We start from the raw sequence: 45,904 nt of genomic DNA, 5'->3' as shown, positions 1-45,904 counted from the left end.
TTTTTTAGTATCGGGATGTAGCTCAGCTTGGTAGAGCACCTGGTTTGGGACCAGGGGGTCGCATGTTCAAATCGTGTCATCCCGATTTTATGCTTATGCGGGTGTAGTTCAATGGTAGAACTTTAGCCTTCCAAGCTAATAGCGTGGGTTCGATTCCCATCACCCGCTTATGTTATGAAGAAGTCTTTGCAGATGCAGAGGCTTTTTTATTTTATATTCTTTCGCACGAAGTAGCACATATTTATGTAGAGTATTTGGTTACTGAAAAGAGCCAAGACCCCTTGCAATCCAAATAGGGAGGTCTTGGCTCTTCTTGTTTACCTCTGTGGATTAGATGCTTCTAAGACGCATCTGCTATTGTTACGTGATGTGACCACAATTTAACGTTCGTTATGGTCGGTCACTCTTTTACGCATGCCAGCTAATCCAAGCAGTCCCAGCAAACCGAGCCATCCCCAGCTCATACCATTGTCGCGGTTGGTTGTTGTGGCGTTAGCACGAACACTGTTGGTGCGATAGTCACCATTGTTGCGGTAATTTCCATCCATGTTCAAGTTGGTGTTTGTGCGATCGATGTAGTTGGTGTCCTGATAAGACTGGACACGTGAGCCGGTTGTATCCATACCTTTGGTCATATGACCATCAGCAGCAGCAGGGCCAGCCATCGCGGCTACCAGAAGCACGGAAGCAATAATTGTAGTACCTTTCTTCATCATTTGGATTCCTCCTTTTTGGTAAGAGCTATAAATTAATCTGCCCAAGAAGACAAGGACAATATGTAGAAATGGTCTGTTAAGATATCCCTTTGACTATAGAGGAGTAACAAAGTACATAAGAAACTCGCCTAATAAGCAGACTGTAGTAGGAAGAAAATTTATAATTAAATCTTTAATTTATTGCGTCACTGTGGTAAAGTATACAAAAGCTTGCTTTGCCGGTCATGTTTCTTTGTATATCATCTGTTCTCAATCAATGAAATTATGCGGTTTAACCTTTACAATCAAGTACATGGGATCATATCTATAAGAACTGTATAATTATGAATTTTTAAGAATAGGTATGAGACTTTGGAGTATCTAAAGTACGTGAAAAAGGTATCATGCAACAGCATATGACCATTAATTGAAGCAGAACAAGAAAATGAATAAAAAAGCGTGTTTTTGTGCTGTAAATCGGGGATAATCCCCATTTTTTCTAGTAGAAAAATAAAGATTTTCGTACCATTTTATTGTATGATGTTATGAAGGTGTCAAATTTACGTGTACGAATGGAACGATCAGATGGGAGGATAAGCATGACTGAAACTATGGTAACCGCCAGCAAAAGCCAATCCAACAACCTGCTTCGGCGAGACGTGCGGTTCCTGGGCAATATACTCGGGGAAGTTCTTGTCCATCAAGGCGGCACGGAGCTTCTAGATATCGTTGAGAAGATTCGGGAAACGAGCAAATCGTTGCGTGCAGAATTTTTGCCAGAACTCTATGCAGAGTTTAAAACGATGATCCAGGAATTAGACTCGGACAATCGTCATCAGGTTATTCGGGCTTTCGCTATTTATTTTCAATTAGTTAATATTGCTGAACAAAACCATCGGATCCGGCGTAAACGGGATTATGAACGTTCTGCAGGGGACGCTGTGCAGCCAGGATCGATTGAGAAAGCAGTACAGGATCTTAAGGAACGTGGATTGTCTCATACAGAGGTGGAAGAGATTCTAGACGATTTGTCGTTGGAACTCGTTATGACAGCTCACCCAACCGAAGCCATGCGCCGGGTTATTCTGGACATCCACAAACGGATATCCGAAGATGTCATGCTACTTGATAATCCTACGCTGACGTTTCGTGAACGTGAACAGTTGCGAGAGAAGCTGCTGAACGAGGTTATTACCCTCTGGCAAACAGATGAACTTCGCGACCGTAAACCGACTGTACTTGATGAAGTGCGGAACGGGATGTATTACTTTCATGAAACGTTGTTCCACGTACTTCCGGATGTATATCAGGAGTTGGAACGCTGCCTGAACAAATTTTATCCTGACCATGACTGGCATGTGCCGACGTATTTGCGGTTCGGTTCCTGGATCGGTGGAGACCGGGATGGAAATCCTTCGGTAACTTCAGATGTAACATGGCAGACACTGTTGATGCAACGCAAGCTGGCTTTGCGTGAGTACCAACGGATTATGATTGAACTTATGGGCCATCTCAGCTTCAGCACGAACATCATCCATGTATCGGATGAGCTGGTGCAGTCGATTGAGCAGGACCGCAATTCTGTTACATTGAAAAAAGTGGATATTTGGCGGAATGAAAAAGAGCCATACCGCATCAAATTGGCCTATATGATTGCCAAGTTGAACAATGTACTGGATGAGAACAAATTAGGTCAACCTGACCGTTATCATAGCGCTCAGGATTTGATTGATGATCTGATGATTATTGATCGAAGTCTGCGCCATCATTTTGCCGATTACGTAGCGGATACGACTATTCGCAAAATGATTCGTCAAGTCGAGTTGTTTGGTTTCCATACCGCAGCATTGGATGTGCGTCAGCACAGTAAGGAACATGAAAATGCGATGTCAGAGATTTTGGCGAAAATGAACATTGTAGAAGATTATGCACGTCTGACAGAGGACGGTAAAATTGATCTGCTTGCTCGTTTGCTGGATGATCCGCGTCCACTTACTTCTCCTTATCACCAATACACGGAAGGAACCAAAGAGTGTCTGGATGTCTTCCGTACCATTAAACGTGCCCAGAACGAATTTGGGACCGGCTGTATCACAAGTTACCTGATCAGTATGACGCAGGGCGCAAGTGATTTGCTGGAGGTTATGGTATTTGCGAAGGAAGTGGGCTTATTCACCAAAGGACACAATGGTGACGTTGTATCTACACTTCAAGCGGTACCACTGTTTGAAACGATTGATGATCTACATGCGGCTTCGGACATTATGGAGAAGCTGTTCAACCTTCCTGTATACCGCGCAAGCGTTAGAGGACGGAATGAACTGCATGAAATCATGCTTGGTTATTCAGACAGTAACAAGGATGGCGGAGTGGTTACAGCCAACTGGGAACTGCGCGTAGCAATGAATGCGATCACGGCTGTAGGTAATGAACACGGCGTTAAGCTGAAGTTCTTCCATGGACGTGGCGGAGCTCTTGGACGTGGCGGCATGCCACTCAATCGCAGTATTCTTGCTCAACCACCGCATACTATTGGCGGAGGCATCAAGATTACAGAGCAGGGAGAGGTTATTTCTTCTCGTTACTCCCTTCAGGGGATTGCATACCGTAGTCTGGAGCAGGCAACCTCGGCTTTGATTACAGCAGCACTGAATGGTCTTGAGCCGCAAGAATCAGAATCCGAGCGTCATTGGGACAGCATCATCAAAGAGATTTCGGAAGTCTCCCTGACGAAATATCAGGATCTGATTTTCCGTGATCCAGACTTCTTCACTTTCTTCAAGGAATCCACACCGCTTCCAGAGGTGGGTGAACTGAATATTGGTTCACGTCCGTCCAAGCGGAAGGGTAGCGATAAATTTGAAGATCTGAGAGCGATCCCTTGGGTATTTGCATGGACGCAAAGTCGTTATCTGCTTCCGGCATGGTATGCGGCAGGAACAGGACTGCAAAGTTACTATCAGGACAAAGAGGAAAATCTGATTGTCCTGAAAGAAATGTATGCAAGCTTCCCATTCTTCCGCACACTGATTGATACGGTTCAGATGGCTGTAGCGAAGGCAGACCTTGTAATTGCCAAAGAATATTCAGCAATGACTTCGAACAAGGAAGCCCGTGATCGTATATACGGTCAGATCGAAGCCGAATTCAAGCTCACAAAAGAGCTGATTCTGAAAATTACCGGAGAAGCTGAAATTTTGGATGATGTACCGGTTATTCAAGAATCCATTCGTCTTCGTAACCCTTATGTAGATCCGTTGTCCTACATGCAGGTTCAACTTTTGAGCGAGCTCAGAGATATGCGTGAACGTGGTGAGGATGATACGGAGCTGCTTAGAGAAGTATTGCTGACCATCAACGGTATTGCCGCAGGGCTGCGTAATACAGGTTGATTATTGAACTGATGCATATGAATGATTCATATGTAACAAATTACTCATTATTTTGTTAACTAAAAAGCTCCATTCTCTGCTCTACGGAGTGAGAGGTGAAACGGGACTCCTACGGGAGTTCCCGTTTTTACTGTTTTTGGCGGATATTTGTCATACAGTCTTGATTTTTGACCAAAGTTGATTTACGATTTGATTGGTGAATTACAAGTGTGGACGGGTATCAGAAGACGGAAGACCCATCAGCATGTCTGGGGGAATAAGGGTGGACAATTTGGAGAACAGGCTTGTGAGACTGGTGCTCAAGGGCGACCAGAGAGCCTTCGCAGAAATCGTTGAACTATATAAGGACAAGCTATTTCATTTGGCATACCGGATGCTGAACAATCGTCATGAAGCTGAAGACGTTGTGCAGGAGACGTTTTTGCGTGTGTTTCGTAATATGGAGAAGTACGATCCGAACCAGAAGTTTTCAACCTGGATTTACCGGATTGCGACCAATCTGTGTATTGACCGACTGCGCAGAAAGAAACCTTCATACTCTTTGGATGCTGAGCTGAATGATCAGGAAGGATCTGATGGTTATGCGATGCTCCCGAGTGATGATCGTACACCCGAGAGTGAAGCGCTTCTGTCAGAAACGCAGACACTCATTCGTGAGGCCATTGACAGTTTGCCAGCCAAGTATAAGTCCGTTATGATTCTGAGATATTTACAGGACTTGTCGCTACAGGAAATCAGTGATGTGACAGGTATGCCCGTAACAACGATCAAGACACGCGTTCATCGGGGCCGTGATTTTCTACGTAAAAAATTGGAGTATAAGTTATAAATGTTAAACGCCTTTAAATCTGGGCGAAATTATTTGAAACATATCCGAAACGGATGCGTATGTAATGTATGCAAGTCTTATGCGTGCTATTTAATGGCTCATGGACTAAGTGATTTAAGAAAGGATTGGCTCTCATATGGATTGCAACTCGGCCGTCTCTTTAATGCATGAATGTTTGGATGAGTCGTTGTCCCCGGCCCAGAAGGTTGAACTGAAAAGTCACCTTGTGATCTGTCCGGATTGTCGCATGCGCTTTAAAGAGTTGGAACAGACGGAAATGCTACTCTTTGCCATGAAACACTATTCACCGTCTGCCTCTGATGAGCTGACCAATCGAATTATGAATGCTCTGCCCCAGCCCAAGAGACAGCAAGTATGGCTCAAATGGGTCAAAGGACATCCCGCGCTGACGGCGGCAGCCTTCTTTTTGGTCGTGATGCTCTTTAGCGCCTTGAATTTCTGGAATCAGAACAACGAAATGGTCGTTAAGGGAAATAATCTGGACCAGATCGTGATTCAAGGTAACACGGTTATTGTTCCTGAAGGTAAGTCAATTGCTGGCGATCTTACGATAGAAAATGGAACCGCACAAGTATATGGTGATGTGAACGGCAATCTGACGGTTATCGACGGACAACTGTTTCAGGCTTCAACGGCGCATATTTCAGGTCAGGTGAAAAGTATTGATCAGGCGCTGGACTGGTTCTGGTACAAAATAACCAATATGGTAAATGAAGTGGCTTATCGCTAGAACAGGGTAAAATCTTCAATGGTATATACCAAGCAGGGTACCTCCAGATTGCATGGGGTACTCTTTTTTTATACGAAAACTTTGTAATTCATGGTAAATGTGATGTTTATGTGCAGTTTGAGACTGCCGTAACTTGCAACCTGAACGTTAACGTTATAACCTAGATAGTAAAGAGAACATACTACTACATATAGATACGCATTTTGCACAAATCGAATGAAGCAAAAATGCGAAGATAAAGGATTATATAAAATCCTAATGGGTTAATATGAGATCAGGGTTTACTCATCAATGGGGATAGCGGGGGCTGGCTTATGAATTATTTTGCTGACTTAACGTGGACAGAGTCCATTAAGGACGTTATCGATATATTGATCGTTACCTATATTATGTACAAACTGATTTTGCTTGTGCGGGGTACGCGTGCGGTTCAGCTCCTAAAGGGCATTCTGTTCCTTGTGCTGATCTGGGCATTAAGTACGTGGCTAAACCTGTATACGCTCAAATGGTTGATGAACCAGATGTTTACGTTTGGTGTCGTTGCGGTGTTCATTATCTTTCAGCCGGAACTGCGCCGTGGTCTGGAGCAATTGGGGCGCGGTAAGCTGTTTGGACGTTCAGCGGCAGCGAGTGACGAAGAATTAACGGTGTTAATTGGTGAGATTATTAAGTCTGTTAATTATTTGTCACGGCGTAAAATTGGCGCATTGGTCGTATTTGAACGCGAAACGGGTCTGAACGATTACACGGAATCGGGCATTAAGATGCACTCTCTGGTCAGCTCCGAGCTGATGATTAACATCTTTATTCCAAATACACCGCTCCATGATGGAGCGGTCATTATACAAGGAAAACAGATTTCGGCGGCAGCGTGCTATTTGCCATTATCAGAAAATCCGTTTATCAGTAAAGAATTAGGAACACGCCACCGTGCAGCAATCGGGATTACCGAAGTTGCAGATGCGATCTGTTTGGTTGTCTCTGAGGAGACAGGACAGGTGTCGCTGGCGATGAATGGGCAGGTCGTTCGTGATATTAAGGAAGAATCGCTGATTGCCAAACTGTATGAGGAGTTGCGCCCTACATCCAATCTGAAAAAGAATGGCTGGACAACCTTCTGGAAACGGAAGGGAGGACGTAACAATGGATAAGTGGTTTAACAATAATAACTTTGCCAAAATACTTGCACTTGCGGTGAGTCTGCTGCTATGGTTCATGATCCATCTGGATGAAGTACCGACCACTCCTACGATTACGACAGGCTCAACCAACAAAGTTGTGGAACGTACGGTGTCTGTTCAACCTTATGGATTAGACAGCAACAGCTATGTGCTTACTTCATTAAGTACGGATGAGGTTCGGCTGGAGATCAAAGGGCAGCGCTCGATGCTAACATCGATTTTTACCAATGACGATTATAAGGTACTGGTCGATCTAAGCCAGGTGAAAGATGGGTCCAATACACTGCCGCTGGTACCTGATCTGCCTTCCGGGGTAGAAGTAGTCAGCATGGAGCCTTCTATGGTTACTGTGAATGTAGAGAAATTGGGCACCAAATCTTTTAATGTGAATATTGTACCCGAAGGGGAACCATCCGCCGGATACAGCGCTGGAACGCCCGTTATTGAGCCTTCAGCTCCGGTTAAGGTAACTCTGCCCGAAGGGCAACTTGAGGCTGTAGCGAAGGTCCAGGGCAGTGTGAGCGTGAAGGATGCCAAGGAAGATATTATACAGAAAAAAGTAAAGCTTCAGGCATACGATGCTGAAGGCAAAGTCCTTGAAAATGCGATTATAACGCCTCAAACGGTTGAAGTCCGGGTTCCGGTCAATCAGCCCTATACATCTGTACCCTTAAGGATCAAATATTCGGGACAGCTGCCGGAAGGCCTGGTACTCTCCACGGTAGAGCCAAGCGTGAAAGAAGTCTCGGTTTATGGATCAGAGGATGCGCTTGCGGGTATACAGTCCTACGACCAAGTAACCCTTGATCTGACGCAGTTTGATCAGTCAGGTACGTCGACAGTTAACGTGGACTTGACGCCGCCTTCCGGTTTTGAGAAAATCGAGCCTAGTTCGATTCAGATTAAGGTAACCATATCCCCATTTGATGAGGCAGAGGAGACGACTAAAGTCTTTCCGAACGTCCCCATTACGCTTACCGGTGCGGGGAATGGACTGGAAGGTACGCTGGTTACACCGCGAAGTGGTGGTCTGAACCTCACACTTACAGGCTCAGCAAGTATGCTTGAGGGTCTAAGTAGTGATGATCTAACGTTGACCGGGGATCTTGCTGGACTTGCGGTTGGAACGCATGAGATCAAGCTTGAAGCGGACCTGCCTCGTTTTGCCAAACTGGATGAATCATCCAATGCTTTGAGTGCGACGGTCAAAATTAGCGAAAAGGCTGAAGACACAACGACCACTCCTGGCGAAGATCCAACTGACGAAGGAACGGTAGCGCCTGACCCTTCACCAGCCGAGGTCGAAAATGGGCAAACGGACCCTGTTCCTGATGAGGAAGAAACGGAATCGAATACGGATAATCAGGATCAGGGCCAACAGGGAAGCACGACCAATCGAGGAAATTTAAACAACAATAACAATGGTACTGGCAGTAAAAGTGGCTCGAATCCGTAAACGTTCTAATTTTAAAATTCTTAAAAATAATAATAGTGCTCGTATATGATGCGAATAGAAGGAGTTAAATCATGGGGAAATATTTTGGTACAGACGGTGTAAGAGGGGTTGCCAATAAAGAGTTAACGGCAGAGCTGGCTTACAGCATTGGACGTTGTGGTGGTTACGTGCTTGCAGGTGGTGTGGAAAGACCGAAAGTGGTTATCGGCATGGATACTCGTATCTCGGGATTGATGTTGGAATCCGCACTGGTTGCAGGTCTGTTGTCCATTGGCGCTGATGTGATTCGTCTGGGCGTTGTATCCACTCCGGGAGTGGCGTATATTTCACGTTTGTTGAAGGCTGACGCGGGCGTGATGATCTCGGCTTCCCACAATCCGGTTGAGGATAACGGAATCAAGTTCTTTGGCGGTGATGGCTTCAAGCTGTCTGATGAAACAGAGAACAAGATTGAAGAACTGATGGATGCGGAGACAGATCAATTGCCACGGCCAGTTGGTGGCGGTCTGGGTACCGTAACGACGGATGAAGAATCCCGTTATCGTTACCTTGATTTCCTGAAAACGACTGTAAATGAGTCGTTCTCTGGTCTTAAAATTGTTTTGGACTGTGCAAACGGAGCAGCTTATGAGCTGGCACCGAAATTGTTCAGTGAACTTGGTGCAGAAGTCATTGCCATTGGCGCGGAGCCTACCGGCCTGAATATTAACGAGCAATGTGGATCAACTCATCCAGAGAACCTGAAACAGGAAGTGCTCAAACATAAAGCGGATCTAGGTCTTGCTTTTGACGGGGATGCGGATCGTCTGATTGCTATTGATGAGACAGGCGCTGAGGTGGATGGAGACTTCATTCTGTGTATCTGTGGTGATGCGATGAATCGTGCAGGCAAGTTGAAGGACAATACCGTTGTATCGACCGTTATGAGTAACATCGGATTCTACAAAGCAACGGAGAAACTTGCACTGAAAACAGCTAAAACGGCAGTAGGTGACCGTTATGTGATGGAGGAAATGCGACGCGGCGGTTACAACCTGGGCGGAGAGCAGTCTGGCCATGTTATTTTCCTGGATTACAATACAACCGGAGACGGTATGTTGACTGCGATTCAACTCGTGGATACGCTCAAGGCCTCCGGTAAAAAACTGAGTGAACTCAAAGCGCTAATGACCCAGTACCCACAAGTATTGGTCAATGTGCGTGTTGAAGATAAGAGTAAATACGAAGGCAATTCTGCGATTGAGCAAGCTATTGCTACAGTAGAACAACAACTCGGCGATAATGGGCGCGTACTCGTGCGTGCTTCAGGTACTGAATCCCTGATCCGTGTTATGGCGGAAGGACCAGATAAAGACGAACTTGAACAATTTGTGTCTCAAATCGCAGATGTAGTGCAAAAAGAACTGGTATAGGACTGGAAGAAATCCCTTCTGCATACGGTTCTCTAAAGGGAATTGTTGTGTATAAAGGTGATAATATAACAGGATTTAGGACTTATAGTGGAATATACCTGCGTCCCGGCCTGATGAGACCATGGGTCCGTTTATCCGGTCGGGATTGTGGGTAAATATGCTGAAATTGTCACAGGTACTTTGCTCCATTGCAAAATGGACCTGACGTGCATATAATGAGTGGAGTCGTCATTCAGACACAGAAAGTGAGGGACGTAAGGTTACAGTTACACAAGCGCCAGAGCTTGGAGTTGCGCGGGAAGATGTTGATCAGGATTTCTTCGAGGGATGAATGTTTGTTCGGTTCAAGTAACCGATCAACAATCATCCTGGGTTGAAGGAAGGCTGATTAACATCAACGGCAATCAAGCTGACGAGGTGGAGGTGTTCGGATTGTTCGGCGGGGACCTCCCGGTGAAGCACCAGAGCCGTAAACCGGATTGCGGAAAATGGATGGGTGACTGTCCACACAACGCGCCGGTGTAGGTGCAAGAGTTAAACTAAAATTCAAATGAATGTGCGTGAAGAGCGTAAACAGTACGCGGACGGGAAAATGATGTACATTCATGATTGCATTCATAACAGCTTATGATGACTGCGGGGCGACACGAGGTCGCTCTAATCATTGATAATTGAATAGGTAACAAGTATTCATGAAACGTTAGGCAATCACTCATTTTTCCGATATGCCGCCTCTGCCTGTTTCTCTTCGTGACACAGTATTCATATACAAACGGAGGAAATAAATTATGTGCGGTATTGTTGGATATATTGGTAATAAGAACACTCAATCGGTATTGGTCGAAGGGTTGAAGAAACTCGAGTATCGTGGGTATGATTCTGCAGGTATCGCGGTATTCACACCGGAAGGTCTGCAAATCACGAAAGCTCTGGGTCGTCTTGCGAATCTTGAAGCCAAGCTGGATGGTGCACCACTGGTAGGTAATGCCGGAATCGGACACACACGTTGGGCAACTCATGGTAAACCATCGGATGAGAACTCTCATCCACACACGGATGGAAGCCAGAAGTTCTCTGTGGTGCATAACGGTATTATTGAGAACTACCTGGATCTGAAGGACGAATTGATGGCTCAAGGTCACACGTTCACTTCCGAGACAGATACTGAGGTTATCTCTCACCTGATCGCACGTGAATACAATGGTGATATCGTTAAAACAGTGCAAAAAGTAATCACGTTGTTGCGTGGCGCATTCGCACTGGGTGTATTGACAGAGCATGAGCCTGAAAAACTCGTAGCTGTGCGTCAAGCAAGCCCATTGATTATTGGTATTGGTGAAGGCGAAAACTTCATTGGTTCCGACATCCCGGCAATTCTGGAACATACACGTAACGTGTACATTCTGAATGATGGTGAAATGGCTGTATTGACACATGATGCTGTCGAATTGATGACGATTGAAGGCAACTTTATTTCTCGGGAAATGATTCGTGTCGATTGGGATGCTGTAACCGCAGAAAAAGGCGGATTCGAGCACTTCATGCTTAAAGAAATTCATGAGCAACCAAAAGCATATCGTGATACAATGCTGGGTCGCATCGATAATGAAGGTAAAAAGGTTCAACTTCCTGAGTTGAAAATGACTGAAGAACAAATTAAAAATATCCGTAACGTTCAAATCATTGCATGTGGTACAGCGTACCATGCAGGTCTGGTTGGACGTACAGTGATTGAGCAATTGGTGCGTATTCCGGTTGAAACAGATGTGGCTTCCGAGTACCGTTACCGTTCCCCAATCGTGCACAAAGATACACTCGTAATCGTAGTGAGCCAATCCGGTGAAACTGCCGATACGCTTGCTGCATTGCGCGAAGCACAATCCAATGGCGCACATGTACTGGCAATCACGAACGTAGTGGGCAGCTCCATTGCACGTGATGCAGATGATGTTATCGCAACATTGGCAGGTCCTGAAATTGCAGTAGCTTCTACCAAAGCGTATACTTCGCAGTTGATCGCGTTCAACTTGCTTGGTCTGTACCTTGCACAAGTTCGTGGTACTCAATCTGCAGAACAGATTGAACACACGCTGGCAGCGATGCAAGCATTGCCTGAGCAAGTGGAATCCATGTTGGAGCAAGCGGAAGCAATCAAAGGATATGCAGAGCAAATCTCCAAACATGAACATCTCTTCTTCATCGGTCGTGGTCTTGACTATGCAGTAGCTCAAGAAGGATCTTTGAAGTTGAAAGAGATCTCTTACATTCACTCCGAAGCGTATGCTGCGGGTGAGTTGAAACACGGTACGCTTGCATTGATCGAAGACGGTATCCCTGTTATTGCCCTGGCAACGCAGGAGAACGTACTTGAGAAAACAGTGAGCAACATTAAAGAAGTGAAAGCACGTGGCGCGGATGTATTGGCAATTACGTACGAAGAGCATGTAGCACCATTGCTGAAATCCGTAGACCAAGCGTTTGCCATTCCTAAGACGTTGCCACTCTTGAGCCCGGCTCTGTCTGTAGTTGCGTTGCAATTGCTGGCATACTACGCTTCCCTGGCACTGGGTCACGATGTGGATAAACCACGTAACCTGGCGAAAAGCGTAACGGTTGAGTAAGATTGGCTGTTAAATTTTTATAGCATTTAATGTTCAGTTACATTATAGTTGGTAAATTGACATTATAGTTTGACAATTGCCATTATAGTTGGTAAATGGACATTATAGTTGGTAAGTGAAAACGACAATCAAGATTAATAAAAACTAATAACTTATAGTGTAATACTAAACAGTCCTGATGATTAAATGTCATCAGGACTGTTCTTTAATTTAAGGAGGCTGTTGATTTGTCCACTATTGGAGAACGAATTAGAAGCATCCGTAAGCTACATAAGTTAAATCAAACGGAGTTTGCTGTAATCATTGGGGTTTCTCAGGGAACACTGAGTGAGTTGGAACAAGATAAATATAAACCATCGTTAGATATAATTATGGCAATTCATAATATTTTTAAAGCAGATATCTATACGTTAATTTTTGGTTCAGAACAAGTAAATGATCCAAGTGCTATTAAAGGACTTGTAGAAACAGAAATTACACTACTATCAGATTATAGGAAACTAACACTAATGGACCAGGATGAAATTCTTGACTTTATTAAATTGAAAATTCATCGATATAAGAAGAATTAGAGATGAAAAAGATCAGATCGTTCTCCTAGGAAAAGATAAGTTAAGTTAAATGTGCATTGGGCTTACAAACAAAACTTACAGGGATACATTGAAGATTCTTTTTTTATAAAAAGAGATGAAAATAAAAACATAATATTTAACAAAAATAAGGGAACTTTTGTTCCCTTATTTTTGTTGCGATGATATAATGTACTTAACAGTTAACGGAATAAAATAACGATAATAGGAGTGGGTCTTTAATGGTTCATTGTCAAACTCAATTCATTGGATTTCATGATGCAATTAAATTAAGTGATGAAAACGAAACACTCCAAAGCAAAAGAAAGATCATTTTAGACCGACTCAAAGATAAAATGCCTAGTAGTGCCTATTCGTTTGAGGCCTTTAATCAAGGGAGTTATGCGATGAAAACAGGCATTAAGCCACTAGATGGAAATAGTTATGATATTGATCTAGGGCTGTATTTTGATATGTCTAAAGATGATGTGGCAACACCAGTTACTGCGAAAAAATGGGTGTACGATGCCTTGGAAGGTCATACAAATGACGTGAAGATGAAGCATCCATGTGTAACTGTTAAGTACCAGGCTGGTTATCATGTAGATGTAACCATTTATGCTGCGTCTAATGAAGACGAGAAGATTTACTTAGCAAAGGGGAAACTGACTACTAAAGAAGAGAACCAAAGCTGGAATGAATCAAATCCTAAGGATTTGATTGAAGAAATTCGCTGTCATTTTACGGAAGCTGAAGATCGAAAACAATTCCGGAGAGTTATTCGATATCTGAAACGCTGGAAAGATGAACAGTTTAGTGAATCGGCAAACGGACGACCAACAGGTATTGCTCTCACAGCTGCTGCATATCACTGGTTGGATGTTAAAACAGAAGTTGTAGACTCATTTTCAGGTAAAACGGAATATCGTGATTTGGATGCCTTAATTTATCTAGTTAAACAAATCATTGCTCAATTTACGGATGAGTACGTGATGGAAGATGGTAATTTTGTAGCTTATCCTCGCATTAATATTTATCTTCCTGTCGAACCTAAACCAGATCTATGTGAACGTATGACTCTCAAGCAAATGAAAATATGGAAAGAGAAGCTTGAGAAGCTCCTTTTGGTATTAGAAGAAGCAAGAGAGTGTGTAGAGCCAAGTGAAGCTGCAGAAATCTTAAAAGGACAGTTTGGTACGGACTTTCCTGTTCCTGTTAAAAAAGATACAGGCAAGAGAGCTCTCACACCGGCCTTAATCCCATCTTCTGAATCGGCACTTTAGGGAGGACAAGTGTTTGGGAATATTAGAGACTACAATAGAATATATCCGGGCGTATGGGCAAGATGAAGTTACAGCACTCAAGAGAGTGAATGAATTCGAAGAGTCTGATTATAGATATGCATCTAATGTATTTGAGATAGAAACTATGATTCTGGATGCTCCCTTTACACTGGTAGTTGCTCTTCCTGAGTATTTTCCCTCTTGTCTCCCTAGCTTTTTTGACCATCATAAGCAAAGTGGATTCATTCCCCATGTGGAAAAGGATGGATTTATCTGTTTTACACAAAACGAAAACATGGTAATTGACGAACGTTTTCCTGGTGCAATCGTTTTAGAATGTCTAAAAAAGGTCAAATCGGTTTTGGAAGAAGGAATTAAGGGAGAAAACAAAAACGATTTTTTAGAAGAATTTGAAGTGTACTGGTCCCGAGTTAAACCTTATTTCAGTGCAATTTGTATGCTTGATGATAGTAAGAAAAAAACAAGAGAAATAGCAGTTTACAAAAAGCCGAATTCTATAGGGGCTTCTATTATTCTAATATCTGAAGTGAATCACAATCCTAAAGATTATGTACACGCTATTTTTAATGGGGATGTTGAAGGTATTGAAACACAGAGGGGAATTTTTGTTTCACTTGAAATGGGGAGTCAAGTTCCCCCACCTGAGACAGATAAACCATGGACGCTTGATGATTTTCAAGATTATATTATACCTCAACTCTCTAAAGAGAATAAGAGTAGGTTGTTCCGACTTCTTCATCGAACTCCAAAAGCTGAGCTCAGAGAAGAGTTTATTGTCATCAGTATCCCTATTGATGATAAACGTACTTCAATGTTTGGTGTACATCTCTCAATCAATTACCCGTCGGTGATTACTAAATCTACAGCAGGAAAAACATTCCCCGCTCATTTAACTCAGTCCACGTTTAGAAGCTTTAACATTTCGCGTCATAATCAGAAATATATGTTACAACGGACAGGTGGGCATTCTACTTATAACAGTAAACATGCTGTAATCATAGGTGTTGGTGCTGTTGGGAGTCCGGTGGCAGTAGGGTTGGCTAAATCCGGTTTTAACAAATTGACTTTAATTGATTATGATTTTTTAGATGCAGATAATGTATATCGACATGAACTTGGAGTCAATCGTCTTTATCATAAAAGAGATTCCAGTTATCACTACCAAACTAAAGTCTGGGCTATGCATAACGAAATTAAAGCCAGGTATCCATTTACTGAAGTTTTTCCAATAGTTCGAGACATTCGAGCTATATTATCAGAGATGGATTGGGAACGTATCGATCTTATTGTTGTTTGTATAGGGGCACCTAATACTGAAATGATGATTAACCAATTCTTGAAAAAAATAAAACATCCCCCACCTGTAATTCATGCATGGCTCGAACCCTTAGGAATAGGCGGGCATGTACTTGTCACAAATAATGGTCAAAAAGAAGGGTGCTATAAGTGTTTATTTCGACCAATCAGTGATCATGTACCCATTTCTAATCTATCCTCTTTTGCAGAACCTAACCAATCCTTTACGATTTCATTAACAGGATGCGGATCTTATTTTACACCTTATAATTTTCTGGATAGTGAACAAACGGCTAATCTTGTACTGCGAACAGCTCATAAAGTTTTAGATGGAACACTCGCGGGCAATCCGATCTTGTCTTGGAAAGGCGAAGATAACTTGTTCTTGAAAAACCATTATAGAGTTAGTGCACGTTACCGTATGAGTGAAGATATGTTGTATGAGAAGCGATTCGAGTATATAGATCCGCATTGTCCCCACTGCAGTGATGGAGTAAAGCATGATTAATCATCTGGATCCAGTCATACTTGATATGGGAAATAAACAAAAGCTGAAAATAGATTCAGCAGCAGTAGCGCTCATGTTGCATTTCAGGCAAATGGAATCCGAAACTCCCGAGTCTGGTGGTATCATGATGGGTAGAATTCTCGAAGAGAATTCATCTCCAATGATAGATGAGATAACTGTTCCAATGGAAGGGGATATCCAGAGTCGAACACGTTTTTTACGACAAGCAGAGCATCATCAACAAATCTTTACTCTAAAATGGGAGGAAAACGAAGGAAGACTATTCTATTTAGGGGAGTGGCATACACACCCTGAACGAGTCCCAACTCCTTCATCAACAGACACAAAAAATTGGAGGAAAATCTTTTTAAGCAGCAATCAGAGCATCGATTATCTACTATTTGTTATTGTGGGCACTGAATGCTTAAAAGTCTGGAAAGTTGGAAAAAAACCTCGAGAAAAAGTAAAAATAACACTAGTTGGGAAAATACTATTTAAATAGATCTGGAGATGATAACAATGAGTGAAGACCGTAAAAATAGTCGTAGAACACTAGTTTCTGCTGAAAGGAATCATCTTTGGATGGTCAGTGGTGGGATTTGTACTTTTGAAGGTTGCTCTGAAAGACTCGTTGCTGAGACAGATGGGAAATTGACCAATGTGGGTCAGGCAGCACATATCATTGGTCACAGTAAAGGTGGGCCACGTCATGAATATGCTGAAGAGTTTGGTTTCACCGATGAATCCCTAGAGGATGTAAAGAATCTGATGTTAATGTGTTATAAGCATGCCAAACTTATTGATGATAAGCACTCTAAAGACAGTTATTCGCCAAAGGTTCTGTTTGATATGAAAAGTAAACATGAAGCTAGGGTACGTAGTTGGACCGATGAAAAGAAGAAGAGTTTAGCAATTGTGCATAAACGATTAGGGCCACCTCTAACCACTTTACCAATCACTACAAATTCTTCTAATATCATTCTTGAAGCAATTGAAGACCAGACAGTATTTGATGATCCTTCAGTTGAAGGTTGGGAGCAGGGAAGACACGCTAACGAACAAATATATCGTAAATTCATGGATCTCACCCAAATTGGAGAGTACGATGTAGCTGAGGTCTATCCGCTATCACCGATCCCGTTATTGATTCATTTAGGCAAGTTACTCTCTGACACGATTCCCTTAACTGTGTATCAATATGACAGAGAATCAGCATTCTGGGTGAGCGGAGTTCCTGAAGGAGAAACGCTAGAGAAAATTGATCCGAAGGCCACTTTTACCAATAATGATTCCAATGAATTGGTAGTTACCATAGCTGTAAGTAGTGCTATATTTGATGAAGATATTGAGGAAGTGTTAGGAAAAGATAAAGACAGGTTGGAAATTACAATAGACAATCCGCACTTGAAAAGATTGATTTACCGTGAACAGGTTCTAGAAGTTCAGAAGTTGTTCAAGAACGAGACAGAAAAGTTATTTGGTCAGAAGAGGTATAATCGCATTCATTTATTTTATTCAGGACCTGCAGGTTTAGCGATTGAGCTGGGACGTAGTATTCACCATAGTATGTGGCCACAAGTTTCTCTTTACAATTTTAATTATAAGGAAACACCTAGATATCAACATGCATTTGTAATCTAAAGCAAAAAGCAATCTCTAATGAGGTTGCTTTTTTTGTAAGAAAAAAAGGTTTAAAAATAAGAAATTAGTTAATACATGATCCTAACTTGAGGAAAAGGGGGGGGGGATTGGGAGTGCCTTTCAAAGCTTTGCAGGAATTTGTAGAGAACTTACAGTACAGTAAGATGGTAAAGCTAAAAAAATGTATGGATCTACTTCGAGTATCTATAGGAGAAGATCAAATCAAACGAGGCTTAAAGCGAATGGAGTGGACTGAATTAGGGATTGTCGGTTCATTTAGTTCGACGAATGTATATGAAAAGCGCAATAAGGAATTAATGGAGTGCTTCGATAATCATGGGGTAATAGGTCAAGTCATGAACATAAAATGGAGGGAACTACTACCGGATGAACAGTTGCTTATTTCAGGCCTATGTAAATCAAAAGAGCCCTATGTACGATTCACTCCAAAAAGAACCAAGAATGATTCTGCTGATGACTTTGATGGTTATCAGTCCAAACTAGCGAGCCAATCGATTCACTCGCAGTTAATCGAATGGAAATCAAATAAATGGCTGTATAACCGTTTGTTCGACTCGTGGGTGATTATTCGTAAACGAGCTCTTCAGGAGCTATTGGAACAAGAAAAACGTAAAGAGATCTTACCAGTCGGAAGTATTTCTTTGATTCAGTCCGATCCCGAGATAAGCTCTTTACACGTGCAAAAATATCTGGGAAATGAACCACTTATAAGTCGCGGTCGTGTGGATATGTCGAAAGTAAAAGAGTATGCGGCAAGAGGATTTTTTTCTCTACCTGAGATTCAGCAGCTTCAGAAAATATCAGATGTACGAAGCGCATATAGCTTAATGGAACTCACCAGGGAGCGGAGGCTAGTCGCTCATATGCATCAGAAACATATTGTATATTCAAAGTTAAGTCGAGAATCTAAGATATAGGAGTGTTCTGAAATATTAGTTGTATTTTGCAATTAAATAGGTATAATGAATGATTATATACCGATGTTTGAATAAGGGGAGGAGAAGTGTATGCTGATACGACGAGCAACGGTAAAGGATGCTTATGCTTTAGCGTCTATTTACAACCAGGCTATCGAAGAACGAAATGCAACGTTTGAGACAGAATCTCGTAGTATTGAGGATCGAGAGCAGTGGATATTAAATCAAGGGGAACGATATCCGATTCTGGTCGCAGAATTGAATGATCTAGTACTCGGATTTGCCTCAGTTTCAGCTTACCGTGCACGAAATTGTTACGATGGAGTTGGTGAGTTCTCCGTGTATATTGATCGTCAGTCACGGGGGCAGGGCGTGGGCCGTAGATTGCTTGAAGAGTTGATACTTGAATGTAAGAATATAGGGTATTGGAAGCTGGTCTCCCGAGTTTTTGACTTTAATGTAGCAAGTAGAGCTCTCTGTAAACGGTGCGGTTTTCGGGAAGTAGGTGTGTATGAGAAACATGGCCAATTAGATGGTCAATGGCTGAACTGTGTAATTGTAGAAAAAATTATGGACACGACAATCCATTAGAATTTGTCTAGATCCTTAATGATTCGAAAGGTATTCATTTTTTTTTGATTAAATACTTGCAAAATACAAATAATTCTTAGGAGATAGGATATGGAACAGATCTGGAATGTTATTGTCATTGGTGGGGGCCAAGCGGGGTTGGCTTCGGGTTATCATCTGAAAAAGAAAGGGATATCCTTTCTAATTTTAGAGGCGGGTGAAGATGCAGCCGGGGCCTGGCCCCAGTATTATGATAGCCTTAAATTGTTTTCCCCAGCAGTGTATTCATCTCTGCCAGGGTTACCCATTACATTTCAGGGTAAACGCTACCCGAATCGAGATGAAGTCATTCAATACTTGAAGAAATATGCCACTCACTTTGATTTACCTTTGGTTTATCATAGTCGTGTTGAGAAAGTTTCCAAAGAATCTGACTATTTCAGAGTGGAGACTTCCACCGGAAAGACCTATTTTGCTCGAAATCTGATCTCAGCAACTGGCTCTTACAGCAGACCCTACACGCCTTTAATCGATAAACAAGATGAATTTAAAGGTTCCATTATCCATTCTGCGACCTATAGCACACCAGATTCATTCCGAAATCAAAAGGTTGTTGTCGTAGGAAGAGGGAACTCAGCAGTTCAGATTGCTATGGAATTATCGGAGATAACCGATACCACACTTGCTGTGCGAGAACCGGTAGCACTCATTCCGCAACGTATCTTAGGTCAAGATATTCACTTTTGGTTTAAGGTCACTGGCGTGGATACGGTATGGAAGTTTGGGAAATCATTCGCCAATGGGTCATCCGTTTTGGATCTGGATGGATATAAGCAGCGACTTAAAGAGGGGAATCCGAAACAGAAGAAAATGTTCACGGCTTTTCATGAGAACGGAGTTATCTGGTTGGATGGTAAGAAAGAAGAAGTGGATTCCGTGATTTTTGCTACAGGTTACCGCTCTAATGTTTCTTATATTGAAGCCGTGGGTGGGCTCGATGCACAAGGAGAACCCTTGCAAAAGAATGGAATTAGCACGACTGTGCCGGGACTCTATTTCGTAGGTCTGTCTGGTCAGCGCTCCTTTGCTTCAGCCACACTTCGTGGCGTTGGGCCGGATGCTGCATACGTGATCAATCATTTAGAGCAAAAAACTAAATAGTAAATTTGAGTGGAGGGAATAAGATGATTACAATAGAGCTTTTTGATACCGGCGCTTGCTGTTCTACGGGTTTAACCAACCCAGAAGGTAAGATGGCATCGATACAACTTGCAGTTGCGATTAGTAATTTATCTCAGAACGGGTATGACGTACGTGGATACAGTTTGCTTAAAGATACCGCTGAATTTGAATCGAATCACGAGGTGAAGGATCAGCTCTTAATGGATCCCCACAGTTTACCCATAACTCTGGTGAACGGGACAGTTGTAAAGACACATGCTTTACCTACTGCCCAGGAACTGTCTCAGTGGACGGGAGTATCTATCGAGGAACTCACGGGCAAGAAATCCATGAAGTAGTCATCACCAATCAATAGAGGAGGAGTACACATGGAATATGGTTATGATATTAAAGTGATGAAATACACACCTTATCTTTTCTTTACCGGCAAGGGCGGTGTAGGCAAGACCTCTACGGCATGCACAACAGCCGTGGCTCTGGCAGATCAAGGTAAACAGGTTTTATTGGTCAGTACGGATCCAGCATCTAACTTACAGGACGTATTTGAAATTGATTTGGATATGAGTCACAAGCCGATTCCAACCGTTCCAAATCTGTATGTTACGAACTTGGAGCCTGAAGCAGCTGCAATTCGATATCGTGAAGATGTTGTTGGCCCTTACCGTGGCAAACTTCCGGATGTCGTCATTCATCAGATGGAAGAACAACTATCCGGATCTTGCACCGTCGAAATAGCCACTTTTAATGAATTTTCCAATTTGCTAACGGATCCGAATTTATTATTGTCCTATGACCACATCATTTTTGATACAGCACCGACAGGGCATACCCTTCGCCTTCTGCAACTCCCTAATGCATGGAATGAATTCCTTCATAATAGTGATCAAGGAACAACACAGGGAGGACTTCTAGCAGGTCTTAATCGGCGCAAAGAAGTGTATAAAAAAGCAGTAGAAACGTTAACTGACCCAAAGAGAACGACTTTGATACTTGTAACCAGACCGGATGCAGCACCACTGAAAGAAGCAGCCCGGGCATCAAAAGAACTATCTCAATCAGGAATGAAGAACCAGACGCTTATTATTAACGGTTACTTGAAGCCTTCTCCTGTGGGTGGAGATGATACGGCTATTGCGTATTCACGACGACAAGAAGAAGCATTAACTGCGATGCCTGATTCATTGAAACTTCTTCGCCAATATGTTGTCCCACTCGTTTCGTACAATGTAACAGGCGTTGAGCACGTCCGTAAATTATATAAAAATGAAGAAATCAGTCCGCTTCCTGACGTTGTCTTACCGGAAATGAAGGCGAGAGGTCTTTCTTCTATTGTGGATGATATTGTAGAAAGAGGACAGAGCGTTGTATTTACCATGGGAAAGGGCGGCGTGGGTAAAACAACGATTGCCTATGACATTGCGATTGCTTTAGCTCAGCGAGGTAAAAAAGTTCATTTAACGACTACGGATCCTGCGACAGACCAGAATCATAGGCTACCTCTAGAGTTAAAGCAATTATTCACTATAGACAAGATAGATCCGAAACTGGAAGTGGAGAAGTACCGTGAGGAAATATTGAAAAAGGTTCGAAATACAATGGATGAACAGAGTGTAGCTTATGCAGAAGAAGAATTAAACTCACCCTGTACTGAAGAAATTGCAGTATTCCGCGCCTTTGCTGAAGTTGTCGATCGTGCAGATGAGGAAATAGTTGTTATTGATACAGCACCTTCGGGGCATACATTGTTATTACTTGATGCAACGCAATCGTACCACAGAGAAATATCCAACTCATCCGGGGAAGTTCCGTTGTCCGTTCAGAATCTTCTACCTCGTTTAAAAAATGAACAGGAAACAGCCATTGTTCTTGTCACACTTGCAGAGAATACACCTGTTCTGGAGGCCGAGCGGCTTCATGCTGATCTACAGCGAGCCGGAATCCTGCCGAAGTGGTGGATTATTAATCAGAGTTTGAGACTTACAGGCACCTCGGACCCTGTTCTTATGAATCGTGCTGCAAATGAAAGTACTTGGATTGCTCGGGTACAACAACAGTCTAATAACCACTTCGTCATTCTGGCATGGAAACCTGTAGACAAAATATAGTGGTTTAGAGAACAACGAACACAATCTGCGCTTGTATAGTTGCAAAATGCAAATATAAAAACTATAATGGGGTTCAAGAGGTGGTAATGTTGCCAGAACTTCAAAACACAAGAGAGCTATTGCAAATCATGGTGCGCCGGTTCGGCCTGCTGGATAAAAATTGTTGCACGGTTGGAGAGCAGGAAATATCGTTGATTCAAAGCCATATTCTATACGAAATTGATCATCAATATGAGCCATCCATGCAACAAGTTGCCGAAACCCTCGCGATGGATATTACGACCTTTAGTCGTCAAATTCAGACATTAATTAAGAAAAATTTGGTTCGAAAAACCCCACTACCTGAAGATCGGAGAGTATACATTCTCAGTTTGACGGTCGAAGGGAAATTTGTAACAACGGCTATTGATTATCGGATGAATACACATCTGGATGAGGTCTTCTCCTTCATGACGGATGCGGAAAAACAAACCGTCATTCAATCCGTGAAACTACTCAATGAGAGCATGCTAAAATCTAAAATGTGTTGTACGCCTTTGGGGTGATGGAGCTGCATTCCCCCTTGCGTATATTCAATACTTGTATTTTACAAATAAATTTCTATGTGGAGGTAAATAAATATGAAACCCATTGAATTCAAACAAGTTGAGTCTTGCTGTGCAACTCCTGCCGTGAACGAAGATCAAATGTTTAAACCAGATCCAGTACAGCTGGAAGAATTAAATCGATTACCGATTGTAATCATCGGTGCAGGTCCCATAGGCTTGGCGGCAGCCGCGCATGTAATTGAAGCGAAGCAACCTTTTATTATTTTGGAGGCAGGAACGAAAGTAGGTGAGAACATCTCTACATGGGGCCATGTCCGTTTGTTCTCACCATGGCAGTATAACGTAGATAAAGCAGCGGGTCGATTATTGGTCGAGGCAGGATGGATTGCCCCGAATCCAGATGATTTACCGACAGGGCATGAGCTTCGAGATCAGTATCTACGACCACTCGCTGAGTTACCTGAGATAAAGTCCAACCTTCATTTGAATACACGCGTTGTCGGGGTTAGTCGCAAAAATACGGATAAAATGAAAACAGCGGGTCGAGAACAACAACCTTTTATCATCTATGTAGAAGAAGAGGGCAAGGCCAAGCGATATGAGGCGAGGGCTGTCATTGACGCTTCGGGAACCTGGGGAAAAGCAAACCCAGTGCTTTCGAGCGGAGTACTGACTTTGCAGGAGCAATCTCTCCAAAAACAAATATTCTATGGTATACCGGATGTACTTGGGGGCGATCAAGGACGCTATTCGGGTAAACATATTGCTGTCGTAGGTGGCGGCCATTCAGCCTTAAATACCTTACTTGATTTAGCTAAGCTGCAAGAAACGAATGCTCATACGAAACTGACTTGGATTATGCGAAGAGATCATGTGGAAGAAGCTTATGGTGGGGAAGCGAGTGATCAGCTTGAAGCAAGGGGGGAATTAGGTAGTCGTATGCATGAGTTGGTGGATTCCGGAAAGGTTAGTGTAGTCACTCCGTTCCACATTCAGGAGTTAAAGCAAGATGGGGAAAACATCTCTATTGCTGGAGAGCAACTTGGGCAAAATCGCGAATTGCATCACATTGATGAAATCATTGTGAATGCAGGGAGCCGACCTGACTTTTCCTTCCTGGGCGAACTACGTTTGAGCATTGACCAGGCAACAGAGAGTGTGGAAACGTTGGCTCCACTGATCGACCCGAACGTTCATAGTTGCGGCACTGTTCGACCTCATGGGGAAAAGGAATTGCGTCATATAGAACAAGGACTGTATATTGTGGGAATGAAAAGTTATGGCCGTGCACCGACCTTCCTGATGGCCACAGGTTACGAGCAAGTTCGATCTGTAGTTGCTTTTCTAGCAGGTGATTTGGAGGCTGCTGCAAAAGTAGAGCTCGATCTACCTGAAACTGGGGTATGCAGTGTTAGTCGCCCACAAGCAAAGCAAGTCCAAGCCTCAGATTGCAGTTCTTCCTGTTCTAATGAAGAATGACATACGTTGAAATTCAAAAAAAGGTACGCTGACAACCTCGTTGTTGGCGTACCTTTTTATATTCTTCTTGAATTAGCAGACTTCCGCCAAGGTGATCTTGACATTATCTATGTATTCAGCTGGTAATATTGTTGTTTTAGCTAATTCCATCGTTGCTCATGCATTACTGAAAAACAGCTTTTTGTAAAATTTCTGTAAAACCATTTGCTTTAGGTAAACCGAGTATTACAATATAAGCATAGGCTTATGAGTGTTTGATTAGGAGTGATTCATTGAACACTCCAGTATCCCAAGAGGATTGATTATTGTCTATGGAAAGCAGGTGTGATTTTGCCCATGGAATGGATAGACTTTGTGCCAAAACAAATTTTAGTTATTCATCATAATCCAATGATGATCAGCTTATTACAATTCGGTTTATCCAAGCAAGGATACCACGTCAAAAGCTATGAAGATAGACACTATACAGATTCGAGCCATCTGGATCTGATTATTTTAGATTCTCAGCAAGCTAAGGAGAGGGATATTCTTTCGACAATTCAGTCTTTTCAACATTCACCACCGATTCTCTTGCTCGCTGAGTCGTCCGCAGATGTTGAAAGGAATGAAGCTGGGAAAGGACTATACTTTGTTAAGGAGAACCTTAACGTTCCTTTTGAATTTGAGGAATTGAACTCAAGACTAAAGTCAATTTGGAAGGAGTACAGGGGAAAAATTCAACCTTATCACTGGCAAGTTTCCGTTCAGCATAAAGCATTTAAACTAAATGAAATTGAGATTTATTTGGATTGCATGGAGATACGTTCAGGTCCTGTTCGTCAGCCATTACGCAAGGCAGAGATTTACCTGTTGATGCAACTTCTTCAACGGCCTGAGCAGTACACATCGGCTGAACAGCTAAAGCTGTTGCTAGCGAAAGACATGGTACTGGACAGGAGGCGTGTTGAGTATTACGTGAATGAACTGCGAAGAAAAATAGAGGTGTTTGAGGATCAGATTCTTATTCAAACGAAACGAAGACGTGGATATTGCCTGAAACTTAAAGGAGTGAGCTAAAATGAATCATCCAAAACGAATCTTCTTTTGGTGTAAACATAATCGTTGTCGAAGTCAGCTCGCTGCATCCTATACCTCATTCTATGCGGATAATACGGTGCAAGTGGATAGTGGAGGAATCGATCCTAAACCTATTCACCGATTCACTGTCCAAGTGCTTAAGGAAGAAAATGTACCTTGTCATGAGCAATCTGGCAAGATTCTGAACTTGATCTCCTTTGTGGACTCTGACGTTATTATTATACTTTGCGATGAGACAAGAGAAGCCTGTCCCATAATTCCTTTTGGTCTAAATTTCCGAGTATGGCCTATAACCGATCCGCTTGGTGAAAATAAGCCAACCATTCATGCGGTTCGTCAAACTAGAGATGAAATCAAAGTGTACGTGAGGGAGCTGCTTAGCGAATATGGATTACTCCGGACGTTTTGAATCCAAGACGGTTGTGCTAATTGAGGATGAACCGGCTCACGCCATGTTATACACACATCATCTAATAACGGCAGGATTTAAGGTATCCCATGTTTTGAGTACTGAAGATATGTTGCAAAAAATTGAAGCCCTTAAACACGTAGCTTTAATTATCGTGAGTTTAGAACTGGATACTGAAAGTGATACCGACTGGTGTCGTGTAATTCGCAATTCCTTTCCTGATATCCCTATGATGATGACAACAACGGTGGACAATAAGTGCATGACTCAATGTTGTATTGTAGATGCTTGTCTAATTAAACCCTTCTCATTGACAACTTTTGTGAAGTCCGTTCAAGAGGTGACTGCCGGTTAAACCTTTACACAGATTTAACACAAAAGGAGAATTCAATTAATCATATAAACTAATAATGATATATGTATATAAACATTATATTATTTAGGGAGCGATGGGATCATGAAAAAGGGAAAATGGTTTTATATGCTGTTGTTACTAATGGGGGCACTATCTTTGTCTGCATGTACAGGGGGGAACGGTAGTACCGAGAGTACAGGAAATGGACAAACTGTTGTATCAGATGAACAGGGAGCATCGGAGAAATTAACAGGAACTGTAGAGATTGATGGATCTAGTACAGTGTACCCGGTTACTGAGGCAGTAGCAGAAGAATTCGGTAAGGAAAATGGTGACGTCCGTGTCACAGTTGGAGTTTCAGGTACAGGAGGCGGGTTCAAACGATTCGCCAATGGAGAGACGGCCATTAATAATGCCTCACGCCCGATTAAACCGGAAGAAGCTGAAGATGCGAAAGCGAATGGTGTAGAGTATTTGGAGCTCGAAGTTGCTTATGATGGTCTTTCCGTTTTGGTCAATCCAGCGAATGACTGGGTAGATCATCTGACTGTAGAAGAGTTACACAGCATCTTCAAACCAGGAAGTACAGTCACGAAATGGAGTGACATACGTAGTGAATGGCCAAATGAAACGATTAAAATTTTCTCCCCAGGTGCAGATTCAGGAACATTTGATTATTTCACAGAAACAATTAATGAAGAAGCACAGCAAAGTCGAAATGATGCACAAGTTACTTTCAGTGAAGATGATAATACACTGGTTCAAGGTGTATCAGGTGAAAAGTATGCTCTGGGTTACTTCGGATTTGCCTACTATGAAGAGAATCAGGACAAGTTAAAGCTTGTACCGATTGACGGAGGCGAAGGTCCAATTACGCCTACTCACGACACGATTAATGATGGAACATATAAACCGCTGTCCAGACCACTCTACATCTATGTAAATAAACAAAAGTTGGAGAATCCAGAAGTCAAAGCATTTGTTGAATACTATTTGACGAATGCTGCTGAATTATCAGAAGAGGTCGGATATATCCGTTTGCCAGAAGAAATGTATCAAGAAGATTTGGAGAAATTGAAGTAACCGCGTAAAACCTTGACGTGTGTGGCACTTCTTGGGGACCTAGAGGTGTCACACACGCTTTATTTATTTAATGAGGAGAGCTGATATGAACACAACACCCCAAGGAGATCATCCTTTTCGCTCTAACAAGGTACGATACGCAGATTACGTGATGCCTTTCCTTTTATTCTTATGTGCATTGGTGTCCATCCTTACAACTATAGGCATCGTATACACACTCGTTTCAGAATCGATCGGATTTTTCAAACAGGTACCCATTCTTGAATTTTTAACAGGTACGACATGGGCACCGTTAATTCAACCTGTAAGTTTTGGGGTTGTCCCGTTGATGTTTGGAACATTGATGGTCACGTTTATTGCTTGCTGTATCGCCATACCTGTTGGACTGGCAACAGCAATTTATTTGAGTGAATATGCGAGTTTACGTGTACGGAACATCGTGAAACCTGTACTAGAGGTTCTAGCCGGAGTTCCGACTATCGTGTATGGATATTTTGCCTTGAGTTTTATTACTCCAGTCATTCAGATGTTACTGCCTGGTACGAGTTTATTTAATGCACTGAGTGCAGGAATTGCGGTGGGCGTCATGATTATTCCCATGGTTTCATCCTTAAGTGAAGATGCCATGAGAGCTGTGCCTGGCAGTTTGCGACATGGGGCTTATGCGCTGGGGGCCACACGATTTGAAGTGGCGGTTCAGGTCGTTTTACCGGCAGCACTCTCAGGGATCATTTCTTCCTTTGTCCTTGCTTTTTCTCGTGCCATAGGAGAGACCATGATTGTAACTGTGGCTGCAGGTGCTACACCTCAGCTTACTGCAAATCCACTCAATAGTATTCAAACCATGACAGCCTACATCGTACAAGTGAGTTTGGGAGATACCCCGCATGGATCATTGGCATATGGTTCTATCTTTGCAGTAGGACTCACACTGTTTGTAATCACGTTGTTATTAAATATTATTGCAGCGGCTGTATCGAAAAGATATAGGGAGGTGTACTAAATGTCTGAAAAGGCGGAGAAGCAGAGCATTCAGGCAGTAGAAACAAAACAGGTTCAGGCAAGAAAAAAAAGAGACCGGTTTATGAAAATCTTGTTTCTTGCAGCGACCTCCGTTGGGGTACTTGCCCTCATGCTTCTTATTATAGATATTATGGTTGATGGAATTGCTACATTTCGTCCAGAGTTATTTACTAACTATCCTTCTCGCAGGGCATCCGGCTCTGGCTTAAAATCGGCTCTCGTGGGTACGCTATATATGGTTTGTATTATGGCTCCCATTTCATTTCTTATTGGTGTCGGTGCAGCTATATTTATGGAAGAGTATGCGAAGAAGAACAAGTTTACCAGACTAATTCAACTTAATATTAGTACGCTTGCCGGCGTTCCGTCCATTGTGTATGGCATTCTGGGACTTGCAATTTTTGTTAGAGGGTTAAACCTGGAACGTAGTCTGATCTCAGGGGCATTAACGATGACATTGCTTGTTCTTCCGGTAATTATCGTGTCTGCACAAGAAGCAATCAAATCCGTCCCTGGTTCCCGCAGAGATGCTTCTTTTGCACTGGGAGCCAGTAAGTGGCAGACCGTGCAGCGTTCGGTTCTTCCGTCCGCTTTTCCAGGCATTTTAACAGGAATTATTTTAGCAGTGTCCAGGGCTATTGGAGAAACAGCTCCGCTCGTAATGATTGGAGCATTAACCTATGTAGCATTTTTACCTAATAATTTGATGGATCAGTTTACGGTTCTTCCTATTCAGATATATAACTGGATATCCAAACCGCAAACGGCATTTCATGATTTAGCCGCTAGCGGGATTATGGTCCTGCTGATCTTGCTACTGACGCTTAATATGATTGCGGTCGTACTGAGGAATAAATATCAGAAAAACCTGTAATTTTAAGGAGACGTACTGTATGAGCGCCATTCAAATTCAAGACCTCAGTGTATTTTATGGACAGCAACAGGCTGTGAAAAATATTAATTTAGATGTGCCGGAACATTCCATTACTGCGTTTATTGGTCCTTCAGGATGTGGGAAATCAACGCTTCTTCGAACACTGAATCGGATGAATGATCGTATTGATGGGGTTCGGATTGAAGGGAATGTTCACATTAAAGGACATGCCATCTATGATGATCAAGTCCGAGTGGAACTACTCCGAAAGAAAGTAGGGATGGTGTTTCAACAGCCTAATCCATTCCCAAAATCGATTTATGATAATGTTGCTTATGGTCCTCGGTTGCACGGAATCACTCGTAAATCCGAGTTGAATGACATTGTTGAAAAAAGCCTCAAAGCTGCAGTACTATGGGAAGAAGTGAAAGACTTACAAAAAAAATCGGCTCTGCAGCTTTCAGGAGGACAACAACAGCGGTTGTGTATTGCTAGGGCTTTGGCGATGAATCCTGAAATTTTGCTAATGGATGAGTCTACAGCTGCATTAGATCCGCTATCCACCCTTAAAATCGAAGAATTAGTTAAAGAACTCCGACAATCCTATACCATTGTAATGGTAACTCATAATTTGCATCAAGCTGCAAGGATTTCAGATCAATGTGCCTTTTTCTTCGATGGAGAATTAGTTGAATACGACGACACCAGTCAAATGTTTAGTAATCCGAAAAATCCAAAAACGGAAAACTATGTTGCAGGTCGTTTTGGATAAATATTATATTGGGGGAAGAAGCATTGCACAGGATTTCTTGATTTCAGCATATCCTTGCTTTAGAATATAAATATAAACTTATATATCAATTAGGATTGTTGAACGCTGGGAAGGATGAACGCATGTGGAATCCATTGAACAAATTTCAGATAAGTTAAAATTGCTTGGAGATAAAACTCGCCTGACCATGCTTATTCTATTAAGAGAAAAAGAATGGTGCGTATGTGATTTTGTTGAATTACTTGATATGTCACAGCCCGGAATTAGCCAACATTTACGCAAATTAAAGTCACATGGGATTGTTAGTGAAACACGCCGGGGGCAGTGGGTTTATTATTCCTTAGCTATTGAAGATAAACCATATATTAAAGCGGTGCTCGATCAGATGCCAGATCATGAAACGGTACTATTGTCTATGGGGAAAAAGGGAGTCGGCTCCCAGTGTTAACTGGAGCCAGCGTCTTACACCGAATGAAATGATTATGCGTTGACTCTACAAAATAGAGTCAACGCATTTCTTTTTTTGGTTAAAGGGTTGATTAAATGACATCAACATATTACAATATAATTATTCGATTATATATTATCTGAAAGGAGGAATTGAAATGCAGACCATTTATGAAGCGGCAGACAAACTAAAGTTATTGGGAGACAAAACCCGTCTAACCATGTTGGCGCTCCTTAAAGATCGGGAATGGTGTGTATGTGAATTTGTTGATGTGTTGGAAATGTCTCAACCAGGGATTAGTCAGCATTTACGAAAATTGAAAGATCAAGGGATGGTTAAAGAGAACAAACGTGGACAGTGGGTATACTATTCTTTACATGTGGATGATACTCCGTATATTAAGATGGTACTGGATGCCATGCCTGATTCGAAAGAAATTCTCCGTACGTTAAATAAAGTGGACGTACCTCTCATTTGTAGTTGATTTTTTTGACCATTATATAAGAACATCATTATATAATGATTGAATGACATGAAGGGTTGAGGAGAATGTTATAGCTACAATGCAACTGATTAGAGGAGGTAAAATTTGTGTTTTCTGTCGTCATGGCTTGTACGATCTTTTTGATAACGTTAGTCCTCGTTATCTGGCAGCCTAAAAATCTATCCATTGGATGGTCTGCTTGCGGAGGAGCCATTCTAGCGTTGCTTGTGGGCGTGGTTAATTTCCAGGATGTTTGGGATGTTACGCAAATTGTATGGAACGCCACACTCGCTTTTGTGGCCATTATAATCATCTCACTGATTTTGGACCGGATCGGGTTCTTTGAATGGGCAGCCTTACATATGGCGAAGGCAGCTCATGGTAGAGGTGTTCGAATGTTTGTTTACGTCTCACTTCTTGGAGCCGTGGTTGCCGCATTTTTTGCCAATGATGGCGCAGCATTGATTCTGACACCGATTGTTCTAGCCATGGTAAGAGCACTCAATTTCGATGAGAAGAAAGTGTTTCCGTTCATTATTGCCAGCGGATTTATTGCTGATACCACTTCATTACCACTGGTTGTAAGTAACCTTGTGAACATCGTATCAGCCGATTTCTTTGGCATTACCTTTATGGAGTATGTAGGCAAAATGTTTGTTCCCAATCTGTTCTCACTCGGGGCAAGTATTGGTGTGCTGTATCTCTTTTTCAGAAAAAGTATTCCAAAACGCTTTGATGCCAGCGAACTGAAAGCTCCAGCAACAGCAATCAAAGACCTGAAGATGTTCAAGATGTCTTGGGTTGTTCTTGGAGTGTTGCTTGTTGGGTACTTCGGCAGTGAATTTGTTGGTCTACCCGTGTCTATTGTAGCAGGAGTTGTGGCAATATTCTTTCTGATTATGGCTTCTCGCAGTTCTGCTGTACCGACCAAAGTGGTTGTTAAGGAAGCACCATGGGCCATTGTATTTTTCTCTATCGGCATGTATGTCGTCGTATATGGTCTGCGGAATGAAGGGCTGACGGATCTGCTTGCTGTGGTCATTCAGGCTGTGGCTGATCAAGGATTGTTTGCCGCAACGATAGGTATGGGATTTATTGCGGCAATTATCTCATCTCTGATGAACAATATGCCTACAGTGTTAATTGATGCCTTGGCCATCGATGCTACAACAGCAACCGGAACGGTCCGGGAGGCATTAATTTATGCCAACATCATTGGATCGGATCTCGGGCCTAAAATTACCCCGATTGGTTCACTGGCAACCCTGCTTTGGCTTCATGTGCTTAGCACTAAAGGTGTCAAAATCTCATGGGGCACTTACTTTAAAACGGGGATAATTATTACAGTTCCGACGTTGTTAATTACACTAATTGGTCTATATCTGTGGTTGAACATTGTATAAATCTAACAATGAGGAGACGCGATGAACATGAGCAAAAAAACATTTTATTTCCTTTGTACAGGCAACTCTTGCCGTAGCCAAATGGCCGAAGGTTGGGCCAAAAAGTATCTCAGTGATGAATGGAATATCTATAGCGCAGGGATTGAAGCTCATGGTTTGAATCCCAAAGCAGTTGAAGCGATGAAAGAAGTCGGCTTGGATATCTCGAATCAAACATCAGACATTATTGATGCCGAGCTGTTGAACAATGCAGATTTTGTGGTCACGTTATGTGGAGATGCGGCAGACAAATGCCCGATGACTCCTCCACATGTGAAGCGGGAACACTGGGGATTTGATGATCCCGCCAAAGCGCAAGGGACAGAAGAAGAGAAATGGGCTGTATTCCAAAAGGTTCGTGACCAGATTGGGGAGCGCATCAAGACTTTCGCTGATACCGGCAAATAACACCAGAAGCCGGGAGAATTACTTTTCCCGGCTCTTTACATTAAGGAGGCGTATTAGAAATGAAAACCATGGAGATTTATGATCCTGCCATGTGCTGTTCGTCAGGTGTATGCGGTCCAGGTGTTGATCCAGAACTTATTCGTGTATCTGCAGTCGTGCATAATTTGCAAAAGAAACAATTTCAGGTTTCTCGCTATAATTTGACCAGTGAGCCGGATGCCTTTGTAGCAAGTCCGCTGGTTGGACAACTTTTAGCTGAAAAAGGACCTCAAGTATTGCCCATCATCATTGTCGATGGCAAGGTCGTTAAGGAAAAAAATTACCCAACCAATCAGGAATTCGTGGAATGGACTGGTCTGACGGAAGAAGAACTGGTAGCCAAACCGAGAATGCGCCTCGACATAAACACCAAATCTGAACACTAGGAAAGAAGGGTCTCAACATGTTAAACCGATTTGAACCGAAATCTATCACGTTAACGCCTTATTTATTTTTTACTGGTAAAGGGGGCGTAGGCAAGACATCGACGGCTTGTGCAACTGCCGTATCGCTTGCTGATTCGGGGAAGCGTGTTTTGCTGGTGAGCACGGATCCAGCTTCAAACCTACAAGATGTTTTTGGCATGACCTTATCCAATCATCCTGTACCTGTTATGGGGATTGAAAATCTAGATGCTGCTAATCTGGATCCTGAAACAGCTGCGGGAGAGTACAAAGCTGAGGTCGTTGATCCATACCGCGGCGTTCTGCCTGATACGGTTATTGCAACGATGGAAGAACAGTTATCAGGGGCCTGTACCGTGGAAATTGCTGCATTTAACGAATTTAGTTCCATGTTAACCAATAAGGTACTGCGTGAGAAGTACGATCACATCCTGTTCGATACAGCCCCAACTGGACATACGCTACGTTTATTGCAATTGCCTACAGCCTGGAGTGGGTTTTTATCCGAAAGTTCGCATGGGGCTTCCTGTTTGGGACCACTTGCTGGGCTGGAAGCGAAAAAAACGTTATATCAGGAAGCCGTCAAAACGTTATCTGATCCCAACGAAACGACACTTGTCCTAGTTACTCGTCCAGAGGATTCTCCGCTGAAAGAAGCAGCTCGGGCATCACAAGAACTTCGAGAGATTGGTATTCAGAATCAGTTGTTGATTGTAAATGGGTTACTTTCTTCCGTTGTGGAACAGGATACGGTGTCTTCCGCTTTCTATGGTCGCCAGGTTGGTGCACTTGAGAAGCTTCCTGAAGCTGTCAAACAACTACCAACGTATCAAATACCACTTGCACCGTTCAACATCACCGGGATTGAGCATTTACGACGCTTCTTCGATACGCCTGAAGTCCGTGTAGTGGAAGAAGGTAGTGTGAATACATCATCTACTTTACCTTTGCAACATTTAATAGAAGATATGGAGCGCCAGGGTATCCGAGTGATCTTCACCATGGGAAAAGGTGGGGTTGGCAAAACAACGGTGGCTTCGGCTATCGCAGTAGGTTTGGCAGAAAGAGGTCATCGGGTGCATCTAAGTACAACTGATCCAGCATCCCACCTCGGTCATGTACTTGAACAAGAGACAGATCACATTAGCGTGAGCCGGATTGATCCAAAGATAGAGCTGGAGCGATACAAACAGGAAGTCTTGGAGCAGAACAAGGATTCATTAGATGAAGATGCTCTTGCCTACTTGGAAGAAGATTTAAGATCTCCTTGTACGGAAGAAATTGCAGTTTTCCGTGCATTTGCCAATCTGGTTGAACGAAGCAGTGATGAGATTGTCGTTATTGATACGGCGCCAACGGGTCACACGTTACTTCTTTTGGATGCAACAGAGGAGTACCACAAGGAGATTGAACGTTCAGCAGGTGCGATTCCGGCGGCTGTTCAGCATCTGCTTCCCCGTCTTCGGAATCCAAACGAGACGAGTGTAGTCATTGTTACCTTGGCAGAAGCTACACCGTATTATGAGGCTACCCGATTGGAGCAGGATTTGCAGCGGGCAAGTATTCCAACCAAGTGGTGGGCGATTAACCAGAGTTTTGCTGCAACGGACACAACAGATCCCATTCTGCGAGGTCGGGCAATAGCGGAGCGAGATTGGATTAAGAAGATTCAAACAGCTTCAGATGGTCATACCGTCATCATACCGTGGGAACCCAAAGAAGCCGTAGGTTACGATAGCTTGAAAAAGTGGACTGAAGTGGCTGTATCGAGTAGGAAATAGAGAGGAGCAAAATGAACATGATCATTACGGATGGTGCAAAAACTTATATTGAGGAAATGATGAAACAAGCAGGTGTGAATACATTGCGATTTGCAGTGGCTGGTGGGGGATGTTGTGGACCTACTTTCCAACTGGGGCTTGCCGAAAGTCAGGAGAGTGATGTAGTGCAGGAAATCAATGCGATTCGTGTAGCTATAGATCCGGAACTAACGGCTTCGATTGAGTCCATCACGCTGGACGTGGAACAGTATCCGGATGGACCTGGCCTCGTTGTAAGTGGAGGACAAAGTTGCTGATCAGAACCGTAGAGGAGTGAAAAACAACCATGTCAAACTATCATGAACTAATCAAAGGTAAAGTCTTTATTGGTGGGGCGGATGTGGCTGTACAAGCCATCAAGGAACAAGGTATCACCGATGTGTTCGATCTCCGGGAAGATGGGGAAAAACAAGAGGGCTTTCCAGAAACGACAACTCGCCATCATTATCCGATTATGGAAGACCGGGATGATCAGGAAGATTTCATTAAAGCTGCGATTTTAGCCGTTACTAAGGCTGTTCAATCGGATAAAAAAGTATTCTTTCACTGTGCTGGAGGACGTAATCGAACCGGAACTGTAGCGACAGCCCTACTCATTAATCTAAATGAAGCCACTACGGTGGAAGAAGCAGAGAAGCTGGCGATGGAAAGACGCCCGGATATTTCAATTAAGCCTGAAATGTTAAAAATACTCAAAAGAATGTTTGAAGAAGAAAGTACAAACTAATTTTATGGCTATCTTTAGAGACGTTGTTATCGTTGATAACAACGTCTTTTTTATGCTGATGTAAGAGAGAACTGTAGCTTTAAATAAAATAATCATTTTCTGTAAAGTTGATCTATACAGTCACATGAATATTGTGATGCTAGTTTGGAACTAATGCTTTTGAGTAGTTAGATTTCACTGTAAGGTTCTTCATGATACTTTACATGCATTACGCTAGTGTAGCTTTTAATATAAAAATTAATTAAATGTTTAGCTGCTTGACTTGGTGAGATATCAAAATCGTTTTTGATCCACGTTAAGATAAACCCATATGTTCCAAACGCTCTAAAACTATTCAGATAGTCATTATGATTTTCATCATTATCTCCTGTTAGGAAAACAATCTCTTTATCTAAAATATTTACAATGACACTAATGAATTTATCTTGTATATGAGGTAACGTATCTTCAAACGTTAACAACTTAAAATATGTTTTATTATTTTTAATGTGCTCAAAAAGTTCTATAGTATGATTAGTGGCATCTTCCAGTTGGGATATTCTAGAGTTTGAGTTTTTCTTAGCTACAGCAATAAAACCCTCCATGAACTCGTCCATAATTTCTGCTGTTATGGCTTCTTTTCCATCGAAGTATTTATAATAAGAACTTCTGTTATATCCTGCTTGCTCCACTATATTGCTAACAGTAACTTGAGAGTATCCTTTGAGTGCAATTAGCTCGATATATGCATTTTTAAAGTTTTGCTTAGAGCGTTGCACTTTAACATTTTCATTACTTTTCAAACCATATACTCCTCTCTAATATAGGTAAAGTTACTGAATCTTAAGCTATGATTAGACGTTCTATATTTAAATGTCCGATTCAATGTATCGACCTACTCTTCATTTTAGACATTAAACCTCAATCTTCAATCATCATTTATTGATATTTTGTATTCATAATAGACATCGTTAAATATAGTGTTTATTTTGAATACATTTATATGTTATTTGGTGATTGTTTAAAAATCTGATAGGAATAAAATAAGTAAATAAGCTGTACGACTGTTCTCGACAAGCAGCTTACAAGTGAGAGAATATAATGTAAGCGTTTATTGTAACGGTATTCTGAGGAAACGCCAAGTTCAATTACCTTGGCTATTTTTTGCGGAGCCAATTGTAAAGAACAATAGTCGAGAGCTTTAGTTTGTATAGTATAAATGGATAAAAGGAGAAATGATTATGCCACGACTAGCTAATAAAATTGCACTGATTACTGGTGCAGGTTCTGGATTTGGTTTGGCAATGACTAAACGTTTTGCTCAAGAAGGGGCAAAAGTATTCGCTGTAGATGTCAGTGCTAATATCTTTGAGGCAGTCAAAACATTAGATGGGGATATTACACCATTTGTTGGTGATGTATCTTCTCAGGAACAAGTGGATGTAATGTTTGATGACTGCATTAAAAAGTATGGTCGATTAGATATCCTGTGTAACAATGCAGGCATTGGTGGAAAGAATGCTCCTATCCATGAATACAAAATGGAAGACTGGGATGTCGTTTTTAATATTAACGTTCGGGGTTACTTCATGGTTATGCAACGTGGAATTCTGGAAATGCTTAAAATAGGTGGGGGATCCATTGTAAATACGGCATCCATCGGTGGTTTCCGTGCAAGTCCTAATTCTGCTGCTTATATCGCTTCTAAAGGTGCAAATGTCATGATGACAAAACAAGCTTCTGCTGAATATGTCAAGCAAGGTATCCGCGTAAATGCAGTTGCTCCTGGTATATTTAATACTGCCATCTTGAAAGGTGCATCTGCTGAACAACGTGCTTATTTAGACGCCCAGGTTCCAATGGGTCGACTTGGGGAGCCTGATGAAATGGCTAACTTGGCTTTATTCTTAGCTTCGGATGAGGCTTCGTATATTACAGGTCAGGTCTATATTATTGATGGCGGCCGTGCTGTTTTATAATTATTCTGAATATCAATACATCTCATAAATATATCTGAGATACGAACCAAAGTAGAAGGTAGCTATTCATTGCGGACTTAGGGATTCTACAGAGCAGACGGCAAAATTTCGTATGCTGGATCGTTTGATAATAGTAGAATTGCCAAAAGTCCGCTTTTAGTAGTTTGGATGTCCAGTAATACTGAATTATGTCCGGTGTCCCACCTACGCGTACGCCGCGAGGTTCCGAAGAATTACAGTTCTCTTCCGTGTAATTCTTTAATAGGTAGCATCCTCCATATGTTAATTTCCATTGAACAGAAATGTAACCCCTCTGTTATTTTAAACCTGGATGTTGTAGTGGAATTTAAAGTTGTTTCTGTGATTTATTCTTGCTCTTAGGAGCAGTAAGCAGAGCTGATATTTAAAACGGCCTGTAGAGGAGATGTCACCGCATGTCTCTAATTCAGGCCGTCCTGCCGCTATACTCTATTTAATATATTGTTGGCTGACCAACAGCGAGTTGATTACTTCTGTCGGTATTACAAATTGAACAGGTCCTGCACTTCCAGGAGCAACATCAGATTCATTAAAGGCAATAACCAATTTCCCGTCTACATTAATGTAAAAGCTCTGAGTCTTCGAAATGCTGTCAAACATAAGGATATTTGTTTCATCCAGACCTGCGCCTTTTACCCAATAAACCTTATTGGGGTCCGTCTTCATTTGCCCGTGCATTTGCTCCTTGATATTTTCGCTGATAACAGATACATAACTTTCATCCTTGAAGAGGCTTGGCAAGGTGAGTAACACTTGATTTTTTTTGTCAATCGTGTCGTACTTCAACGTTTCATACGCGGAAGCCTTCGTCTGTACGACCCAGCGCTGAATCGAGAGAAGCTGATCCGTATCGGTGACAACCTCATATCCGCTGTCTACCCCCATTAGAGGCTTGCCCTTCCACTGATCAATCTCTGCCATGAATTCCTTGTACAGCTTTTGACCCTCCGCAATATACTTCTCGTTCAGCATGTCTTGTAACTTATTATCGGGCATATTCGTAATTGCAGGAACCTTCACATCCGCATGGTAGCCGTCTCCCTTCGCTGTATATTCCGTGAAAGTTACGAGCTTCACCAATGCGCTGACAGCCGGCATCTCTGACATGGATTGTGCAAACGCTGGGCTTATATTCACCCCGGACACGAACAGCGCAATAGCAGCTGCCGCAGAGCCAAGGAACCATGTAATGCCGCGTTTGCGCTGCTGGGCAGGCCGCAACGATTGTGTGACGAGCGTTTCCAATTCAGCGGGGATTTGTACATTCATATACTCCTGCTTAAGCTTTTTCATTTTTTTGTCCATATTAGTAGGCCTCCTCTTGCTTCATGTTGATGCGAAGAATTTTCAGTGATTGGTATAAACGCGATTTAACTGTGCTTAACGGAATATCGAGGACGACAGCCACATCTTCCAGCTTCATATCCTCGAAGAACCTCAAAATAATGACTTCACGATACATCATAGGCAACTCCTCCAAGTTCTCTGCCAGGTGCAAATCCTGAATCACATCGTGATCATTCACTCCGTGCTGCTCCAGAACCTCATCAGCAACGGGAACGAGCTTTTTTTCTCTCCGCAAATAATCGAGCGCCGTATTGACCACGATGCGGTAAAACCAGCTCTTCATGGATTCAGGCTTTGTCAGCGAATCGCTCTTAGTCAGGGCCTTCTGTATCGCATCCTGTACCACATCCATGGCGTTCTGCGGATGTTTTACATAGCTATAAGCCAGTCGGTATACATTATCCTTATAATCCATCATAAATTCTGTCAATTTCTTATGAAATAGCTTGCTATCCATCAATAGGCCTCTCTTCCTTTTTACTGTGCGCATTTCTTTATTATCCGCTTTTCATTGTGCAAGACGAATCAGACCGTGAAAAAGTTTGAAGCGATATGGGAGCATTATACGCACTGTGTTTTGAATGGATAATGACCGGGGGGTGTTCGTTCTCTTCAGCTAAATTAATGTCCCTCTCTTCAAACATGATACGCACCTATTAAAAATTACTCCTTCCGATCAGCTTGTGAAGGAAGATCCACCGGCCTTAAAACCTGAACATTAAAAAGATGGTCAACATAACAGTCTTTGTTACGAGGCACACAACAAGTACAACGAGGGTATCAACAAATTTGAATATATCCCATACGTTTGCACTTGGTGACAGCAACACTAGTATTACCTAAGTAAGTTAATTTCGTTAGATATTAGATGACGAAAGTATAGGAACATTTTGGTGAGATCGAAAAAATATGGTTAATGGGAAGAAATACATATATTCGCTCATCTGATATATCTAGAAAACGGGACATCAGAATTGGTTATAAGTTGAATGTCCTATTATTTTGTCGATTTATAGCAAAAAAGTAGGAAAAAAGTATTGCTAATTGAGATGGTTTTATTATAGAATAGTTTTAGAAGAGAACAGTTCGATATATGAACTAATCACGAAAGGAGAATGAAGATGAGCACACCAGATGCCAAAAACTTGGTGAATCGATACTTAGATGCATCTTTTCTGGTGACTAAGCAGTTTGATAACCGAATACGTGAACAGGTAGGACAAACGATGACGATAGACCAATTTTGTGCACTTCGTCTAATTGAAGAGAAGCCTTCATGCACACCCTCCGACTTGGCGGAACTTCTTTGTGTAGGGAAGAGTAGCATTACAGCCTTGGTCAACAAATTGGTTGGCAGGGACTTGGTACACCGGGAAGGTGATGAACGTGACCGCCGGGTGATCTATCTGAAACTGACGGATACTGGACGAAAGGTATATAGGGAGACCGAGCGGGAAATTCAGATGCTTCTTGAGCCGTATCTGGTTCATTTTAAACCGGAAGAGGTCCGTAATTTCATTGAATCCTTTGAAAAGCTTGCATCGTTGTTAACACATGAGGGAGGTACGGAGGACAAATGAGAACGATTTTAAAGGCACGATGGTGGTTCATGGGGTTGTGGGTTGTTGTAGCTGCCGTATTGATGGTTACTGCCCCTAATATGAGTGAACTGATCCGAGAAAAGGGACAGTTTACAGTTCCAGAAGGGTACTCTTCAACCCGTGCTGCAGCGATCCTGGATGAAGCTGCTGCGCAAAAAGGAGAACAGCAGGGTAGCCAGATCGCGCTTGTTTTTTATAATCCGGAGGGTCTGGGTACCACGGGGAAACAAGAGGTAGAGAAGGCCGTTAAGCAATTAGAGGAGGACAAGGAAAAGCTGGGCATTCTGTCTATTTTGGAGCCATTTTCTCAGCCCGAGTTGGCAGATAAAATGGTCTCCGCTGATGGGAAAACCATCTTGACAACACTTTCTGTTGATCAAGGAGAGCGCACAATCAAAGAAATGCGTGATGACCTGAACGATGCGTTGAAATCGGTCAACGTAGATCATTACATAACCGGTAAAGGTCTAATCGACGAAGATACAATAGATAGTTCCCAAGCGGGACTCAAAAAATCAGAATATATTACGGTTGTATTTATCTTGCTTATTCTGTTCCTAGTATTCCGTTCGTTTGTAGCGCCATTTATACCGCTGTTAACAGTCGGGATCAGTTACGTTGTATCACAACAGATTGTTGCATTTTTGGTGGATGCGGTCGATTTCCCGATATCCACGTTCACACAGATCTTTATGGTCGCAGTCATGTTCGGAATTGGAACGGATTACTGTATCCTGTTGTTGAGTCGTTATAAGGAAGAGTTGGCACATCATGAGAATACGTGGGATGCCATCATTGCCACCTATCGTACTGCCGGTAAAACGGTATTCTTCTCAGCACTTGCTGTGCTGGTTGGATTCATTGCCATCGGCTTTGCACAGTTTCTACTCTACCGATCAGCGGTGGCGGTCGCAATTGGCGTTGCTGTCATGATGCTTGCCCTGATTACCATCGTACCCTTTTTCATGGCGGTGCTGGGTAAGAAGTTATTCTGGCCATCGAAGGGTTCGCTGGAACATGCCGAAAGCAAAATTTACGGCGCGGCAGGACGCTTCTCCCTGAAACGCCCATGGGCTGCTCTGCTCATCGTTGCAGCGGTCTGTGTGCCTCTTCTAGCAACCTACGATGGTAAATTGTCCTTTAACAGTATGGATGAAATTGGTGAGAAATATGATTCAGTAAAAGCATTCAACATCATCTCCGACAGCTTCGGTCCAGGGGAGTCACTACCAGGTCAAATCGTTATTCAGAACGATGAAGCGATGGATAATGCGAAGTATATGGCCGTTGCTGAGAAAATTAGCCGGGAAGTGGAGAAGGTACCAGGCATCTCTGGTGTCCGCAGTATGACACGACCTACGGGTGACGAGATCAAAGATTTTGAAGTTACACAGCAAGTGGGAACATTATCGGATGGGCTGGGTGAAGGCAAGACGGGTTTGGACAAAATTCGTGATGGTCTGAGTGAAGCCAGTAGTCAGCTAAGTAAAAATGAACCACAGTTAAAAGAAGCTGCCGATGGAGTAGGTGAACTTACCAAAGGAACTACCCAGTTGCAATCGGGTATCACGCAACTCAGTGAGGGACTTGGGCAGATTGAAAAAGGTATTCGAGATGGTTCCGCAGGTGCGGGTGATCTGAAAGCGGGACTTCAGCAAGCCAAAACGAGCGCAGATCAACTTGCGCAGGCAAACAATCAGTTGCTTGAAGCCTATCGTCAGGCGGGAGCAGGAGTCGCTGCATTGGGGGATGGAACCCGGGAACTGGAGCAACAGCTGAACGGGGTTTCAACGGCTTTAACCAGTCTGTCGGAATCCTTCACAGCACTCGAAGAACGTTATCCTGAATTGCAGCAGGATGCGGACTACCAGCGTATCAAAGGTACGATAGGTGAAACAGGTTCTGGTACAGCGCAGCTCGCTCAAGGTTTGGGTCAGATTAAGACCAAACTGGGAGAAGCCGCTGCTGGAATTAATCAGGCGAATGAAGGCTTTGCCTCCGCAGCAGCCGGACAGAAGGCTCTTGCCGATGGTTTGGGCCAGATTGTAACAGGAATAAGCCAGCTTGAGACAGGACTGAAGCAAGCCGCTGATGGTCAAGGAAAAGTTATCAAGGAGATACCTTCCATCCAGAACGGGCTTGGTCAGCTTCAGGGTGGACAGGAGAAAATTCAGCAAGGCTTCACAGATCTGAGTGGTCAGCTGACTCAATTGACAGATGGTTTGAATCAAAGTGTCGATGGTATTAAACAGGTATCTGGTGGACTGGATTCAGCACAGGACTACCTGACACAATTGCAAAATTCACCAGATTCGGATCTGGCAGGCTGGTACGTTCCTGAAGAAGCATTGAGCAGTAAAGACTTCACACAGGTATTTGATACGTATTTGTCTCAAGATCGGAAGACGATGACGATTGATGTTATTTTCGCCGAAAATCCATACGGAACTGAAGCCATTGATCGTGTTCCTGACATTGAGGCGGCAGTACAACGTGCGGTACAAGGTAGTACGCTTGAAAAAGCAGACATCGCCGTAGGTGGAGTTACCAGTACGTTTGCAGATCTGCAGGAGATCTCCAATAAGGACTATACACGTACTGTGATGCTGATGCTAGTGGGCACATTTATTATTCTGATCATATTGCTCCGTTCGGTTATTATGCCACTGTATCTGATCATTTCCTTGTTACTGGCATATTTCACATCAATGGCGATAACCGAAGTGATATTTGTTAATATTCTTGGGTTTGCAGGCATCAGCTGGGTTACTCCGTTCTTCGGATTTGTCATGCTGATTGCACTCGGTGTGGATTATAGCATCTTCCTGATGGACCGTTTCAACGAGAACAAAGGCATGAAAGTACAGGATGCGATGTTGTACGCGATGAAGAACATGGGAACCGTTATTCTATCAGCAGCGGTCATTCTGAGCGGTACATTTGCTGCGATGTATCCATCCGGTGTTCTCTCGATGATGCAAATTGCCACAGTCGTCCTTAGCGGACTGATCTTGTACTCTCTGTTGTTCCTACCATTCTTCATCCCTGTGATGGTGAAGATGTTTGGCCGGGCTAACTGGTGGCCGTTTCCTACTAAGGAACAGGCGGATGTTACTGATCCAGATCGGACTATAGGGTTGTAATTAGTCTAGCTTTACTTTTATATTTCTATTATGAATGGGTAAGTGAAAAACGAAAATAAAAGTAGCCTTAGTCCTGGTTAAATCAGGACTAAGGCTACTTTTCCAATGTTATCGTTATTTTTTACAGGATGTAATACTTTTTTAATCGAATTGAAGTTCTCCAAAGGCGGGGGTGTGAAAATTCTATTAAACTTTGATTCTTAGTTTCTGCAAAGTATTGATTAAGAATATGTGTTACGGTGCAATAGACACACTTTACCACATAGAAAGCGATTCCAAAACCGTGGGGATTATCGCTCTTAATGTAGCAATTTATCTACCAGCAACATATCCCCCATCCACAGCCAAAGCTACACCTGTAATCTGTTTAGCTAGGTTTGAACACAGGAAAACGGCCGCATTGGCTTGATCCTCAGCTGTTTGCAGTTTTCCTGATGGAATACTGGATTTGTAGAAATCAGCCTGATCTGGTGCACTATCTAGCCAACTAAGAATCGGAGTTGCTGTCATTCCCGGGCAAATTGCATTGACACGAATATCATATTTGGCATACTCCATGGCCACACTTCTTGTCATACCAGTTATGGCGAATTTTGTAGTGGAATAGATCGCTTGATTCTGCCCACCAATCAAACCGAAACCGGATGAGGTATTAACAATAGCACCACCTCCTGTTTTTAACATGGCTTGGATTTCGTGTTTTATGGCATAGTAGATTCCGTATAAATTGACTTTGACCAGGCGATCGAAGTCTTCCGAGGAAGATTCAGCTATTGGAGCCGGAGGTAATGTAATTCCTGCATTATTGTGAGCGAAATTCAGTTTTCCAAATTCTGATACAGTAGCATCTACGAGTCCGAGGATATCTTCTTCTGCAGCTACATTACATTTGAAGAAGCTTGCAACGCCTCCCGCGGCCTGAATTAATTGTACGGTTTCTAGACCTGCTTTTTCGTTGATATCTGCTACCATAACTTTTGCACCAGCTTGGGCAAATGCTATTGCGCTTGCACGACCAATTCCAGAGCCTGCTCCGGTCACTAATCCTGCTTGTTCTGTGAAGTTTAAATTTAACATTATTGTGATCCTCCTGTACTTCTTATGATTTTAGTTCTGAATTCAAGTTAGCTTGGAATCATATCATTTCTTAAAGAAGACAGATTAACCCCAAACATATAAATTCATAAATCAGTCACATTTATAATTATAAAATTTTATATATAAAATTTATATAAGCAGAGATAGTCTGATTTGTAGGATAATAGACATATATACACTCATTTGTCGGATGGAGGAGGGGATATTGATGAAAGCTGAACATGATCTACGTGTACTAAAAACACGTGAGCACATAAAAGAGGGGTTCTCCTTATGTGTGATGCAAAAAACATTTCGAGCGGTTACGATAAAAGATATTTCATCAGCTGCCAGGGTAAATAGATCTACATTTTATACTTATTACAGTGACAAGTACGAACTACGTGATGAGCTCGTCCAATCGACACTGGAAGAGCTAAATAGTACAATTCATCTGCCAATGTTCACGTTTGCTACTCAAAATTCTCAGCTGACACATACTCTGATCACTCAGCATCTTATGTATTTATGGAGTCAAAAGGACTGGTATCAGGTGTTATGGAATAAGAATATGGAACTTTGTGTATTTAATGAAATGAAGTCCTTACTGGAAGAAAAAATAAGAAAAAGTTTGGACCAGGGCAATAGAGGTGAAATTTTAGAAAGAACTGAACTTCTTGCTCGGTTATATGCATCTACAGCGATGAGTACCCTGAAGTGGTGGTATGAGATATCACCCACAACATCTGCAGCGGAAGTTGCTGATATTATAAATGATCATTGGAAGTTAGGAATGCAGAGAACTTTTTTTCGAGCTGATGATACCCTAAAGACTAGTTAAGAGGAGGGGAATGATCGCAGACCTTTTCGGATTTTACTTAGCCTCAAGAATAATGA

The 45,904-nt window shown here is 42.5% G+C and carries 44 protein-coding genes and 2 tRNA genes; 41 read left to right on the top strand and 5 right to left on the bottom strand.

The genetic code is table 11. The features are described from left to right. Positions 1-11 precede the first annotated feature (11 nt). A tRNA-Pro gene (locus OM416_RS22895) sits at positions 12-85 on the top strand. Positions 86-97: 12 nt separating this feature from the next. After that, positions 98-168, top strand: a tRNA-Gly gene (locus OM416_RS22890). 212 nt (positions 169-380) lie between these two features. Here the strand turns inward: OM416_RS22890 and OM416_RS22885 are convergent. Further along, positions 381-716 carry a WGxxGxxG family protein gene (locus OM416_RS22885; protein ID WP_264933315.1) on the bottom strand — a complete coding sequence of 112 codons (336 nt, stop codon included), beginning with the start codon at positions 714-716 and terminating at the stop codon, positions 381-383. A 578-nt stretch (positions 717-1,294) separates the two neighbouring features. On the opposite strand from OM416_RS22885, the gene ppc reads away from it, so the two are divergent. The 35 genes from ppc (at position 1,295) to OM416_RS22710 (ending at position 35,842) form a co-directional block, all read left to right on the top strand. After that, positions 1,295-4,087: a phosphoenolpyruvate carboxylase gene (ppc, locus tag OM416_RS22880; RefSeq protein ID WP_264933313.1), complete on the top strand. Its 2,793-nt coding sequence runs from the start codon at positions 1,295-1,297 to the stop codon at positions 4,085-4,087. A gap of 262 nt (positions 4,088-4,349) precedes the next feature. Beyond that, positions 4,350-4,916 (top strand): RNA polymerase sigma factor SigW, encoded by a 567-nt coding sequence (gene sigW, locus OM416_RS22875; protein ID WP_264933311.1) that lies wholly within the window; start codon positions 4,350-4,352, stop codon positions 4,914-4,916. A 136-nt stretch (positions 4,917-5,052) separates the two neighbouring features. After that, a complete protein-coding gene (locus OM416_RS22870; RefSeq protein WP_017692118.1) occupies positions 5,053-5,667 on the top strand; it encodes a zf-HC2 domain-containing protein in 615 nt (204 codons plus the stop codon). Between the two features lie 314 nt (positions 5,668-5,981). After that, positions 5,982-6,818: a diadenylate cyclase CdaA gene (cdaA, locus tag OM416_RS22865; protein ID WP_017692119.1), complete on the top strand. Its 837-nt coding sequence runs from the start codon at positions 5,982-5,984 to the stop codon at positions 6,816-6,818. Further along, positions 6,811-8,304: a YbbR-like domain-containing protein gene (locus OM416_RS22860; RefSeq protein WP_264933304.1), complete on the top strand. Its 1,494-nt coding sequence runs from the start codon at positions 6,811-6,813 to the stop codon at positions 8,302-8,304. The genes cdaA and OM416_RS22860 overlap by 8 nt, the downstream gene beginning before the upstream one ends. A gap of 71 nt (positions 8,305-8,375) precedes the next feature. Continuing rightward, positions 8,376-9,716, top strand: a complete 1,341-nt coding sequence (gene glmM / locus OM416_RS22855) for a phosphoglucosamine mutase (protein ID WP_264933302.1) — start codon at positions 8,376-8,378, stop codon at positions 9,714-9,716. A gap of 327 nt (positions 9,717-10,043) precedes the next feature. Beyond that, positions 10,044-10,241: a hypothetical protein gene (locus OM416_RS22850; RefSeq protein WP_264933300.1), complete on the top strand. Its 198-nt coding sequence runs from the start codon at positions 10,044-10,046 to the stop codon at positions 10,239-10,241. 263 nt (positions 10,242-10,504) lie between these two features. Further along, positions 10,505-12,337 (top strand): glutamine--fructose-6-phosphate transaminase (isomerizing), encoded by a 1,833-nt coding sequence (gene glmS / locus OM416_RS22845; RefSeq protein WP_264933298.1) that lies wholly within the window; start codon positions 10,505-10,507, stop codon positions 12,335-12,337. 227 nt (positions 12,338-12,564) lie between these two features. Then, positions 12,565-12,909, top strand: coding sequence for a helix-turn-helix domain-containing protein (locus OM416_RS22840; RefSeq protein WP_264933296.1), 345 nt, complete (start codon positions 12,565-12,567; stop codon positions 12,907-12,909). A 239-nt stretch (positions 12,910-13,148) separates the two neighbouring features. Next, positions 13,149-14,189 (top strand): nucleotidyltransferase, encoded by a 1,041-nt coding sequence (locus OM416_RS22835; RefSeq protein WP_264933294.1) that lies wholly within the window; start codon positions 13,149-13,151, stop codon positions 14,187-14,189. Positions 14,190-14,202: 13 nt separating this feature from the next. Continuing rightward, on the top strand, positions 14,203-16,014 hold the full coding sequence (locus tag OM416_RS22830) for a ThiF family adenylyltransferase (protein WP_264933292.1): 1,812 nt from the start codon (positions 14,203-14,205) through the stop codon (positions 16,012-16,014). Continuing rightward, positions 16,007-16,516 (top strand): Mov34/MPN/PAD-1 family protein, encoded by a 510-nt coding sequence (locus OM416_RS22825; RefSeq protein ID WP_264933290.1) that lies wholly within the window; start codon positions 16,007-16,009, stop codon positions 16,514-16,516. The genes OM416_RS22830 and OM416_RS22825 overlap by 8 nt, the downstream gene beginning before the upstream one ends. 17 nt (positions 16,517-16,533) lie before the next feature. After that, positions 16,534-17,655: an SAVED domain-containing protein gene (locus OM416_RS22820; RefSeq protein ID WP_264933288.1), complete on the top strand. Its 1,122-nt coding sequence runs from the start codon at positions 16,534-16,536 to the stop codon at positions 17,653-17,655. 107 nt (positions 17,656-17,762) lie between these two features. Further along, complete coding sequence (locus tag OM416_RS22815; protein ID WP_264933286.1) at positions 17,763-18,593, top strand: hypothetical protein; 831 nt, start codon at positions 17,763-17,765, stop codon at positions 18,591-18,593. Positions 18,594-18,683: 90 nt separating this feature from the next. Then, positions 18,684-19,184, top strand: coding sequence for an arsinothricin resistance N-acetyltransferase ArsN1 family A (locus tag OM416_RS22810; protein ID WP_264933284.1), 501 nt, complete (start codon positions 18,684-18,686; stop codon positions 19,182-19,184). Between the two features lie 90 nt (positions 19,185-19,274). Continuing rightward, positions 19,275-20,324: an NAD(P)/FAD-dependent oxidoreductase gene (locus OM416_RS22805; protein ID WP_264933282.1), complete on the top strand. Its 1,050-nt coding sequence runs from the start codon at positions 19,275-19,277 to the stop codon at positions 20,322-20,324. Between the two features lie 23 nt (positions 20,325-20,347). Then, the gene (locus tag OM416_RS22800) at positions 20,348-20,683 is read left to right on the top strand and encodes an arsenic metallochaperone ArsD family protein (RefSeq protein ID WP_264933280.1); all 336 of its coding nucleotides are present in this window, start codon (positions 20,348-20,350) and stop codon (positions 20,681-20,683) included. Positions 20,684-20,713: 30 nt separating this feature from the next. Continuing rightward, entirely contained in the window at positions 20,714-22,450 is a 1,737-nt protein-coding gene (gene arsA, locus OM416_RS22795) for an arsenical pump-driving ATPase (protein WP_264933278.1), read from the top strand. An 86-nt stretch (positions 22,451-22,536) separates the two neighbouring features. Next, positions 22,537-22,995 carry a MarR family winged helix-turn-helix transcriptional regulator gene (locus OM416_RS22790; protein WP_264933276.1) on the top strand — a complete coding sequence of 153 codons (459 nt, stop codon included), beginning with the start codon at positions 22,537-22,539 and terminating at the stop codon, positions 22,993-22,995. 75 nt (positions 22,996-23,070) lie between these two features. Then, the gene (locus OM416_RS22785; RefSeq protein ID WP_264933274.1) at positions 23,071-24,477 is read left to right on the top strand and encodes an NAD(P)-binding domain-containing protein; all 1,407 of its coding nucleotides are present in this window, start codon (positions 23,071-23,073) and stop codon (positions 24,475-24,477) included. A 336-nt stretch (positions 24,478-24,813) separates the two neighbouring features. Further along, positions 24,814-25,533 (top strand): response regulator transcription factor, encoded by a 720-nt coding sequence (locus tag OM416_RS22780; RefSeq protein ID WP_264933273.1) that lies wholly within the window; start codon positions 24,814-24,816, stop codon positions 25,531-25,533. Between the two features lies 1 nt (position 25,534). Beyond that, positions 25,535-25,963, top strand: a complete 429-nt coding sequence (locus tag OM416_RS22775; protein ID WP_264933272.1) for a hypothetical protein — start codon at positions 25,535-25,537, stop codon at positions 25,961-25,963. Continuing rightward, the gene (locus tag OM416_RS22770; RefSeq protein ID WP_264933271.1) at positions 25,941-26,318 is read left to right on the top strand and encodes a response regulator; all 378 of its coding nucleotides are present in this window, start codon (positions 25,941-25,943) and stop codon (positions 26,316-26,318) included. Before OM416_RS22775 ends, OM416_RS22770 begins: the two co-directional genes overlap by 23 nt. A gap of 102 nt (positions 26,319-26,420) precedes the next feature. Next, the gene (locus OM416_RS22765) at positions 26,421-27,401 is read left to right on the top strand and encodes a PstS family phosphate ABC transporter substrate-binding protein (protein ID WP_264933270.1); all 981 of its coding nucleotides are present in this window, start codon (positions 26,421-26,423) and stop codon (positions 27,399-27,401) included. 85 nt (positions 27,402-27,486) lie between these two features. Next, positions 27,487-28,404, top strand: coding sequence for a phosphate ABC transporter permease subunit PstC (pstC, locus tag OM416_RS22760; RefSeq protein ID WP_264933269.1), 918 nt, complete (start codon positions 27,487-27,489; stop codon positions 28,402-28,404). A gap of 81 nt (positions 28,405-28,485) precedes the next feature. Next, a complete protein-coding gene (gene pstA / locus OM416_RS22755; protein WP_413775819.1) occupies positions 28,486-29,298 on the top strand; it encodes a phosphate ABC transporter permease PstA in 813 nt (270 codons plus the stop codon). 19 nt (positions 29,299-29,317) lie between these two features. After that, entirely contained in the window at positions 29,318-30,070 is a 753-nt protein-coding gene (gene pstB / locus OM416_RS22750; RefSeq protein ID WP_264933267.1) for a phosphate ABC transporter ATP-binding protein PstB, read from the top strand. 124 nt (positions 30,071-30,194) lie between these two features. Beyond that, positions 30,195-30,518, top strand: coding sequence for an ArsR/SmtB family transcription factor (locus tag OM416_RS22745; RefSeq protein WP_264933266.1), 324 nt, complete (start codon positions 30,195-30,197; stop codon positions 30,516-30,518). 157 nt (positions 30,519-30,675) lie between these two features. Further along, positions 30,676-31,002: an ArsR/SmtB family transcription factor gene (locus OM416_RS22740; protein WP_264933265.1), complete on the top strand. Its 327-nt coding sequence runs from the start codon at positions 30,676-30,678 to the stop codon at positions 31,000-31,002. A gap of 107 nt (positions 31,003-31,109) precedes the next feature. After that, on the top strand, positions 31,110-32,405 hold the full coding sequence (locus OM416_RS22735; RefSeq protein ID WP_319951927.1) for an arsenic transporter: 1,296 nt from the start codon (positions 31,110-31,112) through the stop codon (positions 32,403-32,405). Between the two features lie 27 nt (positions 32,406-32,432). Further along, on the top strand, positions 32,433-32,852 hold the full coding sequence (arsC, locus tag OM416_RS22730) for an arsenate reductase (thioredoxin) (protein ID WP_264933264.1): 420 nt from the start codon (positions 32,433-32,435) through the stop codon (positions 32,850-32,852). Between the two features lie 59 nt (positions 32,853-32,911). Then, complete coding sequence (gene arsD, locus OM416_RS22725) at positions 32,912-33,277, top strand: arsenite efflux transporter metallochaperone ArsD (protein ID WP_264933263.1); 366 nt, start codon at positions 32,912-32,914, stop codon at positions 33,275-33,277. A 17-nt stretch (positions 33,278-33,294) separates the two neighbouring features. Further along, a complete protein-coding gene (gene arsA, locus OM416_RS22720) occupies positions 33,295-35,076 on the top strand; it encodes an arsenical pump-driving ATPase (protein WP_264933262.1) in 1,782 nt (593 codons plus the stop codon). Between the two features lie 17 nt (positions 35,077-35,093). Beyond that, complete coding sequence (locus OM416_RS22715) at positions 35,094-35,372, top strand: iron-sulfur cluster biosynthesis family protein (RefSeq protein WP_264933261.1); 279 nt, start codon at positions 35,094-35,096, stop codon at positions 35,370-35,372. A gap of 29 nt (positions 35,373-35,401) precedes the next feature. After that, positions 35,402-35,842, top strand: coding sequence for a dual specificity protein phosphatase family protein (locus OM416_RS22710; RefSeq protein WP_264933260.1), 441 nt, complete (start codon positions 35,402-35,404; stop codon positions 35,840-35,842). Between the two features lie 167 nt (positions 35,843-36,009). On the opposite strand, the gene OM416_RS22705 is transcribed toward OM416_RS22710, so the two are convergent. Next, the gene (locus tag OM416_RS22705; protein ID WP_264933259.1) at positions 36,010-36,624 is read right to left on the bottom strand and encodes a TetR/AcrR family transcriptional regulator; all 615 of its coding nucleotides are present in this window, start codon (positions 36,622-36,624) and stop codon (positions 36,010-36,012) included. A gap of 438 nt (positions 36,625-37,062) precedes the next feature. Between OM416_RS22705 and OM416_RS22700 the strand changes: the two genes are divergently transcribed. Continuing rightward, positions 37,063-37,800, top strand: a complete 738-nt coding sequence (locus OM416_RS22700; RefSeq protein ID WP_264933258.1) for an SDR family NAD(P)-dependent oxidoreductase — start codon at positions 37,063-37,065, stop codon at positions 37,798-37,800. A gap of 468 nt (positions 37,801-38,268) precedes the next feature. Here the strand turns inward: OM416_RS22700 and OM416_RS22695 are convergent, their stop codons facing one another. Further along, positions 38,269-39,144: an anti-sigma-V factor rsiV gene (locus tag OM416_RS22695; RefSeq protein ID WP_264933257.1), complete on the bottom strand. Its 876-nt coding sequence runs from the start codon at positions 39,142-39,144 to the stop codon at positions 38,269-38,271. Between the two features lies 1 nt (position 39,145). Beyond that, positions 39,146-39,643 (bottom strand): RNA polymerase sigma factor, encoded by a 498-nt coding sequence (locus tag OM416_RS22690; protein WP_264933256.1) that lies wholly within the window; start codon positions 39,641-39,643, stop codon positions 39,146-39,148. A gap of 664 nt (positions 39,644-40,307) precedes the next feature. On the opposite strand from OM416_RS22690, the gene OM416_RS22685 reads away from it, so the two are divergent. Beyond that, complete coding sequence (locus OM416_RS22685; RefSeq protein ID WP_264933255.1) at positions 40,308-40,766, top strand: MarR family winged helix-turn-helix transcriptional regulator; 459 nt, start codon at positions 40,308-40,310, stop codon at positions 40,764-40,766. Then, on the top strand, positions 40,763-43,930 hold the full coding sequence (locus OM416_RS22680; protein ID WP_264933254.1) for an MMPL family transporter: 3,168 nt from the start codon (positions 40,763-40,765) through the stop codon (positions 43,928-43,930). The genes OM416_RS22685 and OM416_RS22680 overlap by 4 nt, the downstream gene beginning before the upstream one ends. Positions 43,931-44,242: 312 nt before the next feature. Here OM416_RS22680 and OM416_RS22675 read toward each other — a convergent pair whose 3' ends face one another. Continuing rightward, on the bottom strand, positions 44,243-45,007 hold the full coding sequence (locus tag OM416_RS22675) for an SDR family NAD(P)-dependent oxidoreductase (RefSeq protein WP_264933253.1): 765 nt from the start codon (positions 45,005-45,007) through the stop codon (positions 44,243-44,245). A 229-nt stretch (positions 45,008-45,236) separates the two neighbouring features. Between OM416_RS22675 and OM416_RS22670 the strand changes: the two genes are divergently transcribed. Continuing rightward, entirely contained in the window at positions 45,237-45,848 is a 612-nt protein-coding gene (locus OM416_RS22670; RefSeq protein WP_264933252.1) for a TetR/AcrR family transcriptional regulator, read from the top strand. Positions 45,849-45,904 lie beyond the last annotated feature (56 nt).

Origin of the sequence: Paenibacillus sp. LS1, from assembly GCF_026013365.1 — a bacterium.
In the GTDB taxonomy this organism is placed as follows: Bacteria; Bacillota; Bacilli; order Paenibacillales; family Paenibacillaceae; genus Paenibacillus.
The sequence above is the reverse complement of the archived record's forward strand: the minus strand, read 5'-3'. Positions and strand labels throughout refer to the sequence as shown.

Coding starts and splice junctions, on each gene's coding strand:
- OM416_RS22870 (WP_017692118.1), top strand. CDS start 5,053: ATGGATTGCAACTCGGCCGTCTCTTTAATGCATGAATGTTTGGATGAG.
- OM416_RS22850 (WP_264933300.1), top strand. CDS start 10,044: ATGAATGTTTGTTCGGTTCAAGTAACCGATCAACAATCATCCTGGGTT.
- OM416_RS22680 (WP_264933254.1), top strand. CDS start 40,763: ATGAGAACGATTTTAAAGGCACGATGGTGGTTCATGGGGTTGTGGGTT.
- OM416_RS22710 (WP_264933260.1), top strand. CDS start 35,402: ATGTCAAACTATCATGAACTAATCAAAGGTAAAGTCTTTATTGGTGGG.
- OM416_RS22715 (WP_264933261.1), top strand. CDS start 35,094: ATGATCATTACGGATGGTGCAAAAACTTATATTGAGGAAATGATGAAA.
- pstB (WP_264933267.1), top strand. CDS start 29,318: ATGAGCGCCATTCAAATTCAAGACCTCAGTGTATTTTATGGACAGCAA.
- OM416_RS22825 (WP_264933290.1), top strand. CDS start 16,007: ATGATTAATCATCTGGATCCAGTCATACTTGATATGGGAAATAAACAA.
- pstC (WP_264933269.1), top strand. CDS start 27,487: ATGAACACAACACCCCAAGGAGATCATCCTTTTCGCTCTAACAAGGTA.
- OM416_RS22800 (WP_264933280.1), top strand. CDS start 20,348: ATGATTACAATAGAGCTTTTTGATACCGGCGCTTGCTGTTCTACGGGT.
- arsA (WP_264933262.1), top strand. CDS start 33,295: ATGTTAAACCGATTTGAACCGAAATCTATCACGTTAACGCCTTATTTA.
- OM416_RS22820 (WP_264933288.1), top strand. CDS start 16,534: ATGAGTGAAGACCGTAAAAATAGTCGTAGAACACTAGTTTCTGCTGAA.
- OM416_RS22835 (WP_264933294.1), top strand. CDS start 13,149: ATGGTTCATTGTCAAACTCAATTCATTGGATTTCATGATGCAATTAAA.
- OM416_RS22685 (WP_264933255.1), top strand. CDS start 40,308: ATGAGCACACCAGATGCCAAAAACTTGGTGAATCGATACTTAGATGCA.
- glmS (WP_264933298.1), top strand. CDS start 10,505: ATGTGCGGTATTGTTGGATATATTGGTAATAAGAACACTCAATCGGTA.
- OM416_RS22810 (WP_264933284.1), top strand. CDS start 18,684: ATGCTGATACGACGAGCAACGGTAAAGGATGCTTATGCTTTAGCGTCT.
- OM416_RS22695 (WP_264933257.1), bottom strand. CDS start 39,144: ATGGACAAAAAAATGAAAAAGCTTAAGCAGGAGTATATGAATGTACAA.
- OM416_RS22775 (WP_264933272.1), top strand. CDS start 25,535: ATGAATCATCCAAAACGAATCTTCTTTTGGTGTAAACATAATCGTTGT.
- cdaA (WP_017692119.1), top strand. CDS start 5,982: ATGAATTATTTTGCTGACTTAACGTGGACAGAGTCCATTAAGGACGTT.
- OM416_RS22770 (WP_264933271.1), top strand. CDS start 25,941: ATGGATTACTCCGGACGTTTTGAATCCAAGACGGTTGTGCTAATTGAG.
- OM416_RS22860 (WP_264933304.1), top strand. CDS start 6,811: ATGGATAAGTGGTTTAACAATAATAACTTTGCCAAAATACTTGCACTT.
- OM416_RS22670 (WP_264933252.1), top strand. CDS start 45,237: ATGAAAGCTGAACATGATCTACGTGTACTAAAAACACGTGAGCACATA.
- pstA (WP_413775819.1), top strand. CDS start 28,486: ATGAAAATCTTGTTTCTTGCAGCGACCTCCGTTGGGGTACTTGCCCTC.
- OM416_RS22885 (WP_264933315.1), bottom strand. CDS start 716: ATGATGAAGAAAGGTACTACAATTATTGCTTCCGTGCTTCTGGTAGCC.
- arsC (WP_264933264.1), top strand. CDS start 32,433: ATGAGCAAAAAAACATTTTATTTCCTTTGTACAGGCAACTCTTGCCGT.
- OM416_RS22765 (WP_264933270.1), top strand. CDS start 26,421: ATGAAAAAGGGAAAATGGTTTTATATGCTGTTGTTACTAATGGGGGCA.
- OM416_RS22700 (WP_264933258.1), top strand. CDS start 37,063: ATGCCACGACTAGCTAATAAAATTGCACTGATTACTGGTGCAGGTTCT.
- OM416_RS22690 (WP_264933256.1), bottom strand. CDS start 39,643: ATGGATAGCAAGCTATTTCATAAGAAATTGACAGAATTTATGATGGAT.
- arsA (WP_264933278.1), top strand. CDS start 20,714: ATGGAATATGGTTATGATATTAAAGTGATGAAATACACACCTTATCTT.
- OM416_RS22675 (WP_264933253.1), bottom strand. CDS start 45,007: ATGTTAAATTTAAACTTCACAGAACAAGCAGGATTAGTGACCGGAGCA.
- arsD (WP_264933263.1), top strand. CDS start 32,912: ATGAAAACCATGGAGATTTATGATCCTGCCATGTGCTGTTCGTCAGGT.
- OM416_RS22780 (WP_264933273.1), top strand. CDS start 24,814: ATGGAATGGATAGACTTTGTGCCAAAACAAATTTTAGTTATTCATCAT.
- OM416_RS22785 (WP_264933274.1), top strand. CDS start 23,071: ATGAAACCCATTGAATTCAAACAAGTTGAGTCTTGCTGTGCAACTCCT.
- OM416_RS22790 (WP_264933276.1), top strand. CDS start 22,537: ATGTTGCCAGAACTTCAAAACACAAGAGAGCTATTGCAAATCATGGTG.
- ppc (WP_264933313.1), top strand. CDS start 1,295: ATGACTGAAACTATGGTAACCGCCAGCAAAAGCCAATCCAACAACCTG.
- OM416_RS22805 (WP_264933282.1), top strand. CDS start 19,275: ATGGAACAGATCTGGAATGTTATTGTCATTGGTGGGGGCCAAGCGGGG.
- OM416_RS22740 (WP_264933265.1), top strand. CDS start 30,676: ATGCAGACCATTTATGAAGCGGCAGACAAACTAAAGTTATTGGGAGAC.
- glmM (WP_264933302.1), top strand. CDS start 8,376: ATGGGGAAATATTTTGGTACAGACGGTGTAAGAGGGGTTGCCAATAAA.